Source organism: Maribacter algicola, assembly GCF_003933245.1.
GTDB classification, from domain to species: Bacteria; Bacteroidota; Bacteroidia; order Flavobacteriales; family Flavobacteriaceae; genus Maribacter; species Maribacter algicola.
Map to the genome: position 1 here is coordinate 1,038,090 of NZ_QUSX01000002.1, position 57,671 is coordinate 1,095,760.

Annotated in this window: 51 protein-coding genes and 1 pseudogene (2 of these 52 cut by a window edge); 23 read left to right on the plus strand and 29 right to left on the minus strand. The window is 40.2% G+C overall.

What is annotated here, in order from left to right; translation table 11 throughout:
- On the plus strand, positions 1-891 hold the 3' portion of the coding sequence (locus DZC72_RS13775; protein WP_125223483.1) for a GTP cyclohydrolase. It extends 228 nt beyond the left edge of the window; only the last 891 of its 1,119 coding nucleotides appear in the window; its start codon lies beyond the left edge, outside the window; its stop codon occupies positions 889-891.
- A gap of 55 nt (positions 892-946) precedes the next feature.
- Here DZC72_RS13775 and DZC72_RS13780 read toward each other — a convergent pair whose 3' ends face one another.
- From DZC72_RS13780 to DZC72_RS13790, 3 genes are all read right to left on the minus strand, one after another.
- Positions 947-2,206 carry an aminotransferase class I/II-fold pyridoxal phosphate-dependent enzyme gene (locus DZC72_RS13780; protein WP_125223484.1) on the minus strand — a complete coding sequence of 420 codons (1,260 nt, stop codon included), beginning with the start codon at positions 2,204-2,206 and terminating at the stop codon, positions 947-949.
- A gap of 118 nt (positions 2,207-2,324) precedes the next feature.
- The gene (locus tag DZC72_RS13785) at positions 2,325-3,365 is read right to left on the minus strand and encodes a PLP-dependent cysteine synthase family protein (RefSeq protein WP_125223485.1); all 1,041 of its coding nucleotides are present in this window, start codon (positions 3,363-3,365) and stop codon (positions 2,325-2,327) included.
- A 75-nt stretch (positions 3,366-3,440) separates the two neighbouring features.
- Positions 3,441-5,501, minus strand: a complete 2,061-nt coding sequence (locus DZC72_RS13790; RefSeq protein ID WP_125223486.1) for a S9 family peptidase — start codon at positions 5,499-5,501, stop codon at positions 3,441-3,443.
- A gap of 141 nt (positions 5,502-5,642) precedes the next feature.
- On the opposite strand from DZC72_RS13790, the gene DZC72_RS13795 reads away from it, so the two are divergent.
- Both DZC72_RS13795 and DZC72_RS13800 read left to right on the plus strand, forming a co-directional pair.
- A complete protein-coding gene (locus tag DZC72_RS13795; protein ID WP_125223487.1) occupies positions 5,643-5,969 on the plus strand; it encodes a YbaB/EbfC family nucleoid-associated protein in 327 nt (108 codons plus the stop codon).
- Positions 5,970-6,118: 149 nt separating this feature from the next.
- On the plus strand, positions 6,119-6,421 hold the full coding sequence (locus DZC72_RS13800; protein ID WP_125223488.1) for a YegP family protein: 303 nt from the start codon (positions 6,119-6,121) through the stop codon (positions 6,419-6,421).
- A 20-nt stretch (positions 6,422-6,441) separates the two neighbouring features.
- Here DZC72_RS13800 and DZC72_RS13805 read toward each other — a convergent pair whose 3' ends face one another.
- Together DZC72_RS13805 and DZC72_RS13810 are read right to left on the minus strand one after the other, a co-directional pair.
- Positions 6,442-7,464 (minus strand): threonine aldolase family protein, encoded by a 1,023-nt coding sequence (locus tag DZC72_RS13805; RefSeq protein ID WP_125223489.1) that lies wholly within the window; start codon positions 7,462-7,464, stop codon positions 6,442-6,444.
- Between the two features lie 19 nt (positions 7,465-7,483).
- The gene (locus tag DZC72_RS13810; RefSeq protein WP_125223490.1) at positions 7,484-9,883 is read right to left on the minus strand and encodes a zinc-dependent metalloprotease; all 2,400 of its coding nucleotides are present in this window, start codon (positions 9,881-9,883) and stop codon (positions 7,484-7,486) included.
- 198 nt (positions 9,884-10,081) lie between these two features.
- Between DZC72_RS13810 and DZC72_RS13815 the strand changes: the two genes are divergently transcribed.
- From DZC72_RS13815 to fumC, 8 genes are all read left to right on the plus strand, one after another.
- On the plus strand, positions 10,082-11,545 hold the full coding sequence (locus tag DZC72_RS13815) for a circularly permuted type 2 ATP-grasp protein (protein WP_125223491.1): 1,464 nt from the start codon (positions 10,082-10,084) through the stop codon (positions 11,543-11,545).
- 7 nt (positions 11,546-11,552) lie between these two features.
- Positions 11,553-12,500 carry an alpha-E domain-containing protein gene (locus tag DZC72_RS13820; protein WP_125223492.1) on the plus strand — a complete coding sequence of 316 codons (948 nt, stop codon included), beginning with the start codon at positions 11,553-11,555 and terminating at the stop codon, positions 12,498-12,500.
- A gap of 31 nt (positions 12,501-12,531) precedes the next feature.
- On the plus strand, positions 12,532-13,398 hold the full coding sequence (locus DZC72_RS13825; protein ID WP_125223493.1) for a transglutaminase-like domain-containing protein: 867 nt from the start codon (positions 12,532-12,534) through the stop codon (positions 13,396-13,398).
- A gap of 65 nt (positions 13,399-13,463) precedes the next feature.
- Positions 13,464-14,562 (plus strand): peptide chain release factor 2 gene (gene prfB, locus DZC72_RS13830; protein ID WP_125223737.1). Its coding sequence is split into 2 segments (ribosomal slippage): positions 13,464-13,526 and positions 13,528-14,562, totalling 1,098 coding nucleotides; the frame shifts between segments, so codons are not numbered across the junction.
- 18 nt (positions 14,563-14,580) lie between these two features.
- The gene (gene arsC, locus DZC72_RS13835; RefSeq protein WP_125223494.1) at positions 14,581-14,925 is read left to right on the plus strand and encodes an arsenate reductase (glutaredoxin); all 345 of its coding nucleotides are present in this window, start codon (positions 14,581-14,583) and stop codon (positions 14,923-14,925) included.
- An 82-nt stretch (positions 14,926-15,007) separates the two neighbouring features.
- Entirely contained in the window at positions 15,008-15,514 is a 507-nt protein-coding gene (locus DZC72_RS13840; protein WP_125223495.1) for a hypothetical protein, read from the plus strand.
- Between the two features lie 10 nt (positions 15,515-15,524).
- Entirely contained in the window at positions 15,525-18,014 is a 2,490-nt protein-coding gene (locus DZC72_RS13845) for a TonB-dependent receptor domain-containing protein (protein ID WP_125223496.1), read from the plus strand.
- A 377-nt stretch (positions 18,015-18,391) separates the two neighbouring features.
- The gene (gene fumC / locus DZC72_RS13850) at positions 18,392-19,789 is read left to right on the plus strand and encodes a class II fumarate hydratase (protein ID WP_125223497.1); all 1,398 of its coding nucleotides are present in this window, start codon (positions 18,392-18,394) and stop codon (positions 19,787-19,789) included.
- Positions 19,790-19,953: 164 nt separating this feature from the next.
- Here the strand turns inward: fumC and DZC72_RS13855 are convergent, their stop codons facing one another.
- Positions 19,954-20,841 carry a hypothetical protein gene (locus DZC72_RS13855; protein ID WP_125223498.1) on the minus strand — a complete coding sequence of 296 codons (888 nt, stop codon included), beginning with the start codon at positions 20,839-20,841 and terminating at the stop codon, positions 19,954-19,956.
- A gap of 168 nt (positions 20,842-21,009) precedes the next feature.
- On the opposite strand from DZC72_RS13855, the gene DZC72_RS13860 reads away from it, so the two are divergent.
- The 4 genes from DZC72_RS13860 to DZC72_RS13875 all read left to right on the plus strand — a co-directional run bounded on the left by DZC72_RS13860 (position 21,010) and on the right by DZC72_RS13875 (position 25,161).
- On the plus strand, positions 21,010-21,468 hold the full coding sequence (locus DZC72_RS13860; protein WP_125223499.1) for a GNAT family N-acetyltransferase: 459 nt from the start codon (positions 21,010-21,012) through the stop codon (positions 21,466-21,468).
- Between the two features lie 19 nt (positions 21,469-21,487).
- Positions 21,488-22,297: an MBL fold metallo-hydrolase gene (locus tag DZC72_RS13865; protein ID WP_125223500.1), complete on the plus strand. Its 810-nt coding sequence runs from the start codon at positions 21,488-21,490 to the stop codon at positions 22,295-22,297.
- Positions 22,298-22,369: 72 nt separating this feature from the next.
- On the plus strand, positions 22,370-23,776 hold the full coding sequence (locus DZC72_RS13870) for a M16 family metallopeptidase (RefSeq protein WP_125223501.1): 1,407 nt from the start codon (positions 22,370-22,372) through the stop codon (positions 23,774-23,776).
- Entirely contained in the window at positions 23,776-25,161 is a 1,386-nt protein-coding gene (locus DZC72_RS13875; protein ID WP_125223502.1) for a M16 family metallopeptidase, read from the plus strand. The genes DZC72_RS13870 and DZC72_RS13875 overlap by 1 nt, the downstream gene beginning before the upstream one ends.
- A 124-nt stretch (positions 25,162-25,285) precedes the next feature.
- Here the strand turns inward: DZC72_RS13875 and ettA are convergent, their stop codons facing one another.
- From ettA to DZC72_RS13890, 3 genes are all read right to left on the minus strand, one after another.
- Entirely contained in the window at positions 25,286-26,977 is a 1,692-nt protein-coding gene (gene ettA, locus DZC72_RS13880) for an energy-dependent translational throttle protein EttA (protein ID WP_125223503.1), read from the minus strand.
- A gap of 138 nt (positions 26,978-27,115) precedes the next feature.
- Positions 27,116-27,298 carry a CAL67264 family membrane protein gene (locus DZC72_RS13885; protein ID WP_125223504.1) on the minus strand — a complete coding sequence of 61 codons (183 nt, stop codon included), beginning with the start codon at positions 27,296-27,298 and terminating at the stop codon, positions 27,116-27,118.
- Between the two features lie 72 nt (positions 27,299-27,370).
- On the minus strand, positions 27,371-28,345 hold the full coding sequence (locus tag DZC72_RS13890; protein WP_125223505.1) for a Gfo/Idh/MocA family protein: 975 nt from the start codon (positions 28,343-28,345) through the stop codon (positions 27,371-27,373).
- Positions 28,346-28,418: 73 nt separating this feature from the next.
- Here DZC72_RS13890 and DZC72_RS13895 point away from each other — a divergent pair, with 73 nt between their 5' ends.
- The gene (locus tag DZC72_RS13895; protein WP_125223506.1) at positions 28,419-30,047 is read left to right on the plus strand and encodes an acyl-CoA carboxylase subunit beta; all 1,629 of its coding nucleotides are present in this window, start codon (positions 28,419-28,421) and stop codon (positions 30,045-30,047) included.
- A gap of 9 nt (positions 30,048-30,056) precedes the next feature.
- On the opposite strand, the gene DZC72_RS13900 is transcribed toward DZC72_RS13895, so the two are convergent.
- The 9 genes from DZC72_RS13900 to DZC72_RS13940 form a co-directional block, all read right to left on the minus strand.
- The gene (locus DZC72_RS13900) at positions 30,057-30,371 is read right to left on the minus strand and encodes a hypothetical protein (RefSeq protein WP_125223507.1); all 315 of its coding nucleotides are present in this window, start codon (positions 30,369-30,371) and stop codon (positions 30,057-30,059) included.
- Between the two features lie 21 nt (positions 30,372-30,392).
- Positions 30,393-31,184: a carboxypeptidase-like regulatory domain-containing protein gene (locus DZC72_RS13905; protein ID WP_165869328.1), complete on the minus strand. Its 792-nt coding sequence runs from the start codon at positions 31,182-31,184 to the stop codon at positions 30,393-30,395.
- 32 nt (positions 31,185-31,216) lie between these two features.
- On the minus strand, positions 31,217-32,386 hold the full coding sequence (locus DZC72_RS13910) for a hypothetical protein (protein ID WP_125223509.1): 1,170 nt from the start codon (positions 32,384-32,386) through the stop codon (positions 31,217-31,219).
- 18 nt (positions 32,387-32,404) lie between these two features.
- Positions 32,405-32,974: a carboxypeptidase-like regulatory domain-containing protein gene (locus DZC72_RS13915; protein ID WP_125223510.1), complete on the minus strand. Its 570-nt coding sequence runs from the start codon at positions 32,972-32,974 to the stop codon at positions 32,405-32,407.
- Between the two features lie 136 nt (positions 32,975-33,110).
- Positions 33,111-34,847, minus strand: coding sequence for a carboxypeptidase-like regulatory domain-containing protein (locus DZC72_RS13920; RefSeq protein WP_125223511.1), 1,737 nt, complete (start codon positions 34,845-34,847; stop codon positions 33,111-33,113).
- 176 nt (positions 34,848-35,023) lie between these two features.
- Positions 35,024-36,373: a M24 family metallopeptidase gene (locus DZC72_RS13925; protein WP_125223512.1), complete on the minus strand. Its 1,350-nt coding sequence runs from the start codon at positions 36,371-36,373 to the stop codon at positions 35,024-35,026.
- Between the two features lie 10 nt (positions 36,374-36,383).
- Positions 36,384-37,460: an AMP-binding protein gene (locus DZC72_RS13930; protein WP_125223513.1), complete on the minus strand. Its 1,077-nt coding sequence runs from the start codon at positions 37,458-37,460 to the stop codon at positions 36,384-36,386.
- Between the two features lie 6 nt (positions 37,461-37,466).
- Positions 37,467-38,414, minus strand: a complete 948-nt coding sequence (locus DZC72_RS13935) for a CPBP family intramembrane glutamic endopeptidase (RefSeq protein WP_125223514.1) — start codon at positions 38,412-38,414, stop codon at positions 37,467-37,469.
- The gene (locus tag DZC72_RS13940; protein WP_125223515.1) at positions 38,405-39,457 is read right to left on the minus strand and encodes an o-succinylbenzoate synthase; all 1,053 of its coding nucleotides are present in this window, start codon (positions 39,455-39,457) and stop codon (positions 38,405-38,407) included. Before DZC72_RS13940 ends, DZC72_RS13935 begins: the two co-directional genes overlap by 10 nt.
- Before the next feature lie 97 nt (positions 39,458-39,554).
- Between DZC72_RS13940 and DZC72_RS13945 the strand changes: the two genes are divergently transcribed.
- Positions 39,555-40,349, plus strand: coding sequence for an SDR family oxidoreductase (locus DZC72_RS13945; protein ID WP_125223516.1), 795 nt, complete (start codon positions 39,555-39,557; stop codon positions 40,347-40,349).
- 2 nt (positions 40,350-40,351) lie between these two features.
- On the opposite strand, the gene DZC72_RS13950 is transcribed toward DZC72_RS13945, so the two are convergent.
- The 9 genes from DZC72_RS13950 to DZC72_RS13990 all read right to left on the minus strand — a co-directional run bounded on the left by DZC72_RS13950 (position 40,352) and on the right by DZC72_RS13990 (position 49,867).
- On the minus strand, positions 40,352-42,319 hold the full coding sequence (locus DZC72_RS13950; RefSeq protein WP_125223517.1) for a sensor histidine kinase: 1,968 nt from the start codon (positions 42,317-42,319) through the stop codon (positions 40,352-40,354).
- Between the two features lie 411 nt (positions 42,320-42,730).
- Positions 42,731-43,495 carry a LytR/AlgR family response regulator transcription factor gene (locus DZC72_RS13955; protein ID WP_125223518.1) on the minus strand — a complete coding sequence of 255 codons (765 nt, stop codon included), beginning with the start codon at positions 43,493-43,495 and terminating at the stop codon, positions 42,731-42,733.
- 34 nt (positions 43,496-43,529) lie between these two features.
- On the minus strand, positions 43,530-44,438 hold the full coding sequence (gene menA / locus DZC72_RS13960; RefSeq protein WP_125223519.1) for a 1,4-dihydroxy-2-naphthoate octaprenyltransferase: 909 nt from the start codon (positions 44,436-44,438) through the stop codon (positions 43,530-43,532).
- Positions 44,438-45,040 (minus strand): SPOR domain-containing protein, encoded by a 603-nt coding sequence (locus DZC72_RS13965; RefSeq protein ID WP_099547262.1) that lies wholly within the window; start codon positions 45,038-45,040, stop codon positions 44,438-44,440. Before DZC72_RS13965 ends, menA begins: the two co-directional genes overlap by 1 nt.
- Before the next feature lie 184 nt (positions 45,041-45,224).
- On the minus strand, positions 45,225-46,058 hold the full coding sequence (locus tag DZC72_RS13970) for a CvfB family protein (protein WP_125223520.1): 834 nt from the start codon (positions 46,056-46,058) through the stop codon (positions 45,225-45,227).
- A 100-nt stretch (positions 46,059-46,158) separates the two neighbouring features.
- The gene (locus tag DZC72_RS13975) at positions 46,159-46,497 is read right to left on the minus strand and encodes a DUF2853 family protein (RefSeq protein WP_125223521.1); all 339 of its coding nucleotides are present in this window, start codon (positions 46,495-46,497) and stop codon (positions 46,159-46,161) included.
- Between the two features lie 41 nt (positions 46,498-46,538).
- A complete protein-coding gene (gene menD, locus DZC72_RS13980) occupies positions 46,539-48,287 on the minus strand; it encodes a 2-succinyl-5-enolpyruvyl-6-hydroxy-3-cyclohexene-1-carboxylic-acid synthase (protein ID WP_125223522.1) in 1,749 nt (582 codons plus the stop codon).
- Positions 48,288-48,336: 49 nt separating this feature from the next.
- A complete protein-coding gene (locus DZC72_RS13985) occupies positions 48,337-49,443 on the minus strand; it encodes a chorismate-binding protein (RefSeq protein WP_125223523.1) in 1,107 nt (368 codons plus the stop codon).
- A gap of 1 nt (position 49,444) precedes the next feature.
- A complete protein-coding gene (locus tag DZC72_RS13990) occupies positions 49,445-49,867 on the minus strand; it encodes a PaaI family thioesterase (RefSeq protein WP_125223524.1) in 423 nt (140 codons plus the stop codon).
- A gap of 61 nt (positions 49,868-49,928) precedes the next feature.
- Here DZC72_RS13990 and DZC72_RS13995 point away from each other — a divergent pair, with 61 nt between their 5' ends.
- Both DZC72_RS13995 and DZC72_RS14000 read left to right on the plus strand, forming a co-directional pair.
- Positions 49,929-50,576 carry an alpha/beta hydrolase gene (locus tag DZC72_RS13995; RefSeq protein ID WP_125223525.1) on the plus strand — a complete coding sequence of 216 codons (648 nt, stop codon included), beginning with the start codon at positions 49,929-49,931 and terminating at the stop codon, positions 50,574-50,576.
- A 1-nt stretch (position 50,577) separates the two neighbouring features.
- The gene (locus tag DZC72_RS14000) at positions 50,578-51,129 is read left to right on the plus strand and encodes a GNAT family N-acetyltransferase (protein WP_125223526.1); all 552 of its coding nucleotides are present in this window, start codon (positions 50,578-50,580) and stop codon (positions 51,127-51,129) included.
- A 1-nt stretch (position 51,130) separates the two neighbouring features.
- On the opposite strand, the gene DZC72_RS14005 is transcribed toward DZC72_RS14000, so the two are convergent.
- Entirely contained in the window at positions 51,131-52,048 is a 918-nt protein-coding gene (locus DZC72_RS14005) for a hypothetical protein (protein WP_125223527.1), read from the minus strand.
- A gap of 107 nt (positions 52,049-52,155) precedes the next feature.
- Positions 52,156-54,069, minus strand: coding sequence for a molecular chaperone DnaK (gene dnaK, locus DZC72_RS14010; protein ID WP_125223528.1), 1,914 nt, complete (start codon positions 54,067-54,069; stop codon positions 52,156-52,158).
- A gap of 200 nt (positions 54,070-54,269) precedes the next feature.
- On the opposite strand from dnaK, the gene DZC72_RS14015 reads away from it, so the two are divergent.
- From DZC72_RS14015 to DZC72_RS14025, 4 genes and pseudogenes are all read left to right on the plus strand, one after another.
- Positions 54,270-55,703 (plus strand): L-serine ammonia-lyase, encoded by a 1,434-nt coding sequence (locus DZC72_RS14015; protein WP_243641749.1) that lies wholly within the window; start codon positions 54,270-54,272, stop codon positions 55,701-55,703.
- Between the two features lie 80 nt (positions 55,704-55,783).
- Positions 55,784-57,022, plus strand: a pseudogene (locus DZC72_RS18070) (DUF294 nucleotidyltransferase-like domain-containing protein); the annotation flags it as partial.
- Between the two features lie 202 nt (positions 57,023-57,224).
- Positions 57,225-57,641, plus strand: a complete 417-nt coding sequence (locus tag DZC72_RS18075; RefSeq protein WP_317127158.1) for a putative nucleotidyltransferase substrate binding domain-containing protein — start codon at positions 57,225-57,227, stop codon at positions 57,639-57,641.
- Positions 57,641-57,671, plus strand: the 5' end (the start) of a protein-coding gene (locus DZC72_RS14025) for a 3'-5' exonuclease (protein WP_125223529.1). 620 nt of this gene lie beyond the right edge of the window; 31 of the gene's 651 nt are visible here — the first part of the coding sequence; the start codon lies at positions 57,641-57,643; its stop codon lies off the right edge, out of view. The genes DZC72_RS18075 and DZC72_RS14025 overlap by 1 nt, the downstream gene beginning before the upstream one ends.

Sequence of the window (57,671 nt, forward strand, 5' to 3'; positions counted from 1 at the left end):
TTGGAAATTGGACAGCAAAGCATCAAGAAAATGCGATTTGGCTGGTTCGATTTTATTGATGACACAAATGTTTCCAAAATTTTATTGGATAAAGTCGCGGAAATAGGAAGGGAAAATGACCTGGAATTCATGGAAGGCCCGGTGGGCTTTTCCAATCTGGACAAGGTAGGCGTGCTAGTAGATGGTTTTGATCATTTAGGCTCTATGGTTACTTGGTATAACCATCCCTATTATGAAAAGCACTATACCGATTTTGGATTTGTTAAGGAGAAAGAATACCTAGAAAATAAGTTTCCTGCAAGTAACGCAGACCCTGCCCTTTTTACCAAACTAAACGATATTGTCAAAAGAAGGTATGGTCTTAGGGAAAAGAACTTTACCAATACCAAAGAGGTAATGCCCTTTGTGGACGAGATGTTCGATCTTTTTAATGCAACCTATGCCAAACTTTCGTCTTTTGTTCCCATTACCGAAATACAAAAGGCCTATTTCAAAAAAAGATATATCAGTTTTATAAATCCTGAGTATATAAAATTTATCCTTGACAAGAACGACAAACTAATTTCCTTTGCAATCGTAATGCCTTCCTATTCAAAAGCTTTACAAAAGGCAAAAGGCAAATTGTTCCCTTTAGGTATTTTTTATCTATTGTCAGCAAAAAAGAATAACAAAGATGCCATCTTTTATTTAATAGGAATCCATCCTGAATATCAAAACAAAGGCGTCACGGCCATCATATTCAATGAATATTATAAAACATTTAAGAAAAAAGGTGTTCAAATGTGCTATAGGACCCCAGAATTGGAGGATAACCTCGCCATAAAACAAATGTGGAAGCATTTCAGTCCAACTGTCTACAAGAGAAGAAGGACTTATAGGAAAAACCTATAAAAAAAGGCTCAAACGTATCGTTTGAGCCTTTTTTTAAGGGTAAAAGAATGCTTCATTATTCTCCCATGGCAGCAGCAACCGCGGCCGATAATCTTTTATAGGTCCCATTTTCCAGTCGATCCCGTATAGCTGAAAAAGCATCCAAAGTCTCATTAATATCCTCTATGGTATGGGTAGCCGTTGGAATCAATCGCAACAAAATCAAACCCTTAGGAATAACCGGATATACCACGATAGAACAAAATATTCCGTAATTCTCCCTCAAATCCTTCACAAGTGCCATGGCTTCAGGAATACTACCGTTTAAATACACAGGGGTCACACAACTGGTGGTCGTTCCAATATCAAAGCCTCTCTCCTTAAGTCCATTTTGAAGTGCATTGACATTTTCCCAAAGCTTTGCTTTAAGTTCAGGCATGGTTCGCAGCATATCCAAACGTTTTAATGCTCCTTTCACATAGACCATGGGGAGGGATTTTGCGAACATCTGGGAACGCAAGTTGTATTTCAAGTAGTCTATGATTTCCTGATCGGCGGCTACAAAAGCTCCTATACTGGCCATTGACTTGGCAAACGTCGCCAAATACACATCAATATCATCCTGAATACCTTGTTCTTCACCGGCTCCAGCTCCGGTTTTACCCAAAGTACCAAAACCATGGGCATCATCTACCAACAACCTAAAACTGAATTTCTTCTTTAAAGCGACTATTTCTTTCAAAATACCTTGCTCTCCACGCATACCAAAAACACCTTCGGAAATCACCAAAATGCCGCCCCCAGTCTGCTCTGCCAATTTGGTGGCACGTTCAAGGTTCTTTTCCAGACTCTCGGCGTTGTTATGGGTAAACGTGAATCTTTTGCCCATATGCAATCTAACCCCATCAATAATACATGCATGGCAGTCCACATCATATACAATGATATCGTCTTTGGTCACCAGTGCATCAACAACGGACATAAATCCTTGGTACCCAAAATTAAGCAGGTAAGAAGCCTCTTTATTGACAAATGCGGCCAACTCCTTTTCCAATTGTTCATGGTAATCTGTATGCCCGCTCATCATTCTTGCTCCCATGGGGTATGCAGCTCCGTGCTCGGCCGCAGCTTCACCATCCACCTTTTTTATTTCGGGCAAATTGGCAAGACCTAAATAATCGTTTATACTCCAAGTGATAACATCTTTCCCTTGGAACTTCATCCTATTGGAAATGGGACCTTCCAACTTTGGAAATACAAAATATCCTTCTGCCTGTGAAGCCCATTTCCCCAAAGGGCCTTTATTCTCTATGATTCTTTCAAATAAGTCTCTCATTGCCAAATTTTGATTCTGCCTGCAAAAGTAAAAATTTTTGGACAGCATTCATAAATTATTTATAGACACAAAAAAAGCGGGCCTAATGCCCGCTTCTATATATTCCTTAAAGGGATTCTTATTTTATAAATTGAATTTCCTGTTTTGCCTCAACGGGATTCGCTTCCAAAAATCCTTGATCGTCCATCCATTGATCACTATATATTTTGCTCATGTATCTTGAACCATGGTCTGGGAATATGACCACTACTTTACTATCCTTGTCAAACGTACCCAATTCGTCCAATTGTTTCACTGCCTGCATGGCGGCTCCACTTGTGTAGCCTACAAAAATGCCCTCTGTCCTTGAAATTTCCCTTGCAGTATGCGCACTTTCGGCATCGGTTACTTTAATAAACTCATCGATAATTTGAAAGTCGGTCGCAGATGGTATCAAATTTTTACCCAATCCTTCAATTCGGTATGGGTAAATTTCATTGGTATCCAAGTTACCCGTTTCATGATATTTTTTCAATACGGATCCGTAGGCATCCACACCGATAATCTTGATATTCGGATTTTGCTCCTTTAAGTAACGTGCGGTTCCGGATATGGTCCCACCAGTTCCGCTACAAGCCACCAAATGGGTAATCTGCCCAGCGGTCTGCTCCCAAATTTCTGGACCTGTGGACCTGTAATGCGCATCCATATTCAGTTCATTGAAGTACTGATTTATATAGATAGAATTTTTTGTTTCACTATGCAATCGCTTGGCAACCTGATAATAGGATCTTGGGTCATCCGCACTTACGTGGGCCGGACATACATAAACCTCAGCACCCATGGAACGAAGCATATCTATTTTATCCGCAGAGGATTTTGAACTAACCGCCAAGATGCACTTGTAACCTTTTATGATACTTACCATGGCAATGCTAAAACCTGTATTACCAGAGGTAGTTTCAATGATGGTACTACCTTCCGTCAAGATACCCTTTTTCTCGGCTTCTTCTATAATGTGTATCGCGATACGGTCTTTGGAGGAATGCCCCGGATTAAATGCCTCAACTTTGGCATAAAAGTCACCTGTAAAGTTTTCGGTAATCTTGTTAAGTTTTACCAGCGGTGTTTTCCCAATTAATTCTAAGATATTGTTGTTAGCCTTTATCTTATTTTCCATAGGGGGGATAAGTTTTGTTTGTATTTAACAAATCATGGATTTGTTAAACTTTGCTACAAATCTACTATTTTTTTTCTACAGTACTATTTTTCCTTCCAAATCCAACAAAAAAGCATACTCCTTAACGGCTTCCCTTAATGCCTCAAACCTTCCGGAGGCACCGCCATGACCCGCTTCCATGTTTATATCAAAATAAAGTAGCTTGTCATTTTTTTTCAGTTCCCTTAATTTTGCCACCCATTTTGCCGGTTCAAAATATTGAACTTGGGAATCGTGCAATCCCGTTGTAATATATAAATTGGGATAATCCTGTGCCTTTACATTATCATAGGGGGAATAGGACTTCATGTAATTGTAATATTCCAATTCATTTGGATTACCCCATTCATCATATTCCCCCGTGGTAAGCGGAATGGAATCATCCAGCATTGTGGTTACCACATCCACAAAAGGAACAGACGCAATGACCCCATTATACAGTTCCGGGGCCATATTGATAACGACCCCCATCAAAAGACCCCCTGCGGAACCTCCCATGGCATACAAATGTTCCGCACTGGTCAAATGCTGGTCAATAAGGTATTTGGAACAATCGATAAAGTCCGTGAACGTGTTCATCTTGCTTAAAAGCTTACCATCCTCATACCATTGTCTGCCCAAATACTCACCTCCCCGAATATGGGCAATAGCGTAGGCAAACCCTCTATCCAAGAGGCTCAACCGTACGGTTGAAAAATAAGGGTCGATGGTGTACCCATATGAACCGTAGGCATATTGTAACAGCGGAGTGTCCTTGGAAAGATGGGTGTCCTTATGGTGAACCAAGGAAATGGGAATTTTTGACCCGTCCCTTGCTGGCGCCCAAAGGCGCATTTCAACATACCTATCCTTGTCAAAATTGCCCCCCAATACCTCTTGCACTTTCATGACGGTTTCTTCCTTGGTCGCCATATTAAAGTCGATCACAGAACTTGGAGTGGTCAATGAATTGTAAGAATATCTGAGAATATGCGTGTCAAAATCCCGATTGTTCCCCACGTGGGCCGTGTAGGTTTCGCTCGAAAAAGGTAGGTAATAGGCATCCGAACCATCCCATCTTACAATTTTGATTTGGTTGAGTCCGTTTTCCCGTTCAGAAAGCACATAGTATTCCTTAAAAATATCCACATCCTCCAACAATACATCCTCCCGGTGGGGAATGAATTCTTCCCAATAGTCTGAATTTGTAAGGTTCTCCCCTACCTTCATCAACTTAAAATTGGTAGCTCCATCCTTGTTGGTGAGAATATAAAACGAATCATCAAAATGGAAAATAGAATACTCCACCCCTCTTTCCCTTGGCGCAAATATTTTAAAGCCCTCTTCCGGACTTTCAAGAGATAGCATCTGAAACTCAGAGGTCAAGGTACTATGGGACCCAATTACAATGTACTTTTTAGACTTAGTCTTATAGACAAACGTGCTAAAGGTATCATCCTCCTCATGAAACACCAGGATATCATCAGTCACCGGGGTTCCCAAAATATGTTTATAAATTTTATCGGAACGTAAGGTTACGGGGTCTTTCTTGGTGTAATAAAAGGTTTTGTTGTCGTTGGACCAAACACCGCCTCCTGTGGTGTTCTCTATTTTCTCCGGATAAATTTCACCCGTCCGCAAGTTTTTAACCTGAAGCGTGTATTGCCTCCTGGAAACCGTATCCACTCCAAATATGGCCAACGAATTATCCGGACTAACGGCAATTCCGCCCAAACTAAAATAATCGGTTCCCTTGGCCATCTCATTTCCATCGAACATAATTTCCTCTTCGGAATCCAAGGTTTCCCTAAAACGAGAATAAATTGGGTACTCGTTTCCTATTTCATATTTCGTTTTATACCAATAGCCATCCAATTTATAGGGAACCGAAGCGTCATCTTCCTTTATCCTTGATTTCATTTCCTTGAAAAGTTCCTCTTGAAAGGCCTTGGTGTGCCCAGTGCCCTTTTCGTAAAAGTCATTTTCACTTTGTAGATAGGCCAGGACCTCTGGATTTTCCCTTTGATTGAGCCAATAGTAATTATCAATCCTAACATCGTTATGGGCGACCAATTCCTTTGGTTCTTTTCTAGCTCTAGGGGCTTTCCATGTTGTCATGCGTTCCACTTTTCCAATTACAGATGGTCGCAAAAATAAACTTATTCTTTGGAGCAACGAATGATAGTTTTACTGAAATTGTTACAAGCAGGAATGTGAACATTTCATTAACTTTGAAATGTAAACAAAATACAGTAAGCTATGTTTGGAGATATGATGGGCATGATGGGAAAACTTAAAGAGACCCAGAAAAAAGTGGAAGAAACCAAAAAAAGAATGGACACGGTCCTAATCGATGAAAAATCTTCGGACGGTTCCCTTATGGTTACCGTAACCGCCAATAGGGAAATCAAAAAAATCGATATTTCCAATGAACTACTATCGGACAAGGAACAATTGGAAGATTATCTTATCCTAACATTAAATAAGGCCATAAAAAGGGCGACTAGCGTACAGGAAACGGAATTGGCAGCCGTCGCCAAGGAGGGAATGCCCAATATACCCGGTATGGATTCCCTTTTCAAATAATAAAAATGAAGGGCAAGCCCTTGTGGTATCCCAAGGAAGTTAACTTTTGATTTTAAAGGAAGTATCGGATTATTTCCAAACACGATTAGCAAATCAAGTATTCCAATCGCATACGTTCAAATTACCTATCTTTAAAGGAAAGAATTGGTATGATCGAGGTAAAAAACAAGGAGGATAAATATTATCAGTTTGTGGTAAAATCTGCCACGGGAAAGATATTGTTGGAAAGTGTGGAATTCGCAGACTCCAAATCCTTGGAGAACACCCTTAACGAACTCAAGGACACCAATCTTCCCGTCAAGCGTTTTGAGCGAAAAACAAACTTTGAAGGGAAATTTCTTTTTAACCTTAAAAATGGGCAAGGTACAGTAGTTGGTAGCAGTGGTCTTTACAATTCCGAGGCAGGTATGGAAAATGGAATAAAGAACCTGAAGAATATCTTGATTCAATAAAGGTCACCAAGCGTCCTTACTTATAATCGTTTTAATGTCCCCAAAAAATAAGCGTGCATTTCATCCGTATAGTCCATGTGGGTTACCATACGCAGCTTACCCTGACCCATGCTGATTATATGGATATCCTTCTCCACCAATCTTGAATTAAAGTCGGCACTGGACATATAGTCCTCGTCTATTTCAAAAATGACGATGTTGGTTTCAATGGGCTCCACTTTTTTTATAAAAGACAAGGTGTTGAGTTCCCTACCAATTTCAGCGGCTTTTGAATGGTCTTCCGCCAATCTTTCAATATGATGGTCCAGGGCATAAATCCCCGCAGCCGCCAAGAATCCAGATTGCCGCATGCCCCCACCCAAAATTTTTCGTATTCTTAATGCATTGTGAATGTGCTCCTTACTGCCCAAGAGTACCGAACCTACCGGGCAGCCCAAACCTTTGCTCAAGCAAACACTGATGGTTTCAAAGAGTTTACCGTACTGTTCAGGAGTTTCATTTTTTGCAACCAAGGCATTCCACAATCTAGCGCCGTCCAAATGATAGTGCAGCCTATGCTTTTCACAGACCTTTTTTATCCTTTGCAGCTCCTCAATATCCCAACAGCCCCCTCCCCCTTTGTTTGTGGTATTTTCAATACATACCAAGGAAGTCAACGGGCTGTGGTAAAAATCGGGAGGATTGATTGCCTCCTCCACCTGTTTGGCAGTTACCATACCTCGATGGCCATCTAAAAGCCTGCAGGAAACCCCACTATTAAAACTTACACCACCGCCCTCATAGTTGAAAACATGAGCATACTTATCGCATATCAACTGTTCCCCAGGCTGGGTATGCAATTTAATGGCGGTTTGGTTGGTCATCGTCCCACTTGGAAAAAAAAGTGCTGCCTCCATCCCGAACATCTTTGCTACTTTTTCCTCCAAGGCATTCACTGAGGGGTCATTTTTAAATACGTCGTCACCAACATTAGCGGACATCATCGCATCCAACATTCCTGGGGTTGGTTTCGTGACAGTATCGCTTATCAAATTAATTTTCATGAAATGCTAATGCTTATGATTAATGAAAACAATCCATCCCTATAGGCGAACCATCAGGAAGCTTGGGTGCGGGAACCACCTTGAAATTACTAGGATGCTCATAAAAATTAGCAATCCTACGGTTTATTTCACCTTTGATCGCCGCATTCTCCATATTTACTGAATTTAACTTTTTAAGTTGCATATTGGCTATCGCATTTACTTGTGGATGGACGGCATCACTTGCTGCCAAGTTCATCAGATGAAAAAGCACCCTAAAATTTATGTTTTGCTGCACTTCACGTATATAGAAATCTTTTTGATTCTTTCCGAAGGTATTGGAAACCACTTCCGCCATTACCTCTTCCAACCCAATATTGTTGGGGTCCAAAGCCTTTTGTTGAATCAACCTGGAGGCCCTTTCCGGATGCAGTAATAATCCAAGGGTCATATCTGCCGCGGTTTCGGGAGCGGATAGCGCATCAAATGAGACGCCAGTCTTTCCGTTAAAAGATTCCCTTGTACTTCCAAAACCTATCGCCCTGGGAGGAAAAAGAGTCAATTTGTCCTTTGGAATGGCAATTTCATCAGCGTCCAAAGTCCTTAAAACGGCCTTTAAAGTTTGCTCCTGAATTTTCTTATCTACCGGTGCCACGGTCAATTGGCCATCCCCCTTGACCGTATAGTTGTAATCCAAACCTCCTATAATCTTTGTAGCTGCTTCAGTTTGATATCTATGGAAAAAAAACAACGGGGCAAAAACGTCCTCTAAAACGGAATTTGCCTCATTGGTACGGATATTATCGATCGAGAAGTTGGCTATGGCCGTCTCCCTGATCTTTAACATGTCCAGCAATTCATCCCCAATAGATTTTCCATTGTCCCAAAGATGGGCATATAAGTGGGCGCCGCCCTGTGGTCTTGCATCTTGATCGGATATGTAACGTAAGCCATCTGAAGTGGCTTTTTCCAAAATTTGGTTCAACGCATTCCTTTCATTGATACCATCAGGAAAATCGCTGTATGCATAGGCTACGATTACCTTGTCCCATTCCCCAATACCCGTATCATAGGCATTTGAAAAATCGATCTGGCCATTTTTTACGGAAAATTGCGGGTGTGGATAATCCATTACCGAGGCCCTACCATTGGTACTGGCAGCAAAGTTGTGTGAAAAGCCCAACGTATGTCCTATTTCATGGGCCGATAATTGACGGATTCTGGCCAAGGCCAAATCCAACATTGGCCGGTAATTGTCATCCCTTTCTTCAAAGGGCTTGTTCATAAGGGCCTGGGCGATCAAGAAATCCTGACGGATACGTAAACTTCCCAAACTCACATGCCCTTTAATGATTTCCCCGGTTCTTGGGTCAGATACACTGGAACCATAGCTCCACCCTCTTGTGGATCGGTGTACCCATTGTATCACATTGTACCGCACATCCAAAGGATCTGCATCGTCGGGTAGCATTTTTACCTGAAAAGCATCCTTATAACCAATGGCCTCAAAGGCCTGGTTCCACCATTTCCCGCCTTCCAATAGTGCACTTCGCACAGGTTCCGGTGTTCCGTTATCCAAATAATAAATGATTGGCTCGACAGCTTCACTAATTTCGGCATCGGGGTTTTTCTTTTTCAATCGGTGCCTAGGGATAAACCTTTTAATCAGGGATTCCTCTACGGGAGTTGCATAATCGTAGTAGGCAAAGGGATAGGCCCCGGACCGCGGGTCAAATTCCCTTTTTTCAAAACCATCGTCCGGAAGTTCTACAAAGGAATGATGTTGGGCCACGGTGATAAGCTCTGGGTTTGGCACCACACTTCGTACATAACTTCCTTTTGGACTTCCCTTAAAAGTCAATGTTACGTCAAATTCTATATTCTTGGGAAAAGCCTTGGTCCTATCCATAGCCATGGCACTCTTCTCCTTGTCCAAACTATAGTTTCCTTGATCGGTTCTTTGCAGTCTTTGAATTACACCATGGGTGTCCTGCATTAAAAATCCGGATATATCTATAACATACGTTCCATTTTTTTCCTCTTCTATAGGAAAACCATATAATATGGATTTGGCGAATGCCTGCTCTACGGATTTCTTTTCAAGGGCATTATCCGTCAAGGCCCTAAACTTTAAATTAGGCTGAACCAACATGAGTTTGTTTCCCACTTTTCTAAAGAACACTACCTGCTCATTTCCCAATTGACCCCTATCCAAGCCAATATCATTACTTCCTATACCACTGCTCAGGGAAGAAACATAGAGAAATTCCTTTTCCAAATCAGGAACCTCCAGATAGATTTTGTCCGTCTTGGAATCGTAGTAAAAATCAAAAAGACCTTCGAACTTTTCATAATTCTTTTTATTCTCTGAGAACTGGCCATAAGCTTGTGTGAAACAGCAAAGGAGCAATAATAACCAAAATGGGCTTGAATCTTTCATTTTCTAAATTAGTTTGGAGTTAAAAATAGATAATTTAAAGCTAAAATATGAACTGGTAGTTCCATAAATGGAGAAACGTAGGCTTATCTAAAAATGACACTGAATTTTTATTGAAAAGAAAATTATCACATACAATTAATATTAAAATGCCAAGTGGACTTTCTATAAAATTTTATACCTTTTAAAAAAACATAATGTATGTCTAACATTGAGAATCAAATTTTTTCTTCCTATCAGAGAAACCCTGATTTATTTGATGAAATCTACGATAGCAACGGAAACATAAAGGACGTATACCAAAAACTTTTTGATATTTATGGAGGTCATTCCATCCAAGATTATATCAATCTTAATTCCAAAGCGAAAGCCTCCTTTTTCAATCAAGGCATCACCTTTCAAGTATATGGGGAAGACAATGTTCAAGAAAAGATTTTTCCCTTTGATTTATTTCCACGAATCATCGACCAGGATGAATGGGATGTAATCGAAAGAGGGTCCATTCAACGGGCCAAGGCTTTAAACCTATTTTTATGGGACATTTATCACGATAAAAACATACTTAAGGACAAGGTAGTCCCTTTGGAACTCATTACCTCCTCGGCCAACTATTTAGATCAGATGAACGGATTGAATCCGCCTGGCGGCATTTATAATCACATATCTGGAACGGACATTATAAAACACAAGGATGGTCAATACTATGTTTTGGAGGACAATATTAGATGTCCGTCTGGTGTAAGTTATGTGATTTGTAACAGGACGGCTTTAAAAAGGGCTTTATTTGGTGTTTTTAACCATTATCAGACCTACACCGTTACGGATTATGCCGAAAACCTTTTGGAGCAGTTGGAATCCGTAAAACCCAAGGGTGTGGATATTCCAAACTGCGTGGTCATTACCCCAGGTATGTATAATTCCGCTTTTTATGAGCATTCCTATTTGGCCAAGACTATGGGCGTTGAGCTGGTAGAAGGTAGGGATTTGTTCGTGGAGAACGATTTTGTATATATGAAAACGATAAAAGGACCGGAAAAGGTCGATGTGATCTATCGAAGAATAGACGATGCCTTCTTGGATCCCTTGGAGTTTAGGCCGGATTCCGCTTTGGGTGTTCCAGGATTATTTGCTGCCTACAAAAAAGGCAATGTCACCCTGGCCAATGCCCCTGGCACGGGGGTAGCCGATGACAAGGCCGTGTACACCTACATGCCGGAAATCATCAAATACTATTTAAAAGAAGAACCCATACTTAACAATGTACACACCTATCATTGCAGTAGACCGGAAGAATTGAACTTTGTGTTGGAAAATATATCGGAATTGGTCATAAAACCCGTGGACGAAGCGGGCGGCTATGGTATCTCCATAGGAAATCGCCTTACCCAAAAAGAAATTGAGGAAGTACGCAAACAAGTGAAGGAAAATCCCAGAAAATATGTCGCACAGCCCATCATGTCGCTATCCGTGCACCCTACTTATATAGACGATACCGAATCCTTTGAACAACGCCATGTAGATTTAAGAACTTTTACCATATTGGGCAAGGACAAGGAATTTGTATTAAAAGGCGGATTAACGCGAGTGGCCCTCAAAAAAGGGAATTTAATTGTCAACTCCTCCCAAGGTGGTGGTTCCAAAGATACCTGGGTCCTAAAAAAATAAATTACACATGCTAGCAAGAGTAGCCAACAATCTTTTTTGGATGGGACGATACATAGAGCGTTCCGAACATATTGCACGTTACATGAACGTGAACTATTTTTCATCTTTGGATGCACCCAACCATATTTCACAGGACAGACAATTTGTACTTAGATCTATGTTGTTCATGGTTGGGGAACCCGTAAAAGACTCCCAAATTATCCTCAATGAGGAAGATGTCTTATTTAAAGTAGGTGTAGACACCAATTTTGTTACCTCTATTCTGAACAACGTTAGATATGCAAGGGAAAATGCAAATAGTGCCCGGGATTTGATTTCTACGGAACTCTATGAATCCATCAATAAATTCTACCACTTTGTGCTCAATTACCCAAAGGAAGTATTCGTTAAGAGTGGGCTCCATGATTTTACCACCCACGTTACGGAAATGAGCGCCATTCTAAGGGGGAAGATAAGGGGAACCCTATTGCACGACTCTGTTTATGCCATAATTATGATGGGTGTAAATATCGAAAGGGCCACACAGATTACTAGAATGATAAACTCCAAATATAATGATGCCATTTTGGCCCAGGGAAGTTATGAGGACGCATTTACAAAAAGCTTTGAGTGGACAACGCTGCTAAAATGTGCGGAATCCTACGATATGATGCGGAGGTATTACAAAAAAACGCCTACCAGCATTTCCACCTTGGAATTTTTGATCCTAAACCCAAATTGTCCAAGATCGGTCATGAATTCCTTGAATCAATTTTATGAACATGTAAAAATCCTAAACCCGGAGAGACGCTATAATAAAGAATCCACGGCCTTCCTTATTGGAAGGGTACGGGCCGAGTATGAGTACAAGTATATCGAAGAAATTGAACAGGATATTAAATCTTTTATTGAAAATATCCTTAGCAGTCTTGACAAAATTAGCAATAAGGTAGACGAGGAGTTTTTTAGCTATTAGTGTTTACAAATAAGCTACTTTTACATTCCAGATGCGCAAAGAATATACGGTTACCTACAAATCTGAAAATATCTATGATAATTGGGTCCATGACGCGTATTGGCAATTTTTGATCATTCCCCTTGAAAACGACACTCAAAAATTAAAGGAGTTCGATTTTTCCAATTCCTTACATTGCATCGACCAATTCTCGATTAATGGATTTGGCTTCAATACCATTAAGGTACATCCCCAAAATAAGTTCAAAAATATTTCCTTTGAAGCCACGTTTAAAGTACTAAAATCAAAGAAAAACCTACCGGAACAAACTAGTTTTGCCCAGGTTGAATCTTCATGGAAGGAAATTGGTTCGCTTGAATTCAAAATCGATTTTGAACAGTTTTTAAAAGTAACATCCTTGACCAAAATACCCAAAGAGAAGCAGGGCCTTTTCCAATTTGAAAACTACAGGGGAGTTTTTGAGAACCTAAAAGATTTAAACCATTGGACACATTCCCATATTGCGTATAGGTCTGGGGTAACGGACACAACTTCTACATTGGAGATTATCTTGAAACAGCGAACAGGGGTCTGTCAAGACTTTGCCCATCTATTTTGCGCCATTTGCCGCCAAAATAATATACCGTGTAGATACGTTGCGGGTTATCTAAACCATGAAAGTGGGTATTTGGGAGATTCACAAATGCATGCATGGGTAGAGGCTTATGTACCCAGTTACGGTTGGTTAGGCCTTGATCCTACCAACGATGTACTTGCCAATATGAACCACATTAAAGTCTGCCATGGCAAGGATTATAATGATTGTTCCCCTCTAAAGGGCATCGTCCATTCCTTAGGAAACCATACAACGACACATTCCGTCGTGGTAAAAAACCATCAAAGGCAAATACAGCAATAATCCCAACAAACTAATTCAAAATTGGTCAAAAAGAATAGTACTTTTACCAAAAAATATCACAGATGATAATTACTACGGACCACTATAAAGGTCTTATTGATCGCCTTGGTGCGTTAAGGAGGTATCTTTGACATTGATGCCAAACTTATTGAAATAGAGAACGAGCAGGAAAAGACCTTGGCACCCAATTTTTGGGACAACCCACAGGAAGCTCAGGCCCATATGAAATACATCCAATCCAAAAAGCAATGGGTTGACGATTTCAATGCAGCCAAGACGCTGGTAACCGACTTGGAAGTCCTTATCGAGTTTCTACAGGAAGGTGAAGTTTCTGAAGAGGAGGTAGAAAAACAATATGAAAAAGCATTGAATTCCTTGGAAAAAATGGAATTCAAGAATATGCTTTCCGAAGAAGGGGATGAGCTTCCAGCAGTACTTCAAATTACTGCTGGAGCGGGTGGAACGGAGAGTTGCGACTGGGCCTCCATGTTGATGCGGATGTATATGATGTGGGCCGAAAAGAACGGTTATAAAATAAAAGAACTAAACTTCCAAGAAGGTGATGTTGCCGGCATTAAGACAGTAACACTTGAGATTGATGGCGCATATGCCTTCGGTTGGCTAAAAGGTGAGAACGGCGTGCATAGATTGGTGAGGATTTCTCCTTTTGACAGTAATGCCAAAAGGCATACATCTTTTGTTTCTGTTTATGTGTACCCTTTGGTCGACGACAGTATTGAGATAGATGTTAATCCGGCTGATATTACCATTACAACGGCGAGGTCAAGCGGCGCGGGAGGTCAGAACGTGAACAAGGTGGAGACCAAAGTACAATTGGTACATCATCCTACCGGTATTCAAATATCGTGTTCGGATTCAAGAAGTCAGCACGACAATAGGGCAACTGCCATGAAAATGTTGAAATCCCAGCTTTATGAGATAGAATTGCGAAAAAAAATGGAAGCCCGCCAAGAAATAGAATCCTCCAAAATGAAGATAGAATGGGGTTCACAAATAAGGAATTATGTCATGCACCCATATAAGCTGGTAAAGGACGTGCGTACAGGTGAGGAAACGGGCAATGTGGATGCTGTCATGGACGGGGAGATAGATTCCTTTTTAAAGGCCTATCTTATGATAATGGGACAGAAAGAGGAAGAGTAATATAAATGTGATTCAACAATGATTAAAATTTACCACAACCCCAGATGTAGAAAATCAAGGGAAGGTCTGGAAATATTGGAAAATTCTGGCAAGGAGTTTGAAGTTATAAAATATATGGAGGAGGTTCCCTCAAAGGAAGAATTGCGCAAGGTTCTGCATTGTTTAGGTATAACAGCGGAAAATTTGGTCCGAAAAAACGAGGCCGTCTGGAAGGAGAAATATAGAAATCGACTATTGACCCAGGAAGAAATCCTGGATGCTATGATTGAAAACCCCAAACTCATTGAAAGACCAATAGTTATCAAGAATAATACTGCGATAATTGGCAGACCGCCAGAAAATATCAAAAACCTGATTTCTTAAGATCCCTTAAAATTAGAGAAACTATTAACAAATTATTAACCAAAGCGACTTAAACCAAAGTCCAAATTCAAAATCAAACATCATGAGAAGTACAAAGAAATTGAATGGCTTCAGATTATTGGTATTAACTCTGCTTTTGTTCACAGGAGCGGAAGTTTATAGTCAATATGGCTATGGAAGTGGTGGTTATGGGTATGGCAGGGGTTATGGATACGGAAGGCAAAGAAGCTCTATACCACAGGCCCAAGAGGCACCAAAGGAAGAAGAGCCAAAAACGGCCGAAGAATTGGTAGATGGTGAAATGCCCTCTATTACGGAAGCCTTACAGCTAAATGATTTTGAAAGTGCTATACTAAGTTCAATTTTAAAAAAGTACGTTCAAGAAAGAATTGAGGCTCAAATCTTAAAACTTCCGCCAGAAAAAATGCGTGAGGTTTATGAGAAAATAACATTGAGGCAAGACGAGGAACTTAAGGCAAGCCTACCCCTCGAAAAATATGAGGCTTTTGTGGAGCTCCAAAAGAATGGAGTCGAAAAAACTATAAAAAAGAATAAAAAACAAAAAAAGAAACAAAAAAAGAAGAACTAAAACTAGACCTATGAGAAGACTTTTCCCTTTGCTCCTACTATTATTTACTTTACAACCCATATTAAGTCAAAGACCAGAAGGAGGCCCGGGGAACGGTCAACCTCCTGTAACGATTACAGGAACAGTGTTGGATGAAGAAAACAACCAACCCCTTGAATATGCGACCTTGGTACTTCAAAGTGTCGATAATCCAGAAAAGGTAACTGGCGGAATCACGGATATAAAAGGTAAATTTTCCGTTGAGGTAAGTCCCGGAAGATATAACGCCAGAATCGAGTATATTTCCTATAAAACGAAACAATTCCCCAATCAAAATTTTACCCAATCCACTAATTTGGGTACAATAAAACTTGCACTCGATGTTGCACAGTTGAATGAAGTGGACGTTGTTGGCGAGCGTACGACCGTAGAAGTACGATTGGATAAAAAAGTTTATAACGTTGGAAAAGATTTAACTAATAGTGGCGCAACAATTAGTGATGCCTTGGATAATATCCCTTCCGTTACGGTGGATGTAGATGGAGCCATAGCATTGCGAGGCAATGGAAATGTAAGGATCTTGATAAATGGAAGACCATCCGCTCTTGCAGGTTTTGGTTCTACCGATGCCTTGAGACAATTGCCTGCCGATGCCATTGAAAAAGTAGAGGTAATTACCAGTCCATCAGCTAGATACGATGCGGAAGGAACGGCAGGTATTTTGAACATCGTACTAAAGAAAGAAAAAACAAGGGGGTTCAATGGTACCATTAACACCACGGTGGGTTATCCAGGAACTTTTTCCATTACCCCTAACCTTAACCTTCGTACGGATAACTTTAATATTTTTACTACAATAGGTTATCGATATAGGGAAGGCCCAGGAAATGGATTTTTTGACAATACTTACTTCAATGGGACATTTGACAGAATCATTGAGGATAGGGATATCAATAGAAACAATAGCGGATTCAATGCCAATTTTGGAATAGAATATTTCCTAACTGAAAGTTCATCATTAACAGCAAGTGCCTTTGGTCGTTTAAACGACGGGGAGGATATAACAGATAACAATACCACGCGTTTTATTTCAACAAATGTTGATAGTAGAACCTTACGACGTGAAATTGAAGTTGAGGACGAAAAGAGTTATCAATTGGCGCTTAATTACAACAATAATTTTAATGATGAAGGTCATAAACTAACGGCAGATTTTCAATATTCCTACGACGAAGAAATAAAACCAATAAAAATTGAGGAAAACGAGACTTTTCCCAGTACTACCATATTGGATGCACAAAATATTGACCAGATAGAATTACAGAACGAAGTATTGTTACAGGTGGATTATGTTTTGCCTATGGGAGATGCCCAATTTGAAGCAGGTTACAGGGGTAATTTTGAAGAAAATGATAATGACTTCGCCTTAGAACAAATTAATTTGGCAACGGGACAGTTTGAACCCAACGTAGGACTTACCAATCGTTTTGTATTTAACCAAAATATAAATGCCCTTTATACCCAATATGGCAACAAATATGGGAAATTCTCATTTCTTGCCGGTCTACGATTGGAAAACACCCAATTAAAAGGTGAAGTAACAGGTGTTGATATTCAAACACTACAGGATATTTTGGGCCCGGAAATCGATTTGGATTTCAATAAGAATTATTTGGGCCTTTTCCCTACGTTAAACCTAATTTATGAACTGGCGGAAAACGAAAATATATCCTTAGGATATAACCGGCGAATCAATAGACCACGTGGATTCTTTATCAACCCTTTTCCCTCCTTTTCAAGTAGGACCAATGTTTTTCAAGGAAATCCAGATTTGGATCCTGCATTTGCGAATGCTTATGACCTTGGATATCTTAAAAGATGGGACAAATTGACCTTTACATCCTCTGTATATTATCAAAAAGAAACAAACTCTTTTGAACGTATACAGGAAGAGACAGGGGAATTGACAACTGACGGAATTGCCATCATACGGTCCCTACCCATAAACCTTTCAACAAATGAACGCGTTGGAGCGGAAGTGGGCATACTTTATAATCCGTTCAAATGGTGGAGAATCAATGGTAGCTTCAACTTTTTTCAATTTAATTCAAGCGGCCTTTTTAACGGTGTAGATTTTGGGGCCAAGAACACAAGTTGGTTTTCAAGGTTCAGTTCAAAGGTTACCCTACCAGGAAAAATTGATTGGCAGACCAATGCTTTTTACAGAGGTCCTACCAACAATGCCCAAACGGAAAACAAAGGTATTTTCTCCATAAATCTAGCGTTTAGCAAAGATATACTTAAGGATAACGGTACCATTGCCTTTAATGTTAGCGATTTATTGAACTCCAGAAAGAGATTATCCTTCACACAAACCCCTACGTTTACATCGGATAGTGAATTTCAATGGCGCGTAAGGCAGTTCAATCTTTCCTTTGTATACCGTATTAACCAAAAGAAACAGCGAGAAAGAAGACCGCAAAGAGATGATTCTGGTGACGATGAAGAGTTTAGTGGTTAGCAATAAAATAATTGAAATAACAAAAAAGGGAAGCAAAATGCTTCCCTTTTTTTATTTGATTATATTTTCAAGCTTGCCTTGCCGCTCTTTTCTTTTCTCGCCTTTCTTTTAATAGTTCTCTAATGTTTCCAATTAACCAATAGGGTACAACGAAAGTCAATAAGAAAATCATTAACCAAAAGCCTATTGTTAGAATGGTCAAAAAAGCTAAAAATCCCAGATATTGGTCGAATTCAAACATACTCTACATTTTACTTTCCAAAGATACTTTGAAAATGATACAATTTGCAAGTCAAAATTAAAAAAATATTTAATTCGCATTGAAGTCCAAAAAATTGGGCAAACCCCTAAATTTGTTATCCTAAATATTTAACATCATGAGTTACAGAATAGAAAAAGACACCATGGGCGAAGTAAAAGTGCCCAAGGAAAAGTATTGGGGTGCCCAAACGGAACGCTCCAGAAACAATTTTAAAATTGGTCCTTCGGCATCCATGCCGTTAGATATAGTTTATGGATTTGCCTATTTAAAGAAATCGGCCGCCTATGCCAATTGTGAGCTGGGGGTTCTATCGGAAGAAAAAAGAGACCTTATTTCCCAAGTCTGCGATGAAATTCTTTCAGGAAAACATGACGATCAATTTCCTTTGGTCATTTGGCAAACAGGTTCTGGCACCCAAAGTAACATGAATGTTAATGAAGTGATCGCCAACAGAGCCCATGAAATTGCCGGAAAGGTAATTGGCGAAGGAGAAAAAACCATTCAACCGAATGATGATGTTAACAAATCCCAATCTTCGAACGATACGTTTCCAACGGGCATGCATATTGCCGCGTATAAAAAAATTGTAGAAACGACCATACCGGGCGTTAAGCAACTTAGGGATACCTTGGATAAAAAGGCGAAGGCATTTAAGGATGTTGTTAAAATAGGCAGAACCCATCTGATGGATGCCACTCCCCTAACCCTTGGGCAAGAATTCTCAGGATATGTGTCCCAATTGGACCACGGCCTAAAGGCCTTAAAAAATACCTTGGACCATTTGAGCGAACTGGCTCTTGGAGGCACTGCGGTTGGAACCGGATTGAACACACCGGAAGGCTACGATGTACTAGTATCCAAATACATTTCAGATTTTACCGGATTGCCCTTTAAAACGGCCGAAAACAAATTTGAGGCCCTTGCCGCCCATGATGCCATAGTAGAAAGCCACGGGGCATTGAAACAATTGGCCGTTTCCTTGAATAAAATTGCCAATGACATTCGTATGATGGCCTCGGGGCCACGTTCCGGTATCGGCGAAATCATTATTCCGGCCAATGAGCCAGGAAGTTCGATCATGCCCGGCAAAGTAAACCCTACGCAATGTGAGGCCTTGACCATGGTCTGCGCACAGGTGATGGGAAACGATGTTGCCATTACCGTGGGAGGTACCCAAGGACATTATGAATTGAACGTATTTAAGCCCTTAATGGCCGCTAACATATTACAATCTGCCCAACTTTTAGGCGATGCATGTGCCAGTTTTGACGAGCATTGTGCTGTTGGTATTGAACCAAACCATGGGGTCATCAAACAACTCTTGAACAACTCCCTGATGTTGGTAACGGCCCTAAACACAAAGATAGGATACTATAAAGCGGCAGAAATTGCGAACACAGCGCATAAAAACGGAACAACACTAAAAGAGGAAGCCGTTAATCTAGGCTACGTAACCGCTGAAGAATATGACGAATGGGTCAAGCCAGAAAATATGGTTGGCAGCTTAAAGTAAGGAACCTTTGGCCATGCCCAATAGGCATTGAAAAGAACCTTTACATTAAGTATCGACGTAAGTGTCTGAGCATTTGAATCTCGATTATCGAGTTAAACTGAGTACATAAATAAAAAGGGCGGTCTCAATTCGACCGCCCTTTTTGTGCTTAATGGATAGTGTTACTATTTCAAAGTGAACTTGGAAGTTCCCAATAATTTAAGTTTGTCATCATATACATTCACCATATAATTACCATCTTGGAAATCACTGGCTGGTTTGTTGATATAATCACAAACATCCAAAGCCTTGTTTTCATAATAGAATTCCGTGGCCTTGCTGTAGGTTATAGAAGCACCCTCATCATTGGATTTAGAAAAACTTTCGCCCATCACATTTCCTTGTGGGTCCAATACTTCCAAATAAAACTCCCTGTCACCGGCTTGAGCGATTACATTGTCAGCCACCGTAAAACAAATTTTGAATTTATCCGTAGCCTTTGCCCTTTGGGTAGAAACCAATTTTCCACTGTTACGCTCCTTTACGGCATCAACATTGAATTTAGACAAATTCAAGGCAGAACCTTTGGCAACGGCATCGGCCAATTGAGTGTTCTGCACAACCAAAGAATCGTTAAAAACTGTTTGTTTTTCCAACTCCACATACGTGCTGTCCCGTTGCATGGCGATCATAGTGTTGGAACGTGTCAAGGAATCAACTTGTTTCAACAACTGCTCTCTTTCGGCCTTAAGCACATCTACTTGTCTTCTGTACCTTGACAAGGCGGAAATATCGGCTTTCATTGTTTTAACGGAATCGATATATTTTGCAATATTGTCCCTTGCCGATACCAATTCCTCATTGGTAGCATTGCTTTCTAAAATAGCTTTATCGTATTCAGATTTTAAGCTATTCAAATCTTCAACAACCAATTCCTTTTCTTTTGTAAGAACGGTTTCCGTCTTTTTCTTATCCTGATAAAGACTAACAGTGTAGATAATAGTTCCCAATAGCACCACGCCAAGTAACGCTGCCAGGACCTTCAAACCATTGTTATTTTTTGTTTCGGTCATAATGTAATAATTAATTAATCTTGTTGATTTTCAACTAAAGTGTTTGTTTGTATCACTCTATATACGTAGGGAAGTTGTTTTTAGATTTTTTAATGTTAAATTATTTTAAATCTGTTTTCAATGCCTAACTTGTTTTAATAATTTTAAAGGCCGACAAACCTTACTTACATGCTAAAAATCGTACCTTTTGAAGAAGAATACAAGGATGTATTTAGGGACTTGAACTTGCTATGGTTAGAACGCTATTTTTATGTGGAAGAAAAAGACCATGAACTTCTAAACGATTGTCAGACACATATCCTTACCCGCGGGGGGCTCATTTTTATCGGACTATTGGACCAAATACCTGTGGGCTGTTATTCTTTATTGAAAAAAACCGATGGAATCTTTGAATTGGGAAAAATGGCCGTGGATGAAAATTTCCAAGGCTTAAAAATCGGTCAACAAATGCTTGCCCATGCCATTGATTTTTGCAAAATGAATCAATGGAAAAAAATCGAATTGTACTCAAGCACCAAATTAAATACGGCTTTGCACATTTACAGAAAATTTGGATTTAAGGAAATTGTTTTAGAAGACAGCGCGCCTTACGCCAGATCTGATATTAAAATGGAATTAATACTTTAATCTAAACTATACTTTGAGAATGAGAAATTTAACTTTAATACTTTTTGCAACAATACTTTTCTACTCCTGCAAAAACGGAGAGAAAAAGACCAATGACAAGGAAGCTGTTGAAATGGAAACGGCCGAAATCAATGATATGGAGACCAATGCGATTTCCAATTCCATTGAGGTGATTCCCATCGAGCACGCCACAACCGTTTTAGAATGGAACGATGTAACCATTTATGTAGACCCCACTGGTGGAGCCAAGGCTTTTGAAGGCCAAAATGAACCTGATTTAATACTTATCACCGATATCCACGGAGACCATCTCAATATAGAGACCCTTCAAGAACTTACTACCTCCAATATTTCCTTTGTCGTTCCCCAAGCGGTCGCAGATCAACTACCCGAAGCATTCAATTCACAGTTGAAAATTTTGAATAACGGTGAAACTACAGAGCTAAAAGGTATAAAAATTGAGGCTATCCCTATGTACAACTTACGAGAGGAAGCTAAGGATTTTCATGTAAAGGGAAGAGGAAATGGATATGTACTTAACGTGGGAGACCAACGGATTTATTTCTCCGGTGACACCGAAGACATTCCAGAAATGCGAAACTTAGAAAACATAGACAAAGCCTTTGTGTGCATGAATCTCCCATATACCATGAACGTTGAAAGTGCGGCATCGGCCGTTTTGGATTTTAAACCCGCCCAAGTGTATCCATATCATTACAGGGGCAGACCGGATGTTAGCGATGTCTCAAAATTCAAGGAACTGGTCAACGCCGGTAACCCAAAAATTGAGGTAATCCAATTGGATTGGTACCCAAGTGAAGAATACTAGAAATAATGTAACATTACCTTTAAAATGTAGTCTTACAGCATAGAAACATTTAATCACTTAAAAAAATACTACATGAAATTAAAAGTAGGAATGTCTTTACTTCCATTATTATTTCTATTCATATTTGGTTGTCAAAACCAAAATGAAAAAAAGAATACCGATTCTAAGGAAGTTGCGCAGTTCAAGGTTCCTGTAGAATATTATACCTTGGACAACGGTCTCAAGGTAATCCTTTCGCAGGATAAAACTTCCCCAACGGCCATCGTTGCCTTATACTATAATATAGGTTTTAGAATTGAGCCTAAGGACAGAACTGGTTTTGCACACCTTTTTGAACATATGATGTTTCAAGGATCCAAGAATTTAGGCAAAATGGAGTTCATTAAGCTCGTACAGGAAAATGGAGGTGTCCTCAATGGTTCAACCAGGTTTGATTTTACGAATTATTTTGAAATTGTACCCTCCCATAAATTGGAGACCATGCTTTGGGCAGAAGCGGACCGAATGCGAGGTCTGGATATCACACAGGAAAACCTGACCAACCAACAGGGTGTGGTAAAAAACGAGGTGAAGGTGAACGTTCTCAATCAGCCGTATGGCGGGTTTCCTTGGTTGGACATGCCGCAGTATGCCAATTCAAATTGGTATAACGCCCACAACTTTTATGGTGACCTAGAAGATTTGGATGCGGCAAATCTGGAAGATGTTTCGAGCTTTTTTAAAACCTATTACGCTCCCAACAATGCGGCACTTTCCATTGTAGGGGATTTTGAAATGGATGAGACCAAGGCGTGGATCCAAAAGTATTTTGAAGATATTCCTGCATCGGACTTACCCGCTAAACCGGACATTTCAGAGCCAAAACAAACCGAGGAAAAAACGTTTATAAAAAACGACGCCCTGGCCAATAAACCGGCCATTGCCCTCGCATATCATATGCCGCAAAGAAATTCCCCAGAATATTTTGCCATGGGCCTTTTAGACCAAATTTTGGTACAGGGGGACAATAGCCTTTTGGCCCAAAAACTGGAAAAGGAAAAAGGTTTTACGTCCAACGTTAGCGGCGGCATCAACTACTTGGGCAATATGTTCAATTACCAAGGCCCCATGCTTTGGATGTACGACTTGACTTATGATAACGACACTTCCAAAGAAGAAATTTTGACGGCCATTGATGAAGTCATGAACGGACTAAAGGATTCCATAGACCAACCCACAATAGATCGGGCCATCGTTAAAATCAGGTCACAACTCTATGATGACATTGGCGGAACCTTTGGATTGGGTAGGGCGGACTTGCTATGTGCGTTTGCCCTGTTCGATGACAATCCCGAAAGAATCAATACCCTAGAGGATTCCTTTAAGGAGATAACCCCAGAAATTGTCAAAAAAACTATCGACGAGTACTTAACAAAAACAAACAGAACCGTTTTAACGGTGAATCCACTTTTGGCAGAAAACGATAAAACCAAATCCTAATGAAGCATTCCATTCTATATATCATTGCCCTAGCTTTTTCAATTGGAATAGTTGCCCAAGAAAAAGAAATGCCTCCTAAAGGAGGAGCACCTAAGAACTTCACCCTGCCAAAGAAGGAAATCGTTTCCTTTGACAATGGATTAGATTTGGTCCTGATACCCTATGGCTCCATCCCCAAAGCGACGATTCGTTTCAGTATAAAGACAGGGAATATCGATGAAAACGAGGACCAAGTCTGGTTAAGTGATCTTTTGGCCGATTTGCTTGAGGAAGGAAGTACTACTAAAACGAGCAAACAAATTGCAGATGAGATGGCCGGTATGGGTGGAAACCTGAACATTGGCGTTGGTCTTCACACCTCCTCCATTAGCAGTTCCGTACTATATGAATTTGCCCCAGAAGCAATTAAGGTAATGGCCGATGTTCTGAAAAACCCAAAATTCCCAGAGTCTGAATTAGGTCGATTAAAAGATAATATGAAGCGGGACCTTTCAGTACAATTATCACGCCCTCAAGCCCAAGCCAGTAGGGACTTTTATGCAACCATTTATCCCGACCATCCCTATGGAAGAGTCTATCCTAGCGATGCTATGATAGATTCATACACCGTAGCCGATATAAAATCCTTTTATGAAAATCACTTTGGCGCTTTAAGGACCACGGTATACGTAGCGGGAAATTTTAATGCCGATGAAGTCAAAGCAGCGGTGGAAAGTGCGTTGGGCGATTGGAAAAAAGGTACTGAAGCAACCTATAATGTAGCAGAGCCCGTAACTTCCAATGAAATTAAAATCATCGATAGACCAGATGCCCCCCAGTCGACTATATACTACGGACTTCCCACAGTGGGTCCTGAAGATAAGGATTTCATAGCACTTGATGTTACCAACTCCATTCTTGGTGGTTCTTTTGCATCACGGATTACAAGTAATATCCGAGAAGATAAAGGGTATACCTATTCACCCTACAGTAGTTTGGATACAAATTACAAAAGCGGGGTGTGGTATGAATCCGCAGATGTTACCACGGAGCACACGGGTGCATCCTTGGCCGAAATCCAAAAAGAAATCAAACGTTTACAGGATGAACCACCAACACAAGAAGAATTGGACGGTATCATTAATTATGAATCGGGAATATACGTACTACAAAACTCAACCCCTAATGGCATCATAGGCCAATTGGTATTTTTGGACACCCACGATTTGGATGAGTCCTTTTTGACCAATAAGGTGCAGAAAATGCATGCCATTACGCCAAAAAAAGTACAGGAAATGACCCAAAAGTATATTAAGCCGGAAAACATGACCTTAATTGTCGTGGGAGATAAGGCCAAGATACAGGACCAAGTCATTGAAACGGTTCAAAAACCTTTGAAACAGTAATAAGACAATTAAGAAAGGGGCGAAAAATTTCGCCCCTTTCTTAATCACAATGTTTAGTTGAAGTAGTATTTCCAAATATTGCACAGCCCATTGAGCGGCCCTTCAAATTCCCCTGACGAGGGTTTTATCGGATCAACTTCTTATACTTGATTCGTTTCGGCATCAAATCGCCTCCTAAGCGTTTCTTTTTGTTTTCCTCGTAATCCGAGAAAGAGCCTTCAAAGAAATAAACCTGTGAGTTTCCTTCAAAAGCTAAGATGTGGGTACAGATACGGTCCAAGAACCATCTATCGTGCGAAATCACCACGGCACAACCGGCAAAATTCTCCAAACCTTCCTCCAAGGCCCGGAGTGTATTTACATCCAAATCGTTCGTTGGCTCATCCAACAACAAGACATTCCCTTCTTCTTTCAAGGTCATCGCCAAATGGAGTCTGTTTCGTTCCCCACCGGACAACATGCTAACCTTTTTGTTCTGCTCACTTCCGGAAAAGTTGAACCGACTTAAATAGGCCCTGGAATTCACTTGTCTTCCCCCCATCATGATCAATTCCTGCTCGTCACTGAAATTTTGCCAAATGGACTTTTCAGGGTCTATATTGGAATGGCTCTGATCCACATAGGCAATCTTTGCAGTGTCTCCTACTACAAATTCGCCCTTATCGGGATTTTCCTCACCCATGATCATCCTAAAGATGGTTGTTTTACCCGCTCCATTTGGACCAATAATGCCAACAATACCCGCTTGTGGCAGCTTAAAGTTCAAATCTTCATACAACAGTTTGTCTCCATATGCCTTGCTTACCCCTTTTGCCTCAATCACATTGGTTCCCAAACGGGGACCATTTGGAATATAGATTTCCAGCTTTTCGTCCAATTGCTTTTGGTCCTGGCTCATCAACTTGTCGTAATTATTAAGTCGGGCTTTTTGCTTGGTCTGTCTTCCTTTTACACCTTGTCTCACCCACTCCAACTCACGTTCCAAGGTTTTTTGCCGCTTGGATGCGGTTTTGCTTTCTTGGGCCAGTCGTTTTGATTTTTGATCTAACCATGAAGAATAATTACCCTTCCAAGGGATACCTTCCCCCCTGTCCAATTCCAAAATCCAACCCGCAACATTATCCAAGAAATAGCGATCGTGCGTAACGGCTATGACCGTGCCCTTGTATTGTGCCAAATGATGTTCCAACCAATGAACGGACTCCGCATCCAAATGGTTGGTAGGCTCATCCAACAAGAGAATTTCGGGTTCTTGTAATAATAGACGACATAGGGCCACTCTTCGTCTTTCCCCTCCGGATAATACCGATATCTTTTTATCACCTTCCGGAGTTCTCAAGGCATCCATGGCAATTTCCAGTTTGGTATCCAATTCCCAAGCGTTGGAAGCATCGATTTTATCCTGAAGCGCGGCCTGCTTGTCCATCAACTTCTGCATCTTGTCCGCATCCTCATAAACTTCCGGCAGCCCAAACATATCGTTGATTTTGTTATACTCGTCCAGTATCGCCACGGTTTCGGCAACCCCTTCCTTTACAACTTCCAGAACCGTTTTATTTTCATCTAGTTCAGGTTCCTGTTCCAAATATCCCACATTGTATCCTGGTGAGAAAACCACATCACCTTGAAAATTTTTATCCTTTCCCGCAATGATTTTTAACAAGGTAGATTTACCCGAACCATTAAGTCCAAGGATGCCAATTTTGGCACCATAAAAGAAGCTTAAATAGATATCCTTTAAAACAGGGGTATTCGCCGTTTTGTAGGTCTTTGTGACACCGGACATGGAAAAAATGACCTTCTTATCGTCTGACATAGAAAATAGTAATTAGTAGTTAGTAATTTGTAAAGGGTGGTTCGTGAATAATATGCTATGACAAGCTTTTATCTTTTAGACTTTAGCGAAGAATACAATACCTTAGAACTTTGAACTTATATCTCTTAACTGTTAAAATTAAACCCTGCCCTTTAGGGCATTGAACACCCAGGCAATAGCGAAAAATCCAATACCTACCGAGGCAAATCCCCAACCTGCAACTTCGTTATATCGAAAAGCACCAAGGCCTATTAAAATAAGTCCGACCAAAATCATAATAAATGTGGCCCAAGCCAAAACAGTGTTCTTATTCATTCCCATCTTTCCTGTAGTTTTAAGCGAACTTCAAATATCGTAATTTTTAAAATGCCTTTCCAATTTTACCTCAGGTTATTATTGCTCAAATGGAAATTTTATACCTGTTTTTGATCGGACCGTATCCAATAGATAAATTAAATCCAAACTATTTTGATGGCTCCATAAGTCACTTTCCAATTTACCCGATTTCAAACAATGATGTACTTCTTCGATTTCATGTCCGTATCCCTTACCTATTTTAGGTAATTCTTTGGTCTTTGTTTCCCCAACCTTGAACAACGTATAACTGGTAGCCTCATGCCATCTAGGGTTAATATAGATACTTCCAGCACTACCTGAAATCTCACTGCGCATATCCGTATTCGATGTAAGTCCGCTGTACAGCAGTGCTTGTGCTTTTGGATAATCAAAGATCATACTGCACTGTTTTTCCACCCCGGTCTGGTGGAAATGCACCTTGGCAATCAAATCCGTAGGCATTCCTAAAATCAAATAAGACAGAAAAATTGGGTAAATCCCAATATCCAATAGCGATCCCCCTGCAAGTTCCGGATTTAAAACTCGGCCATCCTCCACCCTATCCATTGCGTAAAAAGCAAAATCGGAATACAAATGTCCTACTTCTCCAATTTCACCAGAATCTATGATTTTTTTTACTTCCCTTATAGTAGGGTTGAATCGTGACCAAAGGGCTTCCATCAAAAAAACCTTGTTCTTACTTGCCGCTGCCACCATGAGTTCAACCTCGCCTTTATTCACTCCCAAAGGTTTTTCGCACAGCACATGCTTCCCGGCCTCCATGGCCATAATGGCCAATTCCGCATGCCGTGTATGGGGAGTGGCAATATAAACTACATCTATGGTATCACTCTTGAACAAATCCCAATAACTGCCAAAAGCATGAGGAGCACCATAAACATCCGCAAATTCTCTGGCCTTGTCCATATTCCTAGAACCAACCGCCATTAGTTTACCACTTGAAACCAATGCTAAATCCTTTGAAAAAGCGTGTGCTATTTTACCAGCACCTACTATGCCCCATCTAATCATACTTTTATATTTTGTTTAGAGTTTACCCAAATTTAACTCCTTATCTTTAGCCTAGGAAATGAAATTGGACAGAATGGATTTGAAATTCAATCAGAACGAAGACAAAAATAAACTGCTTTTATCCGAATTACGCAGAAAGCTCGCGCATGTACATCTTGGCGGAGGTAAGGAAAAAATTGCCAAACAGCACAATCAAGGAAAATTGACGGCCAGGGAACGTATAGATTATCTCCTGGACCCAAGATCTGAACACATTGAAATTGGAGCATTTGCGGGCGAGGGAATGTATGAGGAACACGGCGGTTGCCCATCAGGTGGGGTGGTCGTTAAAATAGGGTATGTCAAAAAAAGGCTTTGTATCGTCGTAGCTAATGACGCCACTGTAAAAGCAGGCGCATGGTTTCCCATAACGGCTAAAAAGAATTTAAGGGCACAGGAAATCGCCATTGAAAATAAACTTCCAATAATCTACTTGGTGGATAGCGCAGGTGTCTATCTACCCATGCAGGATGAGATTTTTCCGGACAAGGAGCATTTTGGCCGAATTTTTAGGAACAATGCCATCATGAGCAGTATGGGCATCACCCAAATCGCGGCCGTTATGGGAAGCTGTGTGGCCGGTGGGGCCTATTTGCCAATTATGAGCGATGAAGCCTTAATTATTGACAAAACAGGCAGTATTTTTCTTGCAGGGAGCTACTTGGTAAAGGCTGCTATAGGGGAAAGTATAGACAACGAAACCCTTGGTGGTGCCACCACGCACTGTGAAATTAGCGGTGTAACCGATTATAAATCTAAAGACGACAAAGATGCTCTTGATACCATCAAGAACATTATGGACAAGATTGGGGATTTCCCAGTGGCCGGATTCAATCGTTCCAAGCCGGCCAAGCCAAAAGAGAACCCAGAAGATATCTATGGAATATTGCCCGGTTCAAGGACCGAGCAATATGATATGATGGAAATCATCAAAAGGTTGGTGGACGATTCTGAATTTGAACCTTACAAAGATGGTTACGGTCAAACCATAATTACAGGGTACGCCCGGATCGACGGCTGGGCCGTTGGCATTGTTGCCAACCAACGAAAAGTAGTCAAGACCAAAAAGGGTGAAATGCAATTTGGAGGAGTGATTTATTCCGATTCGGCCGATAAAGCCACCCGATTCATTGCCAACTGTAACCAGAAAAAAATTCCTTTGGTCTTTTTGCAGGACGTTACCGGATTTATGGTTGGTAGCAAGAGTGAGCACGGAGGCATTATAAAAGACGGGGCAAAAATGGTCAATGCCGTGAGTAATTCCGTCGTGCCAAAATTCACGGTAGTCATTGGAAACAGTTATGGTGCCGGTAATTATGCCATGTGTGGGAAGGCCTATGACCCAAGATTGATCGTTGCTTGGCCCAGTGCGGAACTGGCGGTAATGAGCGGTAATTCGGCCGCTAAGGTATTGCTACAAATTGAAACCGCCTCGCTAAAAAAGAAAGGGGAAACCATCACCGAAAAAGAGGAGAAAGCGCTCTTTGATAAAATAAAACAGCGATACGACAATCAGGTTTCGCCCTATTATGCAGCCTCCCGTCTTTGGACCGATGCCGTCATTGACCCTATGGATACAAGAAAATGGATTTCCATGGGCATTGAGGCAGCAAATCATGCGCCTATTGAAAAACCATTTAATATGGGGGTTTTGCAGGTTTAATGATATAATTCAATCAACAATGCGCATAAGAGCATTTGCAAAGTGTTGGTCCCCAACCTCCAGAACCATTTTTTTATAACCTTGTTTTGAGAACATAAGAATATCCTTTTTCTCTGCATGAATAGAGAATCTACCTGCATTATCAGTTCTGGTTGTTTCCCTGGTTCGTTGGTTCTTAACGGTCACATCTGCAAGCATGGACCCATTGTGAATCGCAAAACCGGATAGCATGCGTAATTTTCTTCTAGCTTTCTCTACCTTGACTTCATATCGCTTCGCCTTTTCTTGGGAAACATAGGGGGATGTTTCCAAATAATAGGCCATATTGACATCGCTTACCTTTTGCTACTTGTCCTGACTGGTATATTTCCGATAGGAACCATAATCACTGTCTGAAGCGGCAAGAACCAATTCAATTTCACTGTAGCCATATACTTTTAATAGTTCCAGCGATATGTAAAAGTCATCGTTTACATAGATATTGTAAGGCTCTAAATCCACATCATTGAACCCCCTACCTTTTGTAAGTGTCTTTAGGATATCCTTACCGGATTTGTTCAGGTTGGTAAGCGGTCTTCCTAAAGGTCCGTCACTATCGTAGACATTGATCCGGACCAATATACTATCGGATGGATTACTCCATACTTCAAATTCAAGGGAATTCAATTGCCTCGGTCCTTTTGAAGTTCTAATTTTAGTGGCCAATTCCCCTCCCAGTGCCACATTGTCCTTCCAATAACCCAAACTTGGAGAACCGTTGTTTTGATAGCCAATATATTCCTTTATTGGAACCAAGGTAGTATTTGTTACCTCAACCTCATCCAAACTAATTTCTGCTGGATTCAAGATTAGTTTTGGATATTCGTTGTATTCAAACTCCATTTTTGAAACTGGTATCCGAATTGTTTCATAACCCAAACAAGATATTTGGATGTAATCCCCATTACCATATTTTGAAGTCTCCAAGGGAAGATGAAAAATCCCATTTTCATCCGATACAGTACCTACGCCCTTATCCAAAATACCAATATTCACATAAGGAACAGGTTCTCCAGTTTTTGCATCAACAGTTTGTCCCTTGTAATCTCTTTGCGCAAAACCTGCATAATACAGAGCGAAAAAAAGTATAAGGGACAATTTTTTAAAACAAATAGTATCCAATATTTCAATTAATTTAGGGCAACGCCTTTGGCATTGGAAACACTAAATAGTTTTTGATTTACCTCCTTTAACTGAAGCGCAAACAGTTTTACTTCCTTTTGCTGCTTATCACTACCATAGTCACTGTAGATAGTTGCCTTCAAAAATGTTGGTGTCAAACTCTTATTTCCTAAATATTTGGCGTTCACCACCCAAGTACCAGGCAAATCCTCATCTATAGTAACTTCCATGGTGGAAAAACCATATTTTTTCTCCCTTTCTATAAGGTCACCATTGTCCTGTAAAGTATGTTTCCAAAAATGGGATTGTCCCACTGGACTAACAAACTGCAATTCAAATTCGGCCTCCCCATCGTTCCATTCAAATACCAGCCGAGTACCCTTTTTTAGAGGTTTTTCCAAATTAGACTCATTCTTTAATTGTCTCTCTACCAAAACATTCTCCATGGATAAAAGATTATTGAATTCTGTGGACATAATCTCTTGTACACTTTGAATATCCGCTTCCATAAAACCTTCATCCAATAGGTAGTTGTATCTGGCATGAATGGCCGCCGCTTGATTAAATTGTCCCAAATCCCTATAACTCCTTGCCATATCCAAGTAGCTTTGTGCATAATGAGGTCTTAACAAGAAAATTTCCTTATAAATGTCATTTGCTTTCTTCCTTTCACCTTGCACTTCGTATTGATAAGCCAAAGCTTTTAAAAGAACCGGATTATTTTGAAACTCAGAATAATGCTCATTAACTATTTGTTGTGCAAATTCCGGATCATTCATTTCAGTTGCAAAAAAGTCTTGGGTATCAAGAACAAAATAGGGTGCACCACCATACTTTTCAGACCACTTAATATATTGTGACTTTGCCATTCCCAAGGATGTACTTGCGTACAATGATTTTTTATATTCTGGCCAATTGTTACGAATGACGTCCATTCCTACGGCGTCTCCATCATAAAACTCGCTATTACCCAAATATTTTTTTGAATGGGATTCAGGAGTCGGTGGTCCCGAAAATGTATTGATAACAACTACCCCTCCAGAACCTAGAGATCCATATTTGACTGTCATTGATAGACTCGTAATAATGGCGATACGTTTAATATTCCCTATGTCAAGCCATGTAGGAAAGTTAGTGAAGACTTGTCCGTCCACATCAAATATCGCAGGTTGTGGCACAGCGGTCATTGAGGCTCCTCACATCAAAAATACGGGCACCCCGCTTGCAAGATTTTGTAAAATACCCGTTGAAACTCCAGGAAACCTGTTTTGCAAAAGATTTGCCAACCCAAGGTTTACCGGCATGATTTCATCTTGCTCCAAAAATAGAATGTTTCCTGCGGTCCTATCCCCATCTATAAAACCGTAGGCACTTTGGATAACATTTCTGCGCTCAAAATATCGTTGGGCCAGCACATTTGCGGATATTCTGTTACTGCTTTCCACTATTACCTCATCCAATTGATTTACATATGGATACAAGATAGGATTGATATAACGGGTAACATCCTCAATTTGAATACTAACGGTCTTCATTCCTGCGTATGTAAACATGAGTATGTCACCAGTTTGAGCCTTTATGGCATAGCTCCCGTACAAACTTGAAAATGTTGTGGATTCGTCCTTATCCTTGATGCTTATCCTAACATCTTCCAAAGGACCCGAACTATCCGATACTTTACCAGAAATTTCCCTAAGATTTTGTGCCCAAGTTATTGAACACGACAACAAAAACAGTAATAAAGTAAAAAGCTTAGCGTTTTTCATGACCGTAGTTTTAAAATTACAGAAACAATTAACAAATGAAATAATACACTAAATCTAAAATGGTTTTTAATGCCAGTAATTATCTCCATCAATAACCATTTAAATTGTCATCACTCATTTTAACATTTAAAAAAACTCACCTGGATACAATCCCAGAGGCAATCCTTAGGGTAAACAATTCCTGGTTCACGTCCCTTGTCGACAACTTGAACACCTTTGTTTCCATACGTTGGGAGGCACTGCCATAATTATGGTATACCGTCGCCTTCAGATAGGTAGGAGTCAAGCTCTTGTTGCCCAAATAGTTCAGGTTCACCTTCCAGGTACCAGGTAATGAATCGTCTATCAGGTATTCCGTAACGGAATAGCCCACCTTCTTTTCGTCCCTTATGCGATCGGCATCGTCCTTAAGGCTGTGTTGCCACTTGAAGTATTGGTTCTCAGGGTTCACGAACTGAAGGTCGAACTCCGCCTCGCTATCCGCCCACTCGAAAACCAGGCGCGTTCCCTTGAAATCATCCTCCAGGGCATACTTCCTTAGGTTTTTCTTGGAAATCAAATCTCCGCCCTTTAGGGCGATGAGGTTATTCAGCTCCCTATCCATTAAATTCGAAAATTCCCCTTGCTCATCGCTCATGAAGCCGTTTTCCAACAGGTATTCATAGCGTGTGTGAAGCCCCATCGCCTTTTGATAGTCGCCAATATGTCTGTAGCTCTTCGCCAAATCAAGGTAGGACTGTGCATAATGCGGCCTTAATATGAAAACTTCCTTATATAGTTCATTGGCCTTTCCATATTCCTGGAAACTGTCATGGACATAGGCAAGGGACTTCAGGGCCACGGGGTTCTCGTTGAAGCGGTCAAAATTCTCCCGAATTAATGCTTCCGCAAAGGTTTCGTTACCACGCTCCATGAAGAACCGGTAACTATCCACCAAAAAATAGTATGACCCGGAATATTTGGAAAGGTAGTTCCCAAAGATTGTTTCTGCCGCATCATCGGTCGTGCTGGCATGGAGCTCCTTAAGGTATTCCGGAGCGTTTTTCATAAGACTTCGCTGGCTTACCGCTCCGTTATCATAAAAGTTGTTGCGCAGCCTAGCCTGGTCCATTATGGTTTTGGGATACTGAGTACCGGATACCGTGTTGATGACGACTACCCCGCCGGAAGCAAGTCCGCCATATTTTGTAGCCGTGGCGAAATTGTTGAGGATGGCCAGCCTCTTGATGTTGTTCACGTCCACCCAAATTGGGGTGTTGGTGAAAATTTGCCCATCTATATCATAGATTGCCGCCGCATCAAATGTTATTGACCCTACACCCCGTATCACAATACTTCCGCCATTAAAACAGTCTCCATTTACAATAATACCTGGAAATTCGTTTCTAACTACATCCAGGATACAGATTCCTATAGGCATAATATCATTTTCATTAAGCATCATGACACGCCCTGGAGCCCTATCTGCATCCAAGATTCCATAAGCCGTCTTAATTAAACGTTTGTTAGTAGCATATTCCTTTTGTAAGTCTTCTTGTGATTTCCGACCGCTTTTAATGACCGTCACCTCCTCAAGCTGCTCTATTTTTGGATACATGGTTATGTTCAGGATACGTGTTACATCCTCGACCATGATTTCAACGGATTCCATGCCCGTATAGGAGAACGTTAGGGTCTCACCCGAAACTGTCTCTATATTGTACTTACCGTCCTTATCCGTGTAAACCGAGTTTTGAGTAGCAGATGTCGTTATGGCAACGTTTGCCATTGGAGCGGAATTATCTTTCACAATTCCCTTAACAATTTTCGAATCCACTTGTTGTGCAAATGACATCAATGGAATGAGGCAGAAAAAAAGAAACAGTTTTTTCATAACGTATTGATTTAGTGAATAAAAGTTACTTAATAAATCAATATGCCTAAAGAAAAAATTTAACAATTAACACATAGTTAACAGTATTAATCTCATTATTAATAGTAATGCTATTAATAATGAGATTAACATTTTAACTGGAAAATACTAGTTAGAATAAAAAAATTAGCAAAACATCAATTCCCCTGATGTCCCTTCACCCTAGGAATCAATAACAATTCGGTTTGTCTTCCATTTACATATCTGAAGCCATCCTCTCCATAGAATCCTGCTTCCTCCAACATGATGCGAATATCCCGTTTCCATTCTGGAATCGTAATGGTAGTATTCAATTCAATCGCATATACGGTATTGGGATTTAACGGATAGTTTTCCCCATCGTCTTTCATCACACCTCCTTGGGAATCCCACATTCCTATAGTTGTACCGGCCGAATGCCCATACATTCCCAAAGGATGTGTATAAATGGATGGTCTTAATCCGGCGGCCTTGGCTTCACTCAATGATTTGGCCAAAATCTCGTTCCCGGTTCTCCCGGCAATCATATTTTGGGTCAGGAAATCCTGTACCCTATTGCCATCCTTTAAACCATTCACCAAAAACTCTGGAGCTTGTTTTTCTTCCGGTTTTAATACATAGGCCAATTCTTGACAATCCGTATTCAACCGTAAATAGGTAATCCCAAAATCACAATGCAACAAATCCCCTGGAAGGATGACCATCTCGTCCGGCTTACTGGAAAACGAATAAAATTCAGAATTTTCACCTGTGTTATTGGTCCTTTGTACGTCTACCGTAGGATGAAACCATGTCTCCAAACCTAGATCGGTAACCTTTTGGCGCATCCACCAAACAACATCGGAAGTCGTGGTTATGCCCGGAGTAATCACTTTTTCAGAAAAGGCTTCCGCGATGATATCGTGGGTAATATCTACCAACTGATTGTAAATAACCATTTCCCTTTCAGTCCTTGTTTCTATCCATCGTACGGCCAATTGTTCCGCGGATACTACTTTTGAATGAAACTTCTTTGGCAAGTTGGCCATAAAGGCATCATAATCGGTTTTATCGAGTCCGTCTGCAATATTATGGTCCTTGGAATAGTTGAGCCCAATTTTCTTCGGGTTTCGTTCCGTAATCAATTCCATCAATCGTTTCCATTGGTCCGGTTGCTTCTCCTTTTCCCAGGCCGACTCAATATTCTTTCCCACATTGTATCGGGCAACCGCCAGTTTTTCAATTGTATTATTGGCTTTATCCCTATAGAACAGTAGAATGGTCCTTCTTCTGGCATTTAGCCAAGTAGCCGGCAACATGGTACGAAGAACAGGATCCTCGTTGTATTCCCTTGAGATGACCACCCACATATCAATGTTGGCATCGTCCATTAACTTGGGCAAAAGATTATTAAATCGCTCATCGAGCAATTCATCGATTACTGTAGCCCTTTCTTTTTCGGATAAAATGTGTTGTGCCTTGATAGTTGTACAAAAAGTCAACACCAAAAGGAACAGAATGCTTCTCATAAAAATTTGATTATTGATTAATAATTGCTTTTTGAAGGGTCAATTCTCTTTGAATTTTACCATTCTTGGTTCTTATAAAAGTAGGAAGATACAGGATATCTTTGGGTCGCTCAAAAGGCTCAAGCGAATTAATTTCATGTAGATTGGGTAAATGCCATGTGGACAGGGAATCGGATTCAATAATCAAGACCAATTTTTGTCCTAGGCGTTCATCGGGCATTCCCGCAATAATGAACGGATTTTCCATAAACGCGCTTAATTTCTCCTCTATGGATTCTGGGAACAGCTTTACGCCGCCCGAATTTATGACATTGTCGTGTCTTCCCAACCAAATAAATGCCGAGTCTGACAATAATGCTACCCTATCATTGGTCACTATGTTTTCCGAAGCGATTCCAGGCGCTTTTACCACTAAGCATTCCCTTTCGTCCAATGAAAAATAAACATTTGGCAAAGCCCGGAAAGGTTGATCGGATTCCTCCGTTATTTCCTTGATGGCCACGTGGGTAATCGTCTCCGTCATGCCATAGGTCTCAAAACACTTTGTTCGCATTTGGGCCAAGATACTTGCTGTTTCCTTGGGTAGTGCGGCACCCCCTGTAATCAAGGTATCGATTCGCTCAATGTCGTCCAACGAGGCTTGGACCTGCATGGGAACCATGGCACAGAAACGGAACTTTGCGGGTGTATGGATTTGCTTCAAGGGTGTGGTACTTGGTTGGGCGATATAAATATCCAATCCCAATACAAGCGCACGGACTAGCATCATTTTACCGGCAATATAGTCGCAGGGCAAGCATAGTAAACACGTATCGCCAGGTTGCAAATTGAAATAGGCGCCCGTAGCCAAAGCACTATTTCGCATATGTTTCTTTAAAAGGGAGATTTTTTTTGGATTTCCAGTAGAACCTGAAGTCTGTACATGGATATGGTCATCTGGCGATATCCAGTCCAATATAAACCGACCTATACTTTCCTTAAAAGGTACCCCTTCCTTCAAAAAACTTTGGGCAATTTCCGATATTCCATCCCATGAAACAAGTTTCCCGTCGATTTTAAAATTAGGGTGTACCATGATATCTGGCATGGGGAATTAGCTATTTTCTTGGGACAGAAATTCATCCCTGGTCAAAACCCTACCTGTCAATCGTTCCTTCCAATTGCTCCATTTGTATTTTTTTGAGAAAAACCAGAGCAACAATGGAAATATGACTAATACAGGGACCAATACATCCCATCCCAATACCGGATCCGAAATATCCCGATAGACAGAATCTGTCTGAAAGGCTGTCCAATCTGCGGTTACCAATAAAGCTGCAGTAAGATTATTGGCAGCATGAAAGCCCAAGGCCAACTCCAAACCTTCGTCCATAAGGGTAAGAATACCAAGGAAAAAACCTGTACCTATGTAAAAGACAAGAATACCATATCCAAGTTTTTCGACCTCTGGATTCAAAATATGCAACATACCAAAAAGCAGGGAGGTAAAAACAAGGGGAAACCATCTATTCTTTGTCAATATTCCAAGTCCCTGCATCATATAGCCCCTCATAAAATATTCTTCCATACTGGTTTGTATTGGAATGAAAATGATTGAAATGACAGTCAAAATTAAAAACGGAACCAAATTAAAATTGAAGGCATAGTCCTCCGGTGCCAACCAAATGTCCAGAAATAACAAGGCAAGGGATATGAAGGCCCAAAGACCAAAAGAGTAAAGAATTCTGTTCCAATCAATTTTTCTTCGCGAAGTTGTTAAGCTTCGGACCGATTGTTTATGCACGAACGTGACATACAAAAGCAGACAAGCCAAACCTATTGCAAAAGTGAGCAACATGAGGAAAAGAAAGGTATTGGAGCCCAAGGCTTCAGACATACTACCCATATCACCGGTGGCCAAAGTACCTGTGGCACCGGACATGATTAAGGCTATTATCAAAGGTATCCCCCCAAAAAACTGCCATGCCCCAAAGACAACGAACACCCCAAGAATGAACTTCCAACTATCACTTGACCCTTTATATGCCTGTTCTATATACATAAACTTTCTATTAAATAATTTTCCCAACTTTGTTGCCTATTATAATACAACCCTCCGTTTTTTACTTCTAAGGGACTCTCAAAATTATTGGTGAATAACGACCCCGTTCCGAGTCCTTGGGGCATGCTATTCTGTAAAGTGGAAGTCCATTGGGCAATGGCGTTCAAACCAATATTGCTTTCCAGGGCACTGGTTATCCACCATCCGATACCACTTTTTTCGGCCAAATCAATCCATTCCTTACTTCCCTCAAATCCACCTACTAAACTAGGCTTTAAAATGATATATTGGGGGGCAATGGTGCGCAAGAGTTCCCTTTTTTTGGATATATGGGTCACTCCTATCAATTCCTCGTCCAAGGCAATGGGCAAAGGTGTCCTTTCACATAAATCCTTCATAGTCTTCCAATTTCCTTGTTTTATAGGTTGCTCTATGGAATGCAACTGAAATTGTGCGAGTTCGTCCAATTTTTGCAGTGCCTGACCCGGTGAAAATGCCCCATTGGCATCGACCCTAAGTTCTATTTGATTTGAGGAAAAGTCCTTGCGTATGGATTCCAACAAACGTAATTCCTCATTAAAATCTATGGCCCCGATCTTCATTTTTATACAAGAAAAACCTTGTTTCAATTTTTCGGCGATTTGGTCTTTCATGTATTCCGCGTCGCCCATCCAAATAAGGCCATTAATCGGAATTGGTTTGTTTTCAAAAAGAAAGGAGGTTTGAAAAAGTTCAAATGGATTTTCACTTTCCAATGACATATACGCTTGTTCCAATCCAAATTGGATGCTGGGGTAATCCATCAATTCTTTCAAAAGATAGGATTTGCCCCTCTGGATATGATCCTCGACCCATTTGCATTTTTCCTCATAGTGCGGTACATCATCGTAACTAAGCCCCCTAAAAAGTCCGCATTCACCTATTCCAAGCTTTCCCTCCTTTTCCAAAATAACAAACCAGGTTTCCTTGGTCCTCAAAATTCCTCGTGAAGTGCCACTAGGTCTCTTAAGATTTAGAATATACTTTTTGAAACTTGCTTTCATCTTAATTCCTGGATCGTTTTTTCAACACAAAATCCTTTCCCTGATTTAAGTTGAATCCTTCAAATTTAGTTATATTTTGACATTCAATAAAGTCACTATGGACAACTTAAAAGATAAGGTCATTTGGGTTACCGGGGCTTCCTCGGGAATTGGAGAAGCACTTTCCTACAAACTAAATGGGCTTGGGGCCAAGCTAATACTATCCGCCCGTAGGAAAACCGAATTGGAACGTGTCAAAAATAATTGCTCGTTTCCAAATAATGTAGCCGTTCTTCCTTTAGATCTTGCCAACTTTACCGAGCTGGAAGACATGCCCAAAAAGGCACTTTCCCTTTACGGTTATATCGATATTCTCGTCAATAATGGCGGAGTTAGTCAACGTTCGTTAATAAAGGACACCTCTTTTAAAGTATATCAAGAATTAATAAACATTAATTATCTGGGAACTATACAGTTGACCAAGTGTATGCTCCCACATTTTATCGATGCCAATTCCGGACATTTTGTTACCATAACCAGTTTAATGGGTAAATTTTCCTCTCCATATCGATCAGGATATTGTGGGGCGAAACATGCCCTGCACGGATTTTTTGATTCATTGCGAATGGAGCATGAAAAGGACCGTATCGATGTGACAATGGTTTGCCCGGGATTTGTTAAGACAAACGTATCCAAAAACGCCCTGATAGGAGACGGAAGTAGTTCCAATACGGATGATACGGCTACAAAAAATGGTATTGCCCCAGAAGACTGTGCCCAACAAATAATTGAAGGTATAAAAAGAAAAAAATTCGAGGTCTATATTGGGGGAAAGGAAAAATACGGGGTATACTTAAAACGCTTTTTTCCTAAACTATTACATAAATTGGTTTTGAGAAGTAACGTTAGATGAGCTTACTTGAAATGGAACCAAAATCGCACCCCTTCCGCGGTTCTATCTATATTAAGTGTAGTTTGTAATTGGTTTGCCAAGCGATTCATCAGGCGTATGCCCATAGAAGAATTAGCCCTTTCATCAGAATCCTCTGGAAGCCCCACCCCATTGTCCGTATATTCAAAAAATCCTTCTTGTCCCTGGGTTTTTCTGAGGTGTATGTAGATCTTGCCATTCTCCTCATCATGGGGAAAGGCATATTTAAATGAATTGGATACCAATTCGTTCAAAATAAGTCCAAAGGGAATCGCACGGTCAATGTCCAGCTCAACACCTTCGGCATCTATGGTAATGTTAATGTTATGCCCTCCCTTTTTATAGACCGATTGTACACTATTGATCAAACTCTCAATATAGCCCTGCATTTCTATAACGGACAAGTCCTCATTCTGATATAGTTTTTGATGGATCAAAGCCATGGCCTTCACCCTGCTCTTTCCTTCTTCCAAAGCCATAATGGCCGCCTTACTTTTGGTATTTTTCGTTTGAAGGCTCAAAAGACTGGATACCATCTGAAGATTGTTCTTCACCCTATGATGAATCTCCTTTAAAAGGGAATCCTTTTCAATCAAGGAATTTTCTATAAAATGCTTTTGTTCCGCAATCAGTCTTTGGTTTTTAATACTTTTCAAATAAGCATATACCAGTCCCGAAAACCCTAAAAGGGTAAAAATCAAGGAGATAAAAACAAGACTAATTTTTTCGTCCTTTTCAATAATTTCGTTCCTGGATTTCTCCAAGTCTGCTTTCTGGGCTTCCATCATTTTTCTGGAATTCTCGAGATCTTGTTTGAGAACGGATTCCAACTGCTGACTCTTTATATTGGTATCATTGTCCTCCAAGGAGTCCCTAATTCTATTATTTTGTTTAAGGTACTCATTGGCACTCTTAAAGTCTCCGGTTCTATCGTAATAGGAAGCGTACAATCGGTTCCTTTTAAGGATGTTCTTAATCTTTACCGGTGTTAGGTCATTACTCAAATAATCCGTAGCTTTTTCATAGTTGTTTAGCTGAAGGTAACACTCCGCTATCTCCAAGGTGTTTTCCACCAAATCTGGAGTAACTTTTCCCGTATTGTACTTTTTTATCAATTCAATACTTTCTTCCAAAAAAGGTATTGCTTTTTGATATTCCTTTAATTGCACATGGCACTTACCAATATTTCCGAGAATTACACCTTTTAAATGATTGCCTTCGTTTATTTGATTTGCGGTCTTGGAATTTAGTATATCACTAAAATATACATCAATTAGCGCGTTGGCCTTTTTAAAATAACTCAATGCCGTGGGTGTGGATTTATCCAACCTAAGGTAGTTTCCAATATTATTGTTATAAACCGCTTGGGCATAAAAATCACCATCCTCAATATTTTTCTTTTCCTCGGTCATATAGTCTTCCATAGCCTTCCTATGCTGACCTAGACTGGAATAAATATCATAAAAGGATACGTTTTCAGCTAATCCCAGTTCTCTTTTATACCTACGGATTTCTATCTGCTTGTCGAATAGCTCTAGCTTGGAATAGTCATTGTCCATGATATTGAGAATCAAAGACTTCATTTCCAAAGGAAACTCCTCCATAGCCTCATAAAGATCTTTGGCTATAGCCAAACTCTTCTCATAATCACCTAAATCATAATAGATTTGTGATTGGATCAATCGATATTCAGATACCGAGGTACTATCGCTAGTTTTTTGCGAGCTGTTTAAATATACGTTAACAGTGTCCAACCAATCATAGGCGGAATTTTGATTGTACCTGTTTGAGGTATCGAAGAAAAAATCGACACGGCTTTTGGAATCGGGCAGTTCTTTAAACTGTTGGAAATAATTTTCGCTTTGTGATGGTACATCCTGTGCTTTAACTTCCGAAGGAGCCAACAAAAAACAAAAAAAACCAATAAATAGTACCAAAAAGCCTTTTTTCATATCATGCTCAAAACAAGGTGACGGACATACTTTAGTATCGTGGATCAACAATACTAACAAAAACGACTGTAAAGATTGTATTACCCCAAGTTAACTATGCCATTTACCCACCAATTCAAGTTTTTAAAATGGATATTCTCAATATTTAGGTCCTGCTAAGAATAGATTCGAAACATCCGAAAAGCTTACCTTCATCAAATTCAATTCATACCATTTGTACCAATGATATTGAACAATATCCTGTTTTACAAAAATATTATTTAGAAAGCCAGGTTTGGACTTAATGTTGTATAAAGCCGATTTTTTGTTGTGAAGTAACCATTAAACGAAAAACATGTTATTTCAACTGGTTTTTCAAACACTTTATCGATAAAATTACAGGAAGGTACTACTGTAAATTCTCCAAACAGCTTAAGAATTCATAGCGGAAATAATAAATTCCTTGAAATCCTTTGAGATGGGTATTAGGGTGTTATTTATCAATATATCTTTTGAGTTAATTGCATCAATATGATCTACATTAACTATATAGGATTTATGTGCCCTGTAAAATTTATTTGAGGGCAATTTTTCCAGATAATCCTTTAAAGGAGAACGCACCAAAAATTTCTTGTCTGCCGTATTTACTTCTAAATAGACATTGTCCGCCTTGATAAATTGGATATCACCAAATTGTATTCTATAGTAAAGATGTTGCTTTTTGACAAAAATGGAATCCTTAAGGATGGAATTGCTCATGGGAACATCTTCATTTGACTCTTCCGAATTTGAAGCTGTCTTTCCAGAAGCCTGTTTTCCATATATGAAATTGGATAAAGCTATTTCTATAGAAGTATAAAGGTCCTGTTGCTCAAAAGGTTTTACCAGATACCCATTAGGTTTTACCGTTTTTGCATTTTCAACTGTGGCCCTGTCTGAATTTGATGTTACGAAAATAAACGGGATATCATAATTTTCCCTTATATGTTTCCCTAAATCGATTCCTGTTTTATCCGAAGCTAGGATGATATCAATAAGGACGAGGTCTACTTGTTGGGTTTTTAATACTTCAACCGCTTGTTCATAAACGATAACATTGTCTACAATTTCATAACCAATTTCCTCCAACATGGACTGCATATCATCTGCAATGATTACGTTGTCCTCTACGATAAGTATTTTAATAGGTTGTTCCAAAATTGTGTGTGGTTTAGTGGGTTAACGTCCAAAACTACAAAAAATTGTGATAACTAAAATAAAAGAGCACGGCCATTAAAAAAGTACTCAACGCCAGAATTTTGAGCTCAGGGTCCAACAAAGCTGGATCGGTAATATTTTGAACCTTTCTAAAATGCAAGAAAATTGGAATAAATGCCAGCAAACTAAAATAGCCCCACCAACTCTTGGCCGTGAGGTTTAAAAAAATAAGAAGGGATAGAAAAGCGACCGATAGCAGGACGAGGTGGTAGATTTTTCCACGTGCAAATCCCATTTTGACAATCAAGGTATTCTTACCGGATTCCTTATCAGATCGATGGTCCCTCAAATTATTCAAGTTGAGCACACCAACACTTAAAAGCCCAACGGTAATTGCCGGCAATGCTGCAAGAACAGGGATTGTTTTTATGAATAGGAACATACTACCTAATACGCCTACCAATCCAAAAAAGACAAAGACAAATAAATCTCCCAATCCATTGTAACCATAGGCATTTTTGCCAATGGTATAGTTGATGGCCGCCCAAATACTCAATACCCCCAAAAAAATGAAAAGCATGGTCCATAATAATTCCTCAATACCAAATGAAACAAACAAAAGGACTAAAACTAACAGAAAATCAATGACAATGGATACGATTATACCTTTCTTCAAGGCGCTTTTGCTTAAAAGTCCACTTTGTAAGGCGCGTTTAGGACCAATTCTATTTTGGTTATCGGTTCCCTTTATTCCGTCACCATAATCATTGGCGAAATTTGAAGTGACCTGAAATCCGATCGTGGTAAGAATCGCCAACCAAAAAATGACTGGTTGAAAACTACCATAAAAGGAAGCCAACCCAGCACCAACCAGTATTCCAGAGACGGAAAGTGGAAGTGTCCTTAACCTTGCGGCGTTTATCCACGCCCTTACCTGGTTCACTAATAAGGATCTTCTATTTGAACTCTTTTGCCTTCTTTGTAGGAAGCCACAAAAGCATCCTCAAAACCAAGAGCTACCAATTGTTGCCTAAAGGACCTGGCCTCTTCCAAGGTTTCAAAAGTACCTAGGGAGTAGGAGTAAAACGGATTCGTTTTTACGAACAAGGTGTTGGTCAATGCCTCAGAAGCGAGCGTTACATTATTATCAACAAAAGACTTGACCTGGACCGAATATATTTTTTCCTTTTCAAGGAATTGTTTTGCCAGATAAAATTCCTTTACCAAGCTTAGTTCGTCGTTTTGCGCCTTTAAGTTATCAATCCTAGATTTTATGGCATCCAAGCTATCTATGGATACAAGAAGGTTGTTGTTCTGTTTGTCCAGTGAATTGGACGTATTCAAACCGGCAGTAAAAGATGTAAGTGCCAAGCCTCCAATTAAGAAAAAAGCCGTAATTCCAGCAAAAATGTTTCGCTGTATCTTACTTCTTTTTAGCTCCTTATTTTTAAATTTTATCTGGTCTAGAAGCCGTTCATTGATTATTTGAGCCTTGTCAATGTCTTTATGCAACTCTAAAAGATCGCTTTCTTCGATAAAGGGCATATGCTAACTAATTTAAATCTTAAAATTACTTTAAATGTAAGTAAAAAAAGAGTTGGAATTACACTTCTTCCCACTACCATGACAAAAATAGGGCTAAAGGCATACTGGACAAAATATAATGTTGTATAATTCAGATTAAAAAATTGAGCACCAAGTGTTTAATACATTAAATATTCTCCTTTTACTAGGTAGCCAAACGGATACCATTATTTTCCAAATCAACCTTTCGCTCCTTATATAAAGTACCTAGTCCCTTTTTAAAGGTTTTTTTGCTCATCTGCAACATATCCCTAATTTCTTCGGGATCCGACTTGTCATGTAAAGGCAGAAAACCTCCATTCTCCTTTAGGACATTGTATATTTTAGTAGCAGCAGGTTCCAATACCTTACTTCCAAGGGGTTGCAGTGAGATATCTATTTTATTATCGTTTCTAATTCTTTTTACACAACCTGGAATGACATCCCCAATATTGACCGTCTTAAAAACTTCGTTGAAATAGACCAACCCTTTATGTCTTTCGTTAACGATTACTTCCCAACCCAAATCCGTTTGTCTAGTAACGACCAAATCCACTTCTTCCCACTCCTTAAGGTCCAGGTTCTCGTTACTTAAAAATTTATCCAATTTATTGGAAGCAACCAATCGTCCGCTTTTTTCGTCGAGGTAACAGTGAACAACATACCACTGACCCTGTTTCATTTTACTTCGTTGCTCCCTAAAAGGAACCAATAAGTGTTTTTCAAGACCCCAATCCAAAAAAGCGCCAAATTCATTTACTTCGGCAACCTGCAATAACCGGAACTCCCCTAACATGATATCCGGCTCCAGGGTTGTAGCCACTGGTCTTTCATCATAATCCAAATAACAGAATACCTCAATATTTTGTCCTATCTCGTAGGATTCGGGCACATATTTATTGGGTAATAGAATATCGTTACCATCCTCATCGCCTAGAAATAAACCTACACTGGTATCCCTTAGGATTTTCAAATCATTTTTTCTTCCAATTTCTATCATAGTACAAAATTACGTGAATTAGGGAAGTAATATGGGATACTATACAAAATAAAAAAAGGCCGTTTCATAGAAACGACCTCTTATCAAATATGAAAATATTCTAATATACGGAAGCCTTGTTAAAATGTTTGCAAAGCATGTAATAAACCACAGCCCTATGTTTATTTCTGTTGGCAGATCCATATTTGTCCATTACGGATTTAATAGCATCCATTAATTGTGGACCGTCACTAAGACCTAATTTTTTTATTAGGTAATTGTTCTTTACGGTCTCAAGCTCTTTTTCATCACCTCCAGACACTTTGGAGGCGTCAAGGTTGTAAATGGATGGCCCCAAGCCAACAGTTACTTTGGTAAGCAAATCCATGTCAGCAGTTTCACCAAATTTATCCTTGATGTCTGCTGCGTATTTTTCAATAAGATCGTCTCTTTTACTCATAATTTTTTAGTGTCTTAATTAGTTAATAGTTAATATTTTCCCTAAGATATAAAATGAAAGTAATCCGTCAAAATTTTATTATTTAGAAGCCTAGGGGTTTGCACCTCCAAAAGTCTTGGAAAGTCAGCAGTTTTGTAAAAATCCTTAAGTACCTTTTGTAGGCTTTTACCGTCCTTTGCGGTACTGTAATCTATATGGAACATTTTACACAGATCTAAGGCATTAAGTCCATGAGTTGTCTCAAAAAAACGTTCGTACATTTCAGAATCCTTTCTACCGGGTAAAATTCTAAAAATCCCCCCTCCCCCATTGTTTATCAGTATAATCCTGAAATCGCTCCTCATATAATTGTTCCACAACGCATTACTATCGTAGAAAAAACTGAGATCTCCGGTAATTAATACAGTTGGGGATTCATTATGGATTGAAGCTCCCAATGCAGTTGACGTACTACCATCTATACCACTAGTGCCCCTATTGCAAAATACTTTCAACGAGGAATCCAATTCAAACAATTGGGTATACCGTATTGTAGAACTGTTCGCCAAATGCAATTGATATTTTTTTGGAACCGACTTCAATATATGGTCAAAAACTAAAAAATCTGAGTATGGAATTTGCCCTAAATAGTCTTCCCTTAAATTCCTGTATTTCTGCCTGACCGTATTCCATTTTTGAAAATAATTGGAAGAACCACCCTTTGACGGAGAATACATTCTTTCGAAAAATTCGTTGGGCGAGACCTTAAAATGCTTGCTTAGACAAAAAAAAGTATCATTCGCATGAGTTGGTCCTACATGCCAGTGATGGTCAGGAGAATATTCCCTTAGAAACGCCTTGATTTTTTTTGACACTACATGCCCGCCTATGGTAATTAAAAGTTCAGGTCTTAAATCTTTAAAAAGAGATTCCTTTTCCTTACTCAACTCAATAGGTGCCAATATAGAATCTATGCTATTAAAAAAATGGTCATGATGGAGGTTTGAGGTAGTTTCCGTAAAAACTATTACGGAAGAATCGTTGCCAATGGCGTCCAGGATATCCTGAGCTACGGAATCTGGGTGGTTGACGCCTACCAATATGATTTTTCTTTCGGCATTATTCCAAATTTCCACAAAATCCATAAGACTGTCAACTACGATTTCCTGCCTAGGTCGAACGGCCACCGGAAGCTCCAATTCCACTTCCTCAACACCATACAATGGTTCCTCAAAAGGAACATTGATATGTACCGGTAGGTTATTTTGAATTGCGATGGACAAAGCCTTGTTCAATTCGTCCTGATTAAAAGCCTGCACGATTCCCTGCCCTTCTTCTAAGTCCACTGAGTCAACCCAAGTAGGGCGATACCTTCTGATTTTTTCCGTTGAATGGCTGAGGTCTTGCCTTAAATTGGCGGAATACCCTATATGCCTATCGTATACATGATCTTGACGGATGGTTTGTCCATCGCCAATATCGATTTTGTAGGAGGGCCTGTCCGCCGAAATGACCACCAACGGTATTTCACTGTAATAGGCCTCCGCAATTGCAGGATAATAATTCAACAGGGCACTCCCCGATGTACATACCAAAACTACCGGTCTCCTCAAATTTTGAGCCATCCCCAACGCAAAAAACGCGGCACAGCGCTCATCCACAATACTATAACATTCAAAAAAGGAGTCATTTGTAAAAGTCAAGGTCAAAGGAGCATTTCGGGAGCCAGGCGAAATGATTACATTATTAATTCCATTGACTTTACAATGCCCTATTATGGATTGGGCAACAGGTATATTGGAGTACTTCATCAACTACAAAAATAAGACCTCTGATCGTCAAAAACCAATAGCTTTGCACTTAATCTAACAGGACACTCAAAAGGGTTTGGCTCTTATTTTCTGTTTCCTCCCATTCTTTCCAAGGGTCAGAATCTGAGGTAATTCCACCACCAACAAATAACGTTGCCCTATTTCCGTTCATTTTCATACATCGCAAATTGACATAAAGCTCTGTTGCATCCATGACGGATCTATAGGCTTTTTGTTCCGTATTCCTGGTGTTGGCACTTCGATCCACTTCATTCTTCAGGTTTAGTTCTCCCAAATATCCCGTATAAAACATACGATCATAAGGCTCGTTTTCCCTAATGAATTTTTTGGCCCTTTCCTTTGGTATACCGCAGACCGCCGGTGTGGGATGCAGGGATTCTATCAATGTGCCTAATTTTTCCTTTATAAACCGACCTGAAACCTTGGTTCGTAAATGCCATAAGTGTCCGGCCCTAACCGTCTCCAAGTCCCCAATCTTTAGGTCAGTCACGCCATCCTTCAAAGACTGTTCTATATAATCCGTAACCACTTGTTGTTCATGGTATTCCTTCTTGCCCCAAACCGGTATCGTATCGTCCCCACTTACAAGTTGGGTTCCGGCAAGTGACATCGTTATAAAGACATCACCCCTTACTTTCAACAATATTTCGGGGGTGGCACCTAGCCAGGTACCTACTTCTGGATGATACCATAGATAACAAAAGGCACTTCCATAGCTACTGATCAATCGTTGAAAAATGGCAAAAATGGAAATTGAAATAGGAACGTCCTTTGTTCTCGAAAGTACGACCTTTTCCAATTTCCCTGACCTTATGGAATCGATTGCCTTTGAAACAATACTTTCAAAAGGCTTGGAATCAAGATGCTCCGATCTTACAAGATTTTTTTTTAGGGACGACTTTTCTGATTGTATTGCTTCTGTGACAACCTCATCGGGTATCATGAGCAAAGGTTTTTTAGCCGTATCAAAAGGAGCAAACACAAAACCACTTTCGGAAAAATCAATAACCGAATGAAGGGTTGCACTCAATTGAAAAATACCCTTGACATACGATTCCTTGGGTTTTTTGTAGAGTACAAATGGAAGCCCTTGCATCATTTGATTTTGGGCTTTTTCAAATAAGGAATTAGCCATCTTATTTTTTTGGTAGGGCAATTGTGGTGAGCTTGCAACTAGATATTAGTTGTTCTTGTTCGTTTGTAATCCGAATATCCCAAACCTGTGTGGTCCTACCTTTATGAATAAACGAGGCCTTCGCATAAACGAAACCCTCCTTTACACTTTTTACATGATTGGCAGAAATCTCGATGCCCCTTACAAAAAACTCCGAGGCATTTAGAAAAATATAGGAGGCCATACTCCCAACGCTCTCTGCCAAGGCCACTGTTGCCCCTCCGTGGAGCACACCGTCCGGCTGATGTACCTTGGGGGTTACCGGCATCTTAGCAATTAGAAAATCCTCCCCTACATCCACATAGGTAATGCCCAATGTTTCCATTAGGGTGTTCTTGGAAGAGTTATTGCAGACCTCAAGTATCTTATCTTTGTGTTCGCCCATGCTTTTTTTTTGTAAAATTAAGGAATAGTATTGCCAAGGCAAGAATAGAGACCACTCATTTATGCAAACCAAAATAAAACAAGTCCGATACCAACATACCAATACCTACGAGACCTTAAATGAACTTGGCCCCAAAACCAAGAATGTTTGGCTAGTTTTTCATGGCATAGGCTTTTTAAGTAAATACTTCCTTAGATATTTCGAAGACTTGGATAAAGAAGAAAACTATATCATCGCACCCCAGGCACCCTCAAAATATTATTTGAATGGAAAATATAGGCATGTGGGAGCAAGTTGGTTGACCCGTGTGGATAGAAATCAAGAAACCGAAAACGTAATGAATTATATTGACAAGGTGTTGGCAACCGAAAATATTCCTAAACGTTGCCATTTAATCGTGTTTGGATTTTCACAAGGGGTTTCTATTGCAACAAGACTTCTGGCAAGAACCGACCTAAAATGTTCCAAATTGATTTTATATGCTGGGGGTATTCCTGAGGAACTGAACTTCAAGGATTTTGAAGGACTTGTAAAAGAAGGTACAGAGGTATACTCCATATTCGGAACAAAGGACGAGTACATCAATACTAAAAGAATGGAAGAGGAAACCGTAAAATTGGAAATACTATTTCAGGGAAAAGCAAAACAGATTACCTTTAACGGTGGCCACGAACTAAAAAAAGAAATTATTAACTCCATAGCCGATTGATATGGAAATAGTAATAGAAAATACTAGGGTGAAACTATCACCTTTAACATTGGAGAACTATGAATACCTACTTCCCATAGCCTCGCAAGAGAAACTGGTACAATTTTCCCCATCGGACATTGAAACTCCTGAAGCACTTAAAAATTATGTCCTTACTGCCTTGGAACAACAAGCACAGAAATCAAGTATACCATTTATAATATTTGATAAGAGAACAAATAAATATGCAGGAAGCACCCGTTACATGAACATACACTGGAAAAACAAAGTGCTTCATATAGGTTCTACCTGGATTGGTAAAGAGTTTCAGGGAACCGGCCTTAATACACAAATGAAAAAGTTAATGTTGGACTATGCCTTTACCGATTTGGATTTCGAGAAAGTGGAATTTAGGGTGGATGAGCGAAACATACGATCAAGAAAAGCGGTAGAAAAACTGGGATGCAGATTGGAAGGAATTCTAAGAAAAGACGTCTACCTTTTGGATGGTTTTAAGCGAAATACGTGTTGTTACGGATTGTTGCGAGAAGAATGGGAAAACAACAGAGTTTGATCTATTTATTATTTTTTTGCTTGTAGTAGGTTATTTTTCGTGTGATATATGAATTTTCAGGGGTTATTATCTGCTTGACCCAATTGCCGCCTTCTTCCTGATCGTATTGATATATATATTCCTTTTTGTCCAAAATGGTTTCGCCCCTTGTTATTTCCTCTATCAGCATACCATTTTCGTCATAATCAAAAGTAGTCCTCACAGTAGGTACAAATTTTTTTGTCGCCATATCAAATTCAAATTCCTGTTGAGCCAATAACTTTTCATTGGCCCCAAACACTTCCTCATAGGCCTTAGTGGCATCCCCTTTTAAAAATTCCTTTGTAAGTACAATTTTTTGATTCGCCCCATTTTTTTTCTGGAAGGACGTTCTAATAGATTTCAAAGGTACCCCGTTCAATAAATAGGTAATGGTATATTCACCTTTAAACTTCTTGTATTCCACCAGAGTTTCGTCGGTTCCTTCGTTGTTGGTCCTGACTATTTTCGACAAATCACCTTTATCGTCATAGAAGTAAACGTATTGATCCAAAAATTCCTTGTCATAGGAAATAATTTTTTCCGTAATCTTTCTGTTCTCGGTGGTGTCCAATTCAAAAAAGTGTGCAATGGAAGTACTTGGGTCAAACTTATTATCCCTATAAGTTTCAGATCGCTTTTCAAGCAAAAGACTATCCTGGTACTTGTAGTATACCACGTCATAATCTGATTCATTATATCGAGTAACCGATTTAGTTAGCAACCCCTTTCGATTAAAATCGTACTCCTCTTTACCGTATTTTGTACTTACAAGACAGGTTTTTACACTATCCTTCAAATCAAAATCTGACAATGTAAAAATCCTTACTTCTTGAGTAAATGATGCTAAAGGCAGGACCAATAATATCAATAAAAAAAAATTCGGGTAGCTTTTTACCATACAACAAAATTAACTCAATTACCAAGCATAACAAATTACATTCCAAAATAAAAAAGGGCGATATAAATCGCCCCTTTTCTTCATATTTGTTATTTACGAGTAGCCTTTTACTTGACTTCCTCAAAATCTACATCCTCAACGTTATCACCTTCAGATGCATTACCTCCATCAGCAGTAGGTTCCCCTTGCGCTGCATTCCCTCCGGCTTGTTGTGCTTCTGCTTGAGCTTTGTACATCTCCTCAGAAGCAACCTTCCAAGCTTCGTTGATTTTATCCAACGCTGGGGTAATTAGTGCCAAGTCCTTAGATTCGTACGCAGTTTTCAGCTCTGCCAAAGCGTCCTCAATTGGTTTTTTCTTGTCATCGGACAATTTATCCCCAAACTCTGACAGCTGCTTTTCTGTTTGGAATATCATTCCATCTGCCTCGTTCAGTTTATCAGCCTTTTCCTTCGCCTTTTTATCGCTTTCGGCATTCGCCTCGGCTTCGGCTTTCATCTTTTTGATTTCCTCCTCTGTCAATCCTGAAGAAGCTTCAATTCGAATGTCCTGTGATTTTCCGGTGGCCTTATCGGTTGCAGAAACTTTGATAATACCGTTGGCATCAATATCAAACGTTACTTCGATTTGAGGTGTTCCCCTTGGTGCAGGTGGGATACCGTCCAAATGAAACTTACCAATTGTTTTATTGTCGGCTGCCATGGGTCTTTCCCCTTGAAGCACATGAATTTCAACCGATGGCTGGTTATCAGCTGCCGTAGAAAACACCTGGGATTTCTTTGTAGGAATCGTGGTGTTCGCCTCGATCAATTTTGTCATTACGCTACCCATGGTCTCAATCCCAAGAGATAAAGGCGTTACATCCAACAAAAGTACATCTTTTACATCCCCTGTCAATACACCACCTTGAATCGCGGCGCCGATGGCCACAACCTCATCAGGGTTTACACCCTTTGAAGGTTTCTTGCCAAAGAATTTCTCAACGGCTTCCTGTACCGCTGGTATCCTTGTGGAACCACCTACCAAAATAATCTCATCAATATCACTTTTGGAAAGTCCGGCAGACTTCAATGCTTTTTCACAAGGCTCTATGGTCCTTTTTACCAAATCAGCAATCAACTGCTCAAATTTAGACCTCGTCAACGTCCGCACCAAGTGTTTAGGACCTGTGGCCGTTGCGGTTACGTATGGCAAGTTGATTTCTGTTTGTGATGAAGAGGACAATTCGATTTTCGCTTTCTCCGCCGCCTCACGCAATCTTTGCAGGGCCATGGAATCGTCACGAAGATCCAATCCTTCTTCTGCCTTGAACTCTTCGGCCAACCAATCGATTATCTTTTGGTCCACATCATCACCCCCCAAGTGGGTATCACCATCGGTAGCCAATACTTCAAAGACGCCGTCTCCCAATTCTAGAATGGATACGTCGTGCGTACCACCACCAAAGTCAAATACGACAATTTTCTGATCAGTATCCTTCTTATCCAAACCATAGGCCAAAGAGGCGGCCGTGGGTTCGTTAATGATTCGCTCAACGGTAAGTCCGGCAATTTCGCCAGCTTCTTTGGTAGCCTGTCTCTGTGAATCGTTAAAGTAGGCCGGAACGGTAATCACGGCACGGGTAACGTCCTGACCCAAATAATCCTCAGCGGTCTTCTTCATTTTTTGAAGAATCATGGCAGATAGTTCCTGCGGAGTATACAATCTTCCATCGATATCGACCCTAGGCGTATCGTTATCGCCTTTCGTTACTTTATAAGGAACCCTTTTTGCCTCCTTTTCCGACTCGGAAAATTTGTTCCCCATAAATCGCTTTATGGAGTAAATAGTTTTATGTGGATTGGTTACAGCCTGTCTTTTTGCAGGGTCACCAACCTTAATTTCACCACCATCCACAAAAGCAATAACGGACGGCGTTGTTCTTTTACCTTCTGCGTTTGGAATTACTACCGGCTCATTCCCTTCCATCACGGAGACACAGGAGTTGGTAGTACCCAAATCTATTCCAATAATTTTACTCATTTTATATGTTTTAAAATTTAAGTGCTTAATTTTTCAATCACCATGTAAATGACAAACAATATGCCAAGGGGGAAAAACTGACAGGATGTCATTTAATCCTAATCTTAAATAATTTGGCCCGATTTACCGAAATCAAAAAAAGAAATCATAAACTACCTTAATCTAACTTTGTACATTAGTATTGGACTAGATTAAAGAATATGCGGCAAAGAGAAAGCATTAGTATTTTTGACATGCTTAAAATAGGTATTGGCCCTTCCAGCTCCCATACTTTGGGACCATGGCGGGCCGCGGAACGATGGATTGGGGAACTTAAAGAAGAGGAGCGGTTTGATAAAGTGCTATCCATTTCCGTTCATGTATATGGATCGCTTTCGCTTACAGGTAAGGGACATGCCACGGACTATGCCATTATCTTAGGGCTCTTGGGAACCGACCCAGAAACGATTGCCATAGAGGATATTCATGGATTGGTACAAGATGTAAAAAACACCCAAAAACTAAAACTTGGAGGGGTTAAAACCTTAATCTTCGAACCGGAAAAAGATATTATTTTCCATAGAAAGTTCCTTCCTTTCCATGCCAACGGTCTGAAGTTTGAAGCTTGTCTGCCGGATGGAAAAAAAACCTCCAAAACGTATTATTCCATTGGAGGAGGATTTGTGGTAGTCGAAGAACGTAAGAATGCCAAGAAAAAGGACAAAGCATTTAACACCTTTCCGTATCCGATAGAAAATGGAAACGAATTATTGGCTATCTGTCAAAAAGACTCAAAATCCATTTCTGAAATAGTCTTGGAGAATGAGAGATCGTTAAGGTCCAACGAAGATATCGACCTTCAGATCCATAGGGTTTGGAACACGATGCTGGAGTGTATGTATATAGGATGTCATACCCAAGGAAAACTACCTGGCGGACTGAACGTAAAAAGGAGGGCGTTCGAACTTCATGAAAACCTTAAAGGTGCCCTTCCCTACTCCAACCCTGAAGAATGGTTACTGACCATTAGACAAACTGAAGTAAAATTCAGGCAAATCTTGCAATGGGTAAGTTGTTTTGCACTTAGCGTAAATGAAGTAAACGCTTCCTTAGGAAGGGTTGTTACGGCCCCTACCAACGGCAGTGCGGGCGTAATACCTGCAGTTCTCATGTATTATTTGGTCATTGAGAACCATGGAGGGAATTTTGAACACATAAAACAGTTTTTACTCGTTGCCGGAGAGATTGGAAGCATATTTAAAAAAGGAGCAACCATTTCCGCTGCCATGGGCGGGTGCCAGGCCGAAATTGGAGTTTCTTCCGCTATGGCGGCAGGTGCCCTGACAGAACTTTTGGGAGGAACACCGGAACAAGTCCTTATGGCCGCTGAAATTGCCATGGAACACCATCTGGGCCTTACGTGCGACCCTATAGGCGGACTGGTACAGATTCCCTGTATAGAACGGAATTCCATGGGAGCGATCAAGGCCATCCATGCAGCGGAATTGGCATTGGGGTCTGATCCTGCCGAAGCCAAGGTTCCCTTGGACAAAGTGGTCCAGACTATGTGGGAGACCGCCAAGGATATGAGTTCCAAATATAAGGAAACGTCTGAAGGAGGTTTGGCCGTTGGCGTATTCCTGAGCGATTGCTAGTGACAAATTTTTAAAGCATGAAAAACCTTATTTCTGAGCGCGTTGCTGATTTTCTTAAAAATTACCCGCCCTTTAACATTATGGAAACAAAGCTCTTGGAGGAAATATCCCAACAAGTGTCCATCATTTATAAGGAAAAGGGAAGTCTGATTTTCTCCTTTGAGGAGGAAGCACATCCATATTTCTATGTGGTACATAAAGGGGCTATCGAACTTACTAATCCAAATCTAAAATCCATTACCGATTATTGTGACGAAGGCGATATTTTTGGTCTTAGGCCATTGATAGCCAAAGAGAATTACAAATTGGAGGCTAGGGCCTTTGAAGAATCCATTCTATATGCCATTCCCATCGCAGTTTTCAGGCCTATTTCAGAATCCAATCAACGTGTTTCCAACTTTTTGACGGAAAGTTTCGCCTCCAATACGCGTAACCCGTACAATCAGACAAGGAAATTGGAAAAATCAGGTATTTCCACAACTTTGAATGCGCAAGGTAGTTTGGTCATCGATGATTTTCAGCCCATCCGATATTCTAAAAAATTAGTTTCCTGCGAACCAAAAACCACCATCCAAAAAGCGGCGGCGATAATGACAAAGTATCGTATTGGTTCGGTTCTAATATGTAAAAATGAATTGCCTATAGGCATTGTCACGGACAAAGATTTAAGAAATAAAGTGGTGACCGGGGATTTTCCCATCACCTCAAGTGTCAGGAATATCATGTCCTCCCCCGTTATTACGTATCCCGAAAAAATTACTATCGCCCAGGCCCAAATGGCCATGATGAAAAATGGCATCAGCCATTTAATTCTGACCAAAGACGGTACCACAAATAGTGAACCGGTAGGGATTATATCCAAAAACGATATCATGGTATCCCTTGGGGACAATCCCTCTGTAATCGTAAAGGCAATCAAAAGGGCCAAAAAAATAAAACAGGTCAAGGAGCTTCGTAAAAGCATCATGATGCTTTTAAACGGATATCTGGAACAAAACCTGCCTATGGCCTTGACTTCCAAGATAATTTCCGAGTTGAACGATACCTGTATCAAACAAGTGATAGCAATTTCTTTAGAACGCATGAAGGTTCCACCACCCGTAAACTTTGCATGGCTCGCCCTGGGAAGCCAAGGCCGTGGTGAACAATTGCTGCATACCGACCAGGACAATGCCCTGGTTTTTGAGGATGTGCCCGAAGAAGAGTTGTCCAGCACCACAAATTACTTTCTAGAGTTTTCCAAAAAAGTGAACAAAGGCCTCAACAAAATTGGATATGAGTATTGCCCTGCCGATATGATGGCTTCCAATCCAAAATGGTGCTTAAGTCTAAAAGAATGGAAAAACAAAATATCCTACTGGATAATCAATCCGGGTCCAAACGAGGTATTAATGTCATCCATATTCTTCGATTATAGTATGGCGTATGGCCACAGGGATTTGATGAACGAAATATCTGATTTTATTTTCTCCAGCGTAAAAAAAATACCCGATTTTCTTGGTCCATATCGCGAACGGGGCCTTGCAAAGTCCTTCCCCTTCCGGTTTCTTTCGGTCGTTTTTAGTGGAACAGGATGGACAGCACAAGGATTTTTTCGACTTAAAAAACAGGGCATTGAGACCCCTTATAGATGCCGCCCGGGTACTCATACTTTCACACTCCATAAAGGGAATAAGCAATACCTGGGAGCGTTATGAGAAATTGGCCGAATTGGAACCAAACAACCAAGAATTGTATTTGGCCTGTTCGTACGCCACCAAGGCCTTGCTTAAATTTAGAACGAAACAAGGTTTGCTACACCACGATTCCGGACGTTACATCGAGTTGGAATCCTTGACCAAGGAAGAAAAAATTAAATTAAAAAGAACCTTTAAGGCCATTAAGGAAATTCAGGACCTGATTTCCATTCGGTTTAAGGTTTCTAATATTTTAGGCTGATGGGTATCTTTAATCGTTCCGCAAAATATC

Bases quoted from the DNA above. Each gene is read 5' to 3' on its own strand.
- DZC72_RS13780 (WP_125223484.1), bottom strand. From the start codon at position 2,206: ATGAGAGACTTATTTGAAAGAATCATAGAGAATAAAGGCCCTTTGGGG.
- DZC72_RS13785 (WP_125223485.1), bottom strand. From the start codon at position 3,365: ATGGAAAATAAGATAAAGGCTAACAACAATATCTTAGAATTAATTGGG.
- DZC72_RS13790 (WP_125223486.1), bottom strand. From the start codon at position 5,501: ATGACAACATGGAAAGCCCCTAGAGCTAGAAAAGAACCAAAGGAATTG.
- DZC72_RS13795 (WP_125223487.1), top strand. From the start codon at position 5,643: ATGTTTGGAGATATGATGGGCATGATGGGAAAACTTAAAGAGACCCAG.
- DZC72_RS13800 (WP_125223488.1), top strand. From the start codon at position 6,119: ATGATCGAGGTAAAAAACAAGGAGGATAAATATTATCAGTTTGTGGTA.
- DZC72_RS13805 (WP_125223489.1), bottom strand. From the start codon at position 7,464: ATGAAAATTAATTTGATAAGCGATACTGTCACGAAACCAACCCCAGGA.
- DZC72_RS13810 (WP_125223490.1), bottom strand. From the start codon at position 9,883: ATGAAAGATTCAAGCCCATTTTGGTTATTATTGCTCCTTTGCTGTTTC.
- DZC72_RS13815 (WP_125223491.1), top strand. From the start codon at position 10,082: ATGTCTAACATTGAGAATCAAATTTTTTCTTCCTATCAGAGAAACCCT.
- DZC72_RS13820 (WP_125223492.1), top strand. From the start codon at position 11,553: ATGCTAGCAAGAGTAGCCAACAATCTTTTTTGGATGGGACGATACATA.
- DZC72_RS13825 (WP_125223493.1), top strand. From the start codon at position 12,532: ATGCGCAAAGAATATACGGTTACCTACAAATCTGAAAATATCTATGAT.
- arsC (WP_125223494.1), top strand. From the start codon at position 14,581: ATGATTAAAATTTACCACAACCCCAGATGTAGAAAATCAAGGGAAGGT.
- DZC72_RS13840 (WP_125223495.1), top strand. From the start codon at position 15,008: ATGAGAAGTACAAAGAAATTGAATGGCTTCAGATTATTGGTATTAACT.
- DZC72_RS13845 (WP_125223496.1), top strand. From the start codon at position 15,525: ATGAGAAGACTTTTCCCTTTGCTCCTACTATTATTTACTTTACAACCC.
- fumC (WP_125223497.1), top strand. From the start codon at position 18,392: ATGAGTTACAGAATAGAAAAAGACACCATGGGCGAAGTAAAAGTGCCC.
- DZC72_RS13855 (WP_125223498.1), bottom strand. From the start codon at position 20,841: ATGACCGAAACAAAAAATAACAATGGTTTGAAGGTCCTGGCAGCGTTA.
- DZC72_RS13860 (WP_125223499.1), top strand. From the start codon at position 21,010: ATGCTAAAAATCGTACCTTTTGAAGAAGAATACAAGGATGTATTTAGG.
- DZC72_RS13865 (WP_125223500.1), top strand. From the start codon at position 21,488: ATGAGAAATTTAACTTTAATACTTTTTGCAACAATACTTTTCTACTCC.
- DZC72_RS13870 (WP_125223501.1), top strand. From the start codon at position 22,370: ATGAAATTAAAAGTAGGAATGTCTTTACTTCCATTATTATTTCTATTC.
- DZC72_RS13875 (WP_125223502.1), top strand. From the start codon at position 23,776: ATGAAGCATTCCATTCTATATATCATTGCCCTAGCTTTTTCAATTGGA.
- ettA (WP_125223503.1), bottom strand. From the start codon at position 26,977: ATGTCAGACGATAAGAAGGTCATTTTTTCCATGTCCGGTGTCACAAAG.
- DZC72_RS13885 (WP_125223504.1), bottom strand. From the start codon at position 27,298: ATGGGAATGAATAAGAACACTGTTTTGGCTTGGGCCACATTTATTATG.
- DZC72_RS13890 (WP_125223505.1), bottom strand. From the start codon at position 28,345: ATGATTAGATGGGGCATAGTAGGTGCTGGTAAAATAGCACACGCTTTT.
- DZC72_RS13895 (WP_125223506.1), top strand. From the start codon at position 28,419: ATGGATTTGAAATTCAATCAGAACGAAGACAAAAATAAACTGCTTTTA.
- DZC72_RS13900 (WP_125223507.1), bottom strand. From the start codon at position 30,371: ATGGCCTATTATTTGGAAACATCCCCCTATGTTTCCCAAGAAAAGGCG.
- DZC72_RS13915 (WP_125223510.1), bottom strand. From the start codon at position 32,974: ATGAAAAACGCTAAGCTTTTTACTTTATTACTGTTTTTGTTGTCGTGT.
- DZC72_RS13920 (WP_125223511.1), bottom strand. From the start codon at position 34,847: ATGAAAAAACTGTTTCTTTTTTTCTGCCTCATTCCATTGATGTCATTT.
- DZC72_RS13925 (WP_125223512.1), bottom strand. From the start codon at position 36,373: ATGAGAAGCATTCTGTTCCTTTTGGTGTTGACTTTTTGTACAACTATC.
- DZC72_RS13930 (WP_125223513.1), bottom strand. From the start codon at position 37,460: ATGCCAGATATCATGGTACACCCTAATTTTAAAATCGACGGGAAACTT.
- DZC72_RS13935 (WP_125223514.1), bottom strand. From the start codon at position 38,414: ATGTATATAGAACAGGCATATAAAGGGTCAAGTGATAGTTGGAAGTTC.
- DZC72_RS13940 (WP_125223515.1), bottom strand. From the start codon at position 39,457: ATGAAAGCAAGTTTCAAAAAGTATATTCTAAATCTTAAGAGACCTAGT.
- DZC72_RS13945 (WP_125223516.1), top strand. From the start codon at position 39,555: ATGGACAACTTAAAAGATAAGGTCATTTGGGTTACCGGGGCTTCCTCG.
- DZC72_RS13950 (WP_125223517.1), bottom strand. From the start codon at position 42,319: ATGAAAAAAGGCTTTTTGGTACTATTTATTGGTTTTTTTTGTTTTTTG.
- DZC72_RS13965 (WP_099547262.1), bottom strand. From the start codon at position 45,040: ATGCCCTTTATCGAAGAAAGCGATCTTTTAGAGTTGCATAAAGACATT.
- DZC72_RS13970 (WP_125223520.1), bottom strand. From the start codon at position 46,058: ATGATAGAAATTGGAAGAAAAAATGATTTGAAAATCCTAAGGGATACC.
- DZC72_RS13975 (WP_125223521.1), bottom strand. From the start codon at position 46,497: ATGAGTAAAAGAGACGATCTTATTGAAAAATACGCAGCAGACATCAAG.
- menD (WP_125223522.1), bottom strand. From the start codon at position 48,287: ATGAAGTACTCCAATATACCTGTTGCCCAATCCATAATAGGGCATTGT.
- DZC72_RS13985 (WP_125223523.1), bottom strand. From the start codon at position 49,443: ATGGCTAATTCCTTATTTGAAAAAGCCCAAAATCAAATGATGCAAGGG.
- DZC72_RS13990 (WP_125223524.1), bottom strand. From the start codon at position 49,867: ATGGGCGAACACAAAGATAAGATACTTGAGGTCTGCAATAACTCTTCC.
- DZC72_RS13995 (WP_125223525.1), top strand. From the start codon at position 49,929: ATGCAAACCAAAATAAAACAAGTCCGATACCAACATACCAATACCTAC.
- DZC72_RS14000 (WP_125223526.1), top strand. From the start codon at position 50,578: ATGGAAATAGTAATAGAAAATACTAGGGTGAAACTATCACCTTTAACA.
- DZC72_RS14005 (WP_125223527.1), bottom strand. From the start codon at position 52,048: ATGGTAAAAAGCTACCCGAATTTTTTTTTATTGATATTATTGGTCCTG.
- dnaK (WP_125223528.1), bottom strand. From the start codon at position 54,069: ATGAGTAAAATTATTGGAATAGATTTGGGTACTACCAACTCCTGTGTC.
- DZC72_RS14015 (WP_243641749.1), top strand. From the start codon at position 54,270: ATGCGGCAAAGAGAAAGCATTAGTATTTTTGACATGCTTAAAATAGGT.